Annotated in this window: 55 protein-coding genes and 1 pseudogene (1 of these 56 cut by a window edge); 17 read left to right on the top strand and 39 right to left on the bottom strand. The window is 59.3% G+C overall.

Translation table 11 applies throughout. From position 1 onward, the window contains the following. Window positions 1-443 carry the 5' end (the start) of an ABC transporter substrate-binding protein gene (locus GNZ12_RS17545; RefSeq protein ID WP_172311940.1) on the bottom strand. The gene continues 505 nt to the left of window position 1, outside the view, so 443 of the gene's 948 nt are visible here — the first part of the coding sequence; it begins with the start codon at window positions 441-443; its stop codon lies beyond the left edge, outside the window. Window positions 444-820: 377 nt separating this feature from the next. Between GNZ12_RS17545 and GNZ12_RS17540 the strand changes: the two genes are divergently transcribed. Continuing rightward, the gene (locus GNZ12_RS17540; protein WP_235993780.1) at window positions 821-1765 is read left to right on the top strand and encodes a LacI family DNA-binding transcriptional regulator; all 945 of its coding nucleotides are present in this window, start codon (window positions 821-823) and stop codon (window positions 1763-1765) included. Window positions 1766-1872: 107 nt separating this feature from the next. Here the strand turns inward: GNZ12_RS17540 and GNZ12_RS17535 are convergent, their stop codons facing one another. The 5 genes from GNZ12_RS17535 to GNZ12_RS17515 all read right to left on the bottom strand — a co-directional run bounded on the left by GNZ12_RS17535 (window position 1873) and on the right by GNZ12_RS17515 (window position 7264). Next, entirely contained in the window at window positions 1873-2778 is a 906-nt protein-coding gene (locus GNZ12_RS17535; RefSeq protein ID WP_172311936.1) for a LysR substrate-binding domain-containing protein, read from the bottom strand. Window positions 2779-2819: 41 nt separating this feature from the next. Further along, window positions 2820-5063 (bottom strand): xanthine dehydrogenase family protein molybdopterin-binding subunit, encoded by a 2244-nt coding sequence (locus tag GNZ12_RS17530; protein ID WP_172311934.1) that lies wholly within the window; start codon window positions 5061-5063, stop codon window positions 2820-2822. After that, entirely contained in the window at window positions 5060-5521 is a 462-nt protein-coding gene (locus tag GNZ12_RS17525) for a (2Fe-2S)-binding protein (protein ID WP_172311932.1), read from the bottom strand. The genes GNZ12_RS17530 and GNZ12_RS17525 overlap by 4 nt, the downstream gene beginning before the upstream one ends. 195 nt (window positions 5522-5716) lie before the next feature. After that, window positions 5717-6568, bottom strand: coding sequence for an alpha/beta fold hydrolase (locus GNZ12_RS17520; RefSeq protein ID WP_172311930.1), 852 nt, complete (start codon window positions 6566-6568; stop codon window positions 5717-5719). A 45-nt stretch (window positions 6569-6613) separates the two neighbouring features. Beyond that, a complete protein-coding gene (locus GNZ12_RS17515; protein ID WP_172311928.1) occupies window positions 6614-7264 on the bottom strand; it encodes a c-type cytochrome in 651 nt (216 codons plus the stop codon). Between the two features lie 148 nt (window positions 7265-7412). Here GNZ12_RS17515 and GNZ12_RS17510 point away from each other — a divergent pair, with 148 nt between their 5' ends. Together GNZ12_RS17510 and GNZ12_RS17505 are read left to right on the top strand one after the other, a co-directional pair. Next, window positions 7413-8306 (top strand): helix-turn-helix domain-containing protein, encoded by an 894-nt coding sequence (locus tag GNZ12_RS17510; protein ID WP_172311926.1) that lies wholly within the window; start codon window positions 7413-7415, stop codon window positions 8304-8306. A 632-nt stretch (window positions 8307-8938) separates the two neighbouring features. After that, window positions 8939-10087: a porin gene (locus GNZ12_RS17505; RefSeq protein ID WP_172311924.1), complete on the top strand. Its 1149-nt coding sequence runs from the start codon at window positions 8939-8941 to the stop codon at window positions 10085-10087. 122 nt (window positions 10088-10209) lie between these two features. On the opposite strand, the pseudogene GNZ12_RS45775 reads toward GNZ12_RS17505, so the two are convergent. The 11 genes and pseudogenes from GNZ12_RS45775 to GNZ12_RS17450 all read right to left on the bottom strand — a co-directional run. After that, window positions 10210-10332 (bottom strand): annotated as a pseudogene (locus tag GNZ12_RS45775) (DUF3331 domain-containing protein); the annotation flags it as partial. Between the two features lie 87 nt (window positions 10333-10419). Further along, window positions 10420-10890: a RidA family protein gene (locus tag GNZ12_RS17495; protein WP_172311920.1), complete on the bottom strand. Its 471-nt coding sequence runs from the start codon at window positions 10888-10890 to the stop codon at window positions 10420-10422. A gap of 44 nt (window positions 10891-10934) precedes the next feature. Beyond that, window positions 10935-12020 carry an amidohydrolase family protein gene (locus GNZ12_RS17490; protein ID WP_172311918.1) on the bottom strand — a complete coding sequence of 362 codons (1086 nt, stop codon included), beginning with the start codon at window positions 12018-12020 and terminating at the stop codon, window positions 10935-10937. After that, the gene (locus GNZ12_RS17485) at window positions 12017-12589 is read right to left on the bottom strand and encodes a RidA family protein (RefSeq protein WP_235993779.1); all 573 of its coding nucleotides are present in this window, start codon (window positions 12587-12589) and stop codon (window positions 12017-12019) included. The genes GNZ12_RS17490 and GNZ12_RS17485 overlap by 4 nt, the downstream gene beginning before the upstream one ends. Continuing rightward, the gene (locus GNZ12_RS17480; RefSeq protein WP_235993778.1) at window positions 12582-13745 is read right to left on the bottom strand and encodes an acetamidase/formamidase family protein; all 1164 of its coding nucleotides are present in this window, start codon (window positions 13743-13745) and stop codon (window positions 12582-12584) included. Before GNZ12_RS17480 ends, GNZ12_RS17485 begins: the two co-directional genes overlap by 8 nt. Beyond that, window positions 13742-14215: a GlcG/HbpS family heme-binding protein gene (locus GNZ12_RS17475; protein ID WP_172311916.1), complete on the bottom strand. Its 474-nt coding sequence runs from the start codon at window positions 14213-14215 to the stop codon at window positions 13742-13744. Before GNZ12_RS17475 ends, GNZ12_RS17480 begins: the two co-directional genes overlap by 4 nt. Before the next feature lie 178 nt (window positions 14216-14393). After that, complete coding sequence (locus GNZ12_RS17470; RefSeq protein ID WP_172311914.1) at window positions 14394-16571, bottom strand: xanthine dehydrogenase family protein molybdopterin-binding subunit; 2178 nt, start codon at window positions 16569-16571, stop codon at window positions 14394-14396. Window positions 16572-16574: 3 nt separating this feature from the next. Next, entirely contained in the window at window positions 16575-17066 is a 492-nt protein-coding gene (locus GNZ12_RS17465) for a (2Fe-2S)-binding protein (RefSeq protein WP_172311912.1), read from the bottom strand. A gap of 34 nt (window positions 17067-17100) precedes the next feature. Next, complete coding sequence (locus GNZ12_RS17460; RefSeq protein ID WP_172311910.1) at window positions 17101-18165, bottom strand: porin; 1065 nt, start codon at window positions 18163-18165, stop codon at window positions 17101-17103. A 372-nt stretch (window positions 18166-18537) separates the two neighbouring features. Beyond that, the gene (locus tag GNZ12_RS17455) at window positions 18538-19920 is read right to left on the bottom strand and encodes an MFS transporter (RefSeq protein WP_172311908.1); all 1383 of its coding nucleotides are present in this window, start codon (window positions 19918-19920) and stop codon (window positions 18538-18540) included. Between the two features lie 103 nt (window positions 19921-20023). Beyond that, window positions 20024-21262 (bottom strand): alpha/beta hydrolase family protein, encoded by a 1239-nt coding sequence (locus GNZ12_RS17450; protein ID WP_235993777.1) that lies wholly within the window; start codon window positions 21260-21262, stop codon window positions 20024-20026. Between the two features lie 362 nt (window positions 21263-21624). Between GNZ12_RS17450 and GNZ12_RS17445 the strand changes: the two genes are divergently transcribed. The 6 genes from GNZ12_RS17445 to GNZ12_RS17420 all read left to right on the top strand — a co-directional run bounded on the left by GNZ12_RS17445 (window position 21625) and on the right by GNZ12_RS17420 (window position 26525). Next, window positions 21625-22407 (top strand): IclR family transcriptional regulator, encoded by a 783-nt coding sequence (locus GNZ12_RS17445; protein ID WP_172311906.1) that lies wholly within the window; start codon window positions 21625-21627, stop codon window positions 22405-22407. Between the two features lie 159 nt (window positions 22408-22566). After that, complete coding sequence (locus GNZ12_RS17440) at window positions 22567-22893, top strand: high-potential iron-sulfur protein (protein WP_172311904.1); 327 nt, start codon at window positions 22567-22569, stop codon at window positions 22891-22893. 476 nt (window positions 22894-23369) lie between these two features. Further along, a complete protein-coding gene (locus tag GNZ12_RS17435; RefSeq protein ID WP_172311902.1) occupies window positions 23370-24275 on the top strand; it encodes a LysR substrate-binding domain-containing protein in 906 nt (301 codons plus the stop codon). 94 nt (window positions 24276-24369) lie between these two features. Further along, window positions 24370-25002 carry an isochorismatase family protein gene (locus GNZ12_RS17430; protein WP_172311900.1) on the top strand — a complete coding sequence of 211 codons (633 nt, stop codon included), beginning with the start codon at window positions 24370-24372 and terminating at the stop codon, window positions 25000-25002. Window positions 25003-25209: 207 nt separating this feature from the next. Then, entirely contained in the window at window positions 25210-26058 is an 849-nt protein-coding gene (locus GNZ12_RS17425; protein ID WP_235993776.1) for an isochorismatase family protein, read from the top strand. A gap of 137 nt (window positions 26059-26195) precedes the next feature. Beyond that, a complete protein-coding gene (locus tag GNZ12_RS17420) occupies window positions 26196-26525 on the top strand; it encodes a DUF4148 domain-containing protein (protein ID WP_172311898.1) in 330 nt (109 codons plus the stop codon). A 142-nt stretch (window positions 26526-26667) separates the two neighbouring features. On the opposite strand, the gene GNZ12_RS17415 is transcribed toward GNZ12_RS17420, so the two are convergent. From GNZ12_RS17415 to GNZ12_RS17380, 8 genes are all read right to left on the bottom strand, one after another. Beyond that, window positions 26668-27003 carry a cupin domain-containing protein gene (locus GNZ12_RS17415; protein ID WP_172311896.1) on the bottom strand — a complete coding sequence of 112 codons (336 nt, stop codon included), beginning with the start codon at window positions 27001-27003 and terminating at the stop codon, window positions 26668-26670. Next, the gene (locus tag GNZ12_RS17410; RefSeq protein ID WP_172311894.1) at window positions 27000-27977 is read right to left on the bottom strand and encodes a quinone oxidoreductase family protein; all 978 of its coding nucleotides are present in this window, start codon (window positions 27975-27977) and stop codon (window positions 27000-27002) included. The genes GNZ12_RS17415 and GNZ12_RS17410 overlap by 4 nt, the downstream gene beginning before the upstream one ends. Window positions 27978-27988: 11 nt before the next feature. Beyond that, a complete protein-coding gene (locus GNZ12_RS17405; protein ID WP_172311892.1) occupies window positions 27989-28525 on the bottom strand; it encodes a gamma carbonic anhydrase family protein in 537 nt (178 codons plus the stop codon). Further along, window positions 28522-29403 carry a BKACE family enzyme gene (locus GNZ12_RS17400; protein ID WP_172311890.1) on the bottom strand — a complete coding sequence of 294 codons (882 nt, stop codon included), beginning with the start codon at window positions 29401-29403 and terminating at the stop codon, window positions 28522-28524. The genes GNZ12_RS17405 and GNZ12_RS17400 overlap by 4 nt, the downstream gene beginning before the upstream one ends. 24 nt (window positions 29404-29427) lie before the next feature. After that, the gene (locus GNZ12_RS17395) at window positions 29428-30177 is read right to left on the bottom strand and encodes an SDR family NAD(P)-dependent oxidoreductase (RefSeq protein ID WP_172311888.1); all 750 of its coding nucleotides are present in this window, start codon (window positions 30175-30177) and stop codon (window positions 29428-29430) included. 14 nt (window positions 30178-30191) lie between these two features. Beyond that, window positions 30192-31106, bottom strand: coding sequence for a dioxygenase family protein (locus GNZ12_RS17390; RefSeq protein WP_172311886.1), 915 nt, complete (start codon window positions 31104-31106; stop codon window positions 30192-30194). A gap of 197 nt (window positions 31107-31303) precedes the next feature. Then, on the bottom strand, window positions 31304-31765 hold the full coding sequence (locus GNZ12_RS17385; RefSeq protein ID WP_172311884.1) for a GNAT family N-acetyltransferase: 462 nt from the start codon (window positions 31763-31765) through the stop codon (window positions 31304-31306). Window positions 31766-31797: 32 nt separating this feature from the next. After that, window positions 31798-32223, bottom strand: coding sequence for a VOC family protein (locus GNZ12_RS17380; protein ID WP_172311882.1), 426 nt, complete (start codon window positions 32221-32223; stop codon window positions 31798-31800). A 421-nt stretch (window positions 32224-32644) separates the two neighbouring features. Here GNZ12_RS17380 and GNZ12_RS17375 point away from each other — a divergent pair, with 421 nt between their 5' ends. Further along, on the top strand, window positions 32645-33337 hold the full coding sequence (locus GNZ12_RS17375; RefSeq protein WP_172311880.1) for a cytochrome b/b6 domain-containing protein: 693 nt from the start codon (window positions 32645-32647) through the stop codon (window positions 33335-33337). 44 nt (window positions 33338-33381) lie between these two features. On the opposite strand, the gene GNZ12_RS17370 is transcribed toward GNZ12_RS17375, so the two are convergent. Further along, the gene (locus tag GNZ12_RS17370) at window positions 33382-33843 is read right to left on the bottom strand and encodes a CHRD domain-containing protein (protein WP_172311878.1); all 462 of its coding nucleotides are present in this window, start codon (window positions 33841-33843) and stop codon (window positions 33382-33384) included. A 175-nt stretch (window positions 33844-34018) separates the two neighbouring features. Continuing rightward, complete coding sequence (locus GNZ12_RS17365; RefSeq protein WP_172311876.1) at window positions 34019-34963, bottom strand: AraC family transcriptional regulator; 945 nt, start codon at window positions 34961-34963, stop codon at window positions 34019-34021. A 185-nt stretch (window positions 34964-35148) separates the two neighbouring features. Here GNZ12_RS17365 and GNZ12_RS17360 point away from each other — a divergent pair, with 185 nt between their 5' ends. Together GNZ12_RS17360 and GNZ12_RS17355 are read left to right on the top strand one after the other, a co-directional pair. Then, entirely contained in the window at window positions 35149-35610 is a 462-nt protein-coding gene (locus GNZ12_RS17360; protein WP_172311874.1) for a (2Fe-2S)-binding protein, read from the top strand. A gap of 2 nt (window positions 35611-35612) precedes the next feature. Continuing rightward, the gene (locus GNZ12_RS17355; protein WP_172311871.1) at window positions 35613-37823 is read left to right on the top strand and encodes a xanthine dehydrogenase family protein molybdopterin-binding subunit; all 2211 of its coding nucleotides are present in this window, start codon (window positions 35613-35615) and stop codon (window positions 37821-37823) included. A gap of 138 nt (window positions 37824-37961) precedes the next feature. Here the strand turns inward: GNZ12_RS17355 and GNZ12_RS17350 are convergent, their stop codons facing one another. Next, window positions 37962-39104 carry a patatin-like phospholipase family protein gene (locus GNZ12_RS17350; protein WP_172311869.1) on the bottom strand — a complete coding sequence of 381 codons (1143 nt, stop codon included), beginning with the start codon at window positions 39102-39104 and terminating at the stop codon, window positions 37962-37964. Window positions 39105-39476: 372 nt separating this feature from the next. Between GNZ12_RS17350 and GNZ12_RS17345 the strand changes: the two genes are divergently transcribed. Beyond that, complete coding sequence (locus GNZ12_RS17345; RefSeq protein WP_235993775.1) at window positions 39477-40415, top strand: S1C family serine protease; 939 nt, start codon at window positions 39477-39479, stop codon at window positions 40413-40415. 34 nt (window positions 40416-40449) lie between these two features. Further along, on the top strand, window positions 40450-41115 hold the full coding sequence (locus tag GNZ12_RS17340) for a LuxR C-terminal-related transcriptional regulator (protein WP_235993774.1): 666 nt from the start codon (window positions 40450-40452) through the stop codon (window positions 41113-41115). 46 nt (window positions 41116-41161) lie between these two features. On the opposite strand, the gene GNZ12_RS17335 is transcribed toward GNZ12_RS17340, so the two are convergent. The 4 genes from GNZ12_RS17335 to GNZ12_RS17320 form a co-directional block, all read right to left on the bottom strand. Next, entirely contained in the window at window positions 41162-41749 is a 588-nt protein-coding gene (locus tag GNZ12_RS17335) for a PqiC family protein (RefSeq protein ID WP_172311868.1), read from the bottom strand. Next, complete coding sequence (locus tag GNZ12_RS17330; RefSeq protein ID WP_328806026.1) at window positions 41749-43374, bottom strand: PqiB family protein; 1626 nt, start codon at window positions 43372-43374, stop codon at window positions 41749-41751. Before GNZ12_RS17330 ends, GNZ12_RS17335 begins: the two co-directional genes overlap by 1 nt. After that, window positions 43367-44623 (bottom strand): paraquat-inducible protein A, encoded by a 1257-nt coding sequence (locus tag GNZ12_RS17325; protein WP_172311864.1) that lies wholly within the window; start codon window positions 44621-44623, stop codon window positions 43367-43369. Before GNZ12_RS17325 ends, GNZ12_RS17330 begins: the two co-directional genes overlap by 8 nt. A 313-nt stretch (window positions 44624-44936) precedes the next feature. Then, window positions 44937-45533, bottom strand: coding sequence for a TetR/AcrR family transcriptional regulator (locus tag GNZ12_RS17320; protein ID WP_172311862.1), 597 nt, complete (start codon window positions 45531-45533; stop codon window positions 44937-44939). A gap of 292 nt (window positions 45534-45825) precedes the next feature. Here GNZ12_RS17320 and GNZ12_RS17315 point away from each other — a divergent pair, with 292 nt between their 5' ends. From GNZ12_RS17315 to GNZ12_RS17305, 3 genes are all read left to right on the top strand, one after another. After that, window positions 45826-46488, top strand: coding sequence for a DUF3313 domain-containing protein (locus GNZ12_RS17315; protein ID WP_172311991.1), 663 nt, complete (start codon window positions 45826-45828; stop codon window positions 46486-46488). A 127-nt stretch (window positions 46489-46615) separates the two neighbouring features. Continuing rightward, window positions 46616-46837 (top strand): hypothetical protein, encoded by a 222-nt coding sequence (locus GNZ12_RS17310; RefSeq protein WP_172311860.1) that lies wholly within the window; start codon window positions 46616-46618, stop codon window positions 46835-46837. 202 nt (window positions 46838-47039) lie between these two features. Then, window positions 47040-47261 (top strand): hypothetical protein, encoded by a 222-nt coding sequence (locus GNZ12_RS17305; protein ID WP_172311858.1) that lies wholly within the window; start codon window positions 47040-47042, stop codon window positions 47259-47261. 398 nt (window positions 47262-47659) lie between these two features. Here the strand turns inward: GNZ12_RS17305 and GNZ12_RS17300 are convergent, their stop codons facing one another. The 7 genes from GNZ12_RS17300 to GNZ12_RS17270 form a co-directional block, all read right to left on the bottom strand. Then, complete coding sequence (locus GNZ12_RS17300) at window positions 47660-48355, bottom strand: TetR/AcrR family transcriptional regulator (protein ID WP_328806025.1); 696 nt, start codon at window positions 48353-48355, stop codon at window positions 47660-47662. Window positions 48356-48556: 201 nt separating this feature from the next. After that, the gene (locus GNZ12_RS17295) at window positions 48557-49945 is read right to left on the bottom strand and encodes an MFS transporter (RefSeq protein ID WP_172311856.1); all 1389 of its coding nucleotides are present in this window, start codon (window positions 49943-49945) and stop codon (window positions 48557-48559) included. A 157-nt stretch (window positions 49946-50102) separates the two neighbouring features. Then, window positions 50103-51242 (bottom strand): FAD-dependent monooxygenase, encoded by a 1140-nt coding sequence (locus GNZ12_RS17290; protein ID WP_172311854.1) that lies wholly within the window; start codon window positions 51240-51242, stop codon window positions 50103-50105. Between the two features lie 131 nt (window positions 51243-51373). Next, window positions 51374-52156 carry a maleate cis-trans isomerase family protein gene (locus GNZ12_RS17285; RefSeq protein WP_328806024.1) on the bottom strand — a complete coding sequence of 261 codons (783 nt, stop codon included), beginning with the start codon at window positions 52154-52156 and terminating at the stop codon, window positions 51374-51376. 1 nt (window position 52157) lies between these two features. After that, window positions 52158-53849: an AMP-binding protein gene (locus tag GNZ12_RS17280; protein ID WP_172311852.1), complete on the bottom strand. Its 1692-nt coding sequence runs from the start codon at window positions 53847-53849 to the stop codon at window positions 52158-52160. Window positions 53850-53875: 26 nt separating this feature from the next. Continuing rightward, window positions 53876-54739 (bottom strand): VOC family protein, encoded by an 864-nt coding sequence (locus GNZ12_RS17275; protein ID WP_172311850.1) that lies wholly within the window; start codon window positions 54737-54739, stop codon window positions 53876-53878. 15 nt (window positions 54740-54754) lie between these two features. After that, window positions 54755-56014 carry an alpha/beta fold hydrolase gene (locus GNZ12_RS17270; protein WP_172311848.1) on the bottom strand — a complete coding sequence of 420 codons (1260 nt, stop codon included), beginning with the start codon at window positions 56012-56014 and terminating at the stop codon, window positions 54755-54757. Between the last annotated feature and the right edge of the window lie 231 nt (window positions 56015-56245).

The raw sequence follows: 56245 nt of genomic DNA, 5'->3' as shown, positions 1-56245 counted from the left end.
CCAGCTGCCTCAAACTTCACGTCGGTCATCGCAATCTGGTTCGCCACAAGGATTTCCCGCAGCACGAATGCAAAACCGGTTGTCAGTGCATCGACCGAAAGCGTTTTGCCTCGCAACTGCGGCACGGACGTGACCTCCGGTTTCGCCATCAACGACAGGAAGCCATGATCCCCTCCCATGAATGCAACCAGATCGGGAGCACTTCCGTCCGCGGTTTCCCCCTGCCCGCGCCTGTACGCGAGTACGTTGTCCACGCTTGTCAAAGCCACGTGCGCGGAGCCGGCCGTCATGCGATCGATCATGTCGACGGAGCCCTTCACATACTCAAGACCAACTTGCAGTCCGTACTTCCGGAAATACTGCCGCCTTTGACCGACCCATATCGGCAGGTTAAACGCGCCCTCGAAGCCGAGGACTGTAAAAACATTCAGATTCTCTTCCACGTGCCACCCTGTTTGGCTGTTGCAATCGATTGCATGCTACTCGGAGGAGTTGCACGTCGTCAAGGCGCCAACGCAGAAACGACGCTCCGTTATGCTGATTGACTGGAACGCCTTGAGGTCAACCTCAAGGCGGCAGTGCATACGATTTCGCCAGAAGAATCGATCTGGCTCATGTTGAAACTTCGCCTGTTTGTACGGGCGCACGCGGGTGAAATTGCGCCCTTAACTAGCTGGAGTGCGGCGACTGACGCCGCGTTATCGTAAATATGACGCAACGAAAGCGAACAACCCTCGGACATGTGCCGCAAAGAAAGAGGACGACTCTCAGGGAATTAGCGGAATCCGTTGGCGTTCATACGTCCACGGTTTCGCGAGTGATGAACCCCAAGACTCGCCATCTTATCGGCGATGACGTGGTCGACAAGGTCCTCAGTACTGCAATACAACTGAATTTTTCCGCCAACCGGAACGCTGCCACGCTTCGCACTAATTGTTCCTGCATCATTGGCGTCGTGCTGCCGGATATTGCTAACCAGGTATTTCCACCAATTCTGCGCGGCATTGAGGATGAACTCGCCAAAAAGGGATTCATTCCATTGATCGCAAATGCCGAAGGTGGAACGGAACGGCAACGGTTCGTTATCGATCAGATGGTCGGGCGTCAGGTTGACGGCCTGATCCTGGCGACTTCTGGCCGCGACGACCCCATCCTCGAACATTGTCTCGAGGTGGGAATACCGGTAGTAGTAGTCAATCGAAGCGAAGACAGTGGCCGCGCTTCCTGTGTTGTCAGTGACAACCAGTTAGCGATGCTACAGGCGGTCACGCACTTGGTGAAGATTGGTCATACTGCCATTGCTCACGTCGCCGGCCCGAGTGATCTCTCAACTGGGTACGAGCGCCGCCTGGGTTTCCTTGATGCAATCCGAGAGAAGGGTTTAAAAAAAACCCAATGTCCGGTGGCCGAGTCCAAAGCGTTCTCCCGTGACGAAGGTTGTGCCGCATGCGACATGCTGCTTGAACTCCATCCCGGAATCACCTCGATCGTCGCCGCCAACGACCTGCTTGCGCTAGGCTGCTATGACTCCATTCGCGCACGCGGTCTCCGGTGCCCTCAGGACATTTCGGTGGTCGGCCACAACGATATGCCGCTGATGGATTCCGTTGCGCCTCCGATGACTACCGTACGCATCCCTCTTTATGAAATGGGCGTTCGTGCTGCGATCTTGATGCTGGAAAATCTCGATGGCGGTACAAAGGCAAACGTCAACATTGTGCTGAGGCCTGAACTCGTCGTCCGCGAATCCACGATCGCGCGATGACCATAGTGCTTGCGGCCGGAGCACGCGTGAACGTGACCGGCCACACATCAAGCCGTCGAGGAATCAGGATTCCATTTTCTCGATCAACCCCATCTCCCCAGGCCCACCTAGAAGACTAGTGCCTTTGGAATCTCACTTATCAGAAAGTCCAGGTACGCCCGGACCGAAGGCAATACCCCATGCCGGAACGGCAACAGAGCAGTAAGGGTCGACTCACCTGCGGACCATTCCGGAAGTACAGGCTGAAGCCTGCCGGAGATGACATCCTCACGGCAGATATAGGCTGGCAGGGCGACGATTCCCAGGCCCATCTGCGCTGCGGCCTTCAGGCCGACCATGTCGTTGGTCATCACGCGCGGCCGAAGAGGCACCCGATGTTCGATACCGTCAGAACGTCGCAGCAGCCACGTGGGCTGAACGCCGGTGCGCATCATGAAAAGACCATTGTGGTGGGCAAGTTGTTCTGGACTATTCGGCATCCCGAACTCTTTAACGTAACGTTGACCTGCGAACAGACGCCAAGGCGCAAAACCTAGCGTTCGCTTTATAAGGTTTGAGTCCGGTAACGAATTCGAGTGCGCCCTTATAGCAAGGTCAAAATTTTCTGCAACGATATCTACGGAGGCATCTGTTACGTGCTGGATGACATTAATCTTCGGGTATCTACCCAGAAATTCCGGCAATACCTTGGCGGTTGCAAACTCCGCGATTGCAACCGCCGTGGTGACCCGGACGATGCCGCCGGGTTCAACTAGCCGCCCCTTGACGATCGCTTCCGCTGCTTGCGCCTTCTCCAACATCAGCGCTGCGTGCTTGTAGAACTCCAGGCCGGCGTCCGTCACACTGAACTGTCGTGTGGTTCTGTTAATCAAACGTGCCCCCAGCGACGCCTCCAGCTGCTGGATACGATAGCTAATTGTTGATTTGGGCACCGAAAGGCTGCGACTCGCTGCCGTCATCCCGCCACGATCTACAACACTCACGAAGTAATAGAAGTCGTTTAGATCCAGCATAGTCCTTGATTGCTCAACTCCACCAGGGTACGTGGTAGCGTTCAAGCCTTCTGCGCTGCCTTGAACTCCTCAGCGGTAAAAGGCGTTTTTCTGAGTCGAACGCCTGTCGCATGAAATATTGCATTGCCGACGGCAGGTGCGATCGTCAGCGCCGTCGGTTCGCCGGCCCCGACCGGTGATCGGTCGACACGATTCACCAGCGAAATCGTTACCTCTGACGGCAACTCGCTGAAACGCAGGATCGGATAGCTAGCCCAGTCGAGCGACAGCATTTCCTTCCGGTTGAAGCGCACTTCTTCCTTGAGCGAACGGCTGAGGGTCTGAATCACACACCCCTGGATCTGGTTGCGCAGACCATCCGGATTCACAATCAACCCGCAATCATGTGCGACAAATACGCATGTCACTCGGGTCTCGCCGCTATGAACGTCCACCTCCACGCAGCACACCGATGCCACATAGGCGCCACCAGGCTCAAGTTCCGCAAAAGCGACGCCGACGCCTTCGCGAACCGATGCATCCGCTTTGCCTACGTGCGCACGCCGGACGTTCCAGTTCGATGCCGCCTTCACCTCCTGAAGAACTGCGATCGCACGCTCGTCGCTTAGATGCGTGATTCGGAACTCAATCGGATCGCGCCCCGCCAGACTGGCTAGTTCATCGAGAAACGATTCGTTGGCGAACGTATTGGCGACAGCACCCAGTCCGCGCATCGCCGATGGGCGCAGCGGGCCGTCAGGCAGCCAGCGCACCGCGACGCGTTCGTTCGGGAAGTGGTAAAGCGTTCTCGCGCAATGGTCTCCACCGATGCGTATCGGCTTGGGCGGCAGACCCATCAGTCTTCCCGGCAAAAGGTTTCCTGCGCTACCCATCGGCCGGGAAATATGGGTCGGCGTCGACATCGTGTACGACCAGCTTTCCACCTTCCCATCCGCGCTCACACTACCTTTGATTTGCGCTTCTGCGGCTGGACATTTCGGGTCCCAACCATGCTCATCGTTGCGCATCCATTGCACCCGAACCGGGCGACCGAGCGCCTGAGACAGCAGTGCAGCCTCGGCCGATGCGTCATCGGCGCCATTGTGACCATAGCAGCCGGCGCCCTCCGTCCACACGACACGCACCTTGTCCTTTGACATGCCGATCAACACGGCGATGGCATCCCGCAGCGGAAACGAACCCTGCGTCGCGGACCACACGATCGCGAAGTCCGGCTTGACGTCTGCAACACCGCACGATGGCCCGATCGAACCGTGGGTCAGGTACGGCGTCCGGTAAGTCGCGCTCAGACGCTTACTGGATTGTTCGAATGACGCGTCAGCGTCACCATTCTTGCGCAGTTCGGCGTCGAAACCCTGCTCCGCGCGCATCGCATCATACACAGCCGTGCCGTCGATTGCGTTTTTCGGTAGCGTCCATTCGACGGTCAACGCGCGCGATGCGGAGACCGCCTGGTATTCCTGTTCGCAGACGACCGCAACGAAGTTTTGCTTGACGACAACGTCGATCAAACCTGGCATATCAGCGACGCTCTTCCGATCTACCGTCGCCAGCGTAGCGCCGTTGAGCGGCGGATGAATCACGCGTGCGTGTACCATGCCCGGAAGCCGCACATTTTGCAGGTAGGTGTGCGCGCCGGCCACTTTTGCCGGCAGTTCGAGGCGAGGCACCGGCTTGCCGATCACGGCGAACGCGCGGGGCTCTTTCATGACGACCGTTTCATCGACCGGCAACGTCGCCCATTCCTCAGGTATTAAATCGCTATAAGCCATCGTGCGCCCTGAATCGGCGCTCTCATATACATGTGCATCGCGAGTCAACAACTGGTTGACAGGCACGCCCATGACTTTCGACGCCTCAACAACGATATGCGCACGCGCAGTCGCGGCCGCCCGGCGCACCGGTAACGTGCTCACTCGCATCGACAGGCTGCCGATTGTTGGCCCCTGATCAACCGCCACTGAAGTGTCGCCCATACTCACGGTCACACTCTCAATCGGCACATCCAGTTCTTCCGCAACGAGTTGCGCAAGCGCAGTCTGCACACCTGTCCCCAACTCGACCTTACCGGCGTAAAGCGTTACGTTTCCGCGCTTATCAATTGCAAGCCACGCCGACACTTGTGCGGCGTCCTGCGATTTCGCTGAAGCTCTCGCATCGCTAGAGCCGGCCCCGGCTTCGCCGGCAGCCTCCACGTTCAACGCTGGCCAGCTCAGCGACAATGGCAGCGCGAACGAAACGGCGAGTCCGCCGCCAAGCTTAAGAAACCGCCGGCGGCTAGTCACGACTGTTTTCCTCCAGCCGCATCTTCCACAGCCTCGAGAATACGCAGATGCGTGCCGCAGCGACAAAGGTTTCCATCGAGCGCCGCAATGATTTCCGCCCGGGTGGCATGCGGCTTCTGTTTAAGCAATGCAGCGGATGTCATCACCATTCCGCTAATGCAATAACCACATTGCGCCGCCTGATGCTTTACAAAAGAGGCGATCAGCGGGTTCGGCGGATTCTGGGCCGCCAGGCCCTCCACCGTCGTGATGGGCAGAGCCACACCCGACACCGGCAACACGCACGAGCGCACTGCGTCGTCGCCGAGGTGCACGGTGCATGCGCCGCACTGCGCCAGACCACAGCCGAACTTCGGGCCGTTAAGCTGCAGTTCGTTTCGCAGCACATACAGCAACGGCGTATCAGGACTCGAATTCACCGCGTGCGGCTGTCTGTTGACAACGATCGTCAGAGGCACGTTCGCTCCGTCAAAAAAGTGGGGGTCCCATGGATATTCCCTTTCGACTCCGGGGCAGAAAGTGCGGCGTGTCCACCCGGACCCGGGCTGGGCCGCACTCACTCAGGTTCCACGACGAACTCTAAACGCAGATCGTGCCCGCGGACGGCCCATACGTTGGACGCAACATCCGGTCGGCGGGACGAATGACGCTTGTCAGCTCATGTAGCGCAATAGAAATTCCCGCAGCAGCCCATTAACAAATTGTGGATGCGTCAAATTCGGAGCGTGTCCGGCGCCGTCGACCGTCACAAAACCCTTGGTATTCGGCAATCCAAGTGCCAGCGAGCGTCCATGTGCAATGTCGATTGCCGGATCGTTGCTACCGTGAAAAACGATCGCTGGACAGGTGATCTTCTGAAGCCGTAGCGTGATATCGTCGCGGCCGGTCAATGCGTCTACCGGATACTCGAACCCAGCTTTAGGCATTTGATGCCATGCACGCGTCCACCTCGAAGCATCGAAATCACCGCCTATCAATAGCGAGCGAAGATGGTCCGCAACAAGCGCGGCGCCGCTGTCAGCCCACATCTGCTTCAATTGCACGAATGAATCGATCACCGGTTGCACATCAACATCGGCGCGAGTCGAAATCAGCCCGAGCGCACGCACGCGATCTGGCTCGAGCAACGCCGCACGCATAGACAGAAAGCCTCCTTGTGACATCCCGACGAGTGCTGCAGAGCCAATCTCGAGGTGATCGAGGAGCGCGAGCAGGTCGCGTGCAGAATCCCAGAAGGTAAATGGCTTGTCGACGGCACCGGTCTGCCCGAAGCCGCGTTGATCCCACACAATGCAGCGAAAGTCGCTCCTAAGCGCCTCGATGTTCGTTGCGAACATCGATCCGTCCATTAGGAAACCATGAGAGAAGACGACCGCGGGACCGGTAGCGTTGCCCGTATCGACGTACCACAATCTTTGCCCATCGCAATTGAAAAACGGCATGATACCCAGCCTCTTATTGTCAACACACAGCGCCCGACGATGTATATCGTCACTTGACGCCATTTGAGCCTCTGGCTCGCTACTCTACTTACCCAATAATCCGAATTTTCAAGGCGTCTTCAAGGCCGACACATAAGCGGCCACCGCCCTGATTTCGTCGTTCGAAAGCAGCGGTCCTATGGTGGTCATCGCTTTGCCCTTCCCTCCCCGGCGCCCTTCCTTGTAGCTGCGCAGTTCTGTTTCGACATACTCTGGATGCTGGCCTGCAAGACGAGGGAATGCTCCCAGCACACCAGCACCATTGGCACCATGGCATGCAATACAGGCCGGCGCGCCGGCTTCGCTGCCTGCCGTATAAACCTTTTGACCAAGCGCTGGCGTAGCGGCAGCGACGGGCTCGCTATTTTTAGGGACTTGTGCGGAGTAATAGCTCGCTAGCGCGCGGATGTCGTCCTCTGACAGGTCCGCGACCTCCGGCTCCATAGAGGGGCTGTGACGAAGGGGCGGATGTCCATCCGAACCTTTGAACATGTTCAGTTGCTGGAGAAGATATTCCGGATTCTGTCCTGCAAGCCGCGGATAGAAGCCGACGACACTATTGCCATCGACAGCGTGGCACGCTGCGCAGCGTTGCGTCACAAGGTCATGTACACGGGCAGAAGAAACATCCACTGCATGGCTATTCGTCGCTAAGAGGCAGAACAGCGTGCCAGCAACGAAACTCGTTGTGATGCGGGAAATCACTGAATCTCTTTCCATTGACGTGTCCAACTATGCTAGTTACCTTGATAGGAGACTACGGCAATCGATAGTTGTCATCTGGCCATATAGACCGATTGTTTACCAGATGGTCCGTTAGTTAATTCATCTCGCGTTGGTCACGCACTGTTGGCCGTAGGAGGCAAAAATGGGACGCAGGGAGGATCTATCGAAAGATAGCGCCAAACCAAGTCGGATACTGCAAGGGCCATTTGGCCGTGCCAGCGTCAACTTCACCCGTCGTGCGCTGGTCGCCCATGCGCACGCACAATACCAATTTCTCTTCAAGCTGGCGGGCAGTGACAGTTTCTTCCGCATCGGTGAAACGCCATATGTGCTAGAAGATGGTCGAGCACTACTAATTAACCCGTGGGAATCTCACTCCAAGACCGACTCAACTGCGAATCCCTCCGTTATCTTGTCGCTGGTAATCGAGGTTGAATGGCTGCGCTCACTGCTGCAACTTCCCGAAAGTCCTGCGACTCGCATCTTTCCGTCTTCGAGCGTGGTTTGCACGCCCGACGTGAGGCATCATGTCGACCGCCTGGCCGCGGCAATCACGAATTCACTGATCGCAAGCCAAGATGTATCTCAAGCCATTCTTCAGGACCTGGTGCGAGCGGTGGTACGTGATTTTGCCGACCCAGCACTCACGATGAGCTTCCGTTCGTCGGGTAAATCGGCCGATTTCCGGATCCGCAAGGCGCTCGACTATATCAATGCGAACGCTGCGGAAAACCCCTCGGTCGCTACCGTCGCAGCCTATGTCGGGCTTTCGCGATCGCGGTTCTTCGAACAGTTCAAGAACTGTGTTGGCATTCCGCCGCAGCACTACATCGACTGGACGCGGATGACGTTATCTATAAAGTTGCTCACCGGTAGCACTAAACCTTTGATCGACATCGCTCTTGAACTTGGTTTCGAAGAGCACAGTCATTTCACTCGCTTCTTCACAAAGCACATGGCGGTTCCACCCAGTGAGTTTCGTCGAAATTCGATGGTCGTGGAAGCGCAACTGGCGGCCGAGTTGTTGCCCGCTTGAGCGCAATCAGCTTAGTACCACCGCCTTGGATATACGGGGCGGTGACCGCAGAGTCCCCTGTACTTTTGGTACATATTGCGCCCGATTCTGAGGCTTGAGTGCCAGGCTCTCCAGATCAGAACGTGTTCGATTGAATGAACACCGTGCTCCCTCATCGTCCTGAAAATTGAACGGTAAGTCCATGCAATCGGACATACCGGGACGCCCTACCCGTTTTATCCTCATACGATTCGCAGATTCGAAGCCGATGCGGACGCAGCATAGCTGCAAACGATTGCAAAAAGAATGGGAATTCCCCGGTGACGATGCCCACGCGGCCCAGTCCGACGCCGCTCATCTGATACCAAGTCAGCCTAGTCGCAACTCATTGGTGGTTTGCTTGCACGCGGCATGGGCGTATACACCTAGTGTACCTTTGCAATCGATTGCATTAAATTAGGTGGCAGCTGTCGTTGGTCAGCACTTTTGCCACGATGGTTAACCGCCGCACGCCGTCTTCGTGGTGTCCGAAACAGCACGCCCGAAACAGGCCGAGCGCAAGAGACCAATGTCTTACGGCCGCTCGACTGTCCGAGTGTTTTTTTGAAGCTTCATTACATAAATAAGTAGTGCATAGGTTTTTTGGAGAAACAATGAATCGGATCGCAGCTATTTCGATCGTCAGTGCAACCACGTTGGCAGGGGCCTGGTGCAGTTCCGCTAAGGCGCAGAGCGTGACACTCTACGGCATCGTCGATACCGGCGTCGAATACATCCACAATGCGAACGCAACGGGCAATTCGGTCACGCGCATGCCTGGCAATACGGGAGAATTACCGTCGCGCTGGGGCTTGACAGGCTCCGAACCGCTTGGCAACGACTACAAAGCGGTATTTACGCTCGAAAGCGGCTTTACTCCCGGCACCGGCACCCTCGGCCAAGGTGGCCGGTTATTCGGCCGCCAAGCCTTTGTGGGACTCGATGGCCCACTCGGCGCATTGACCTTCGGGCGACAATATTCGATGTTGACGTGGTCATTGCTGCCCGCTGATTTTATCGGACCGGACATATATGGGATCGCGGCCCTGGACCCATGGATCGCCAATGCGCGCAGCGACAACACCGTGGCTTACCGGAAGAGTTTCAATGGCTTGAGCGTCGGTGCAAGTTATTCGTTTGGCCGCGATGCGTCGCCTGCCGGTGGCTCCAATTCGCCGGGCCAAGGCACGTGCGCTGGTAGCATTCCCGGCAATACTGAGGCGTGTGCTGAATGGTCGCTTATGCTGCAGTACAACGCCACAAGCTGGGGCGTTTCTGCAGCATACGATCGCCAGAATGGCGGCCCAGGCGCCGCAGCCAATCTGTTCAATGGCCTCGCCCCGCTAGGTCTGACGGATAGCGGAAATCGCGACTCGCACCTCGCATTGAGCGCTTACGCGAAATTTGACAAGCTTACGTTTGGCGCAGTGTGGCTGAATCGGCGAGTCGACTCCGCTTCCGCGTCGACTCCAGATGTCACGTCGAATCAATTTGCACTGGAGGCGGAGTACAAGCTGTCGCCGGCATTGTTCTTCGATGCTATGGTGCAGCACGTCGTCAATCGCCAGCAGGACACGCGGGCAACCATGGAGATGATGCGAGCAACATATGCGCTATCGGTGCGCACCGCTGTCTATGCCCAGGTGGCCATTTTGCAGAACAGTTCCCATGCGGCCTACTCTGTCAGTAGCGGTGGCGCCTCCACGCCTGGGAAAGGGATGAGCCAGGTAGGCACCATGCTAGGCATCCGGCATTCGTTCTAGGTGCTTGACCGACTGCGCCCAAAGGCGCAAGGAGACAAAGGCAGTCTTTGCAGCTGGTAGCAAACGCGGCTCACGGCCTGGGCCGGCGAGCCGCGTAGCCATGCTTTCGCGCAACGCCGCCCCTGCTCGCCGTAATGGCATCGGCCGGGCTCGACCCATCGCAGGGTCAGGGTCGTATCGGAGCGTTCGAGGATCTCGATATGGACGTGGCTCATGTCTGGGGCCGGAGACTGGCGAGAGTACATCCCCTCTGTAATCAAGCACACGCCACCGGCACAAACTAGCCCGGTGGCGCTTTTGAAGCTATACGCTATCGTGAAACGGGCGTCTTCTTACTTGCCATCAATCACGGCGACGCCTTGAATTTCGATTTTGGATTGGCCCATCAATCCATCGACGGTGATCAGAGCGCTGCCGGGAAACTTGCCATCCGGGAAAAAGTCCTTGCGGATGTCGGCAAAATGCCCACCGTTACGTACGTCGGTAATGAAGACCGTCATTGACACGATGTCGCCCAGGTTCCCGCCAGACTTCTTCAGCGTTTCGCCAAGCTCCGTGAATGCGCGCCTTGCCTGACCATCGAAATCCTCAATAGGCTTCCCATCCGGGCCGAAGCGCCCCGTCTGTCCAGCGAAATAAACTGTCTTTTTCGGATTTTCGCTCGTCACTGCCAGCGAATAGGCACGCGCTTGCGTATCCGGCGTGGTGATGTAATCCTTTGCCTGACTCGACGTCGCGCCGATGCCGGCCAAGAGACCTGCCAAAGCGATAAAAACTGTCTTCTTGCGATTAAGATTTTTCATTTCATGCTCCTGAGAGGGTGATATTGGAATCTTTACGAATTGGCTTACGTTCTGAATCGGGGCAACAGCGCGAGTGCGTTTCCGCGGCCGATTTCCCCCAGGCGTTTGTCGTCGAAAACACCACATTCGGTGAGATTCTTCACGTGCTCGACCACCGTTCTGAACGGGTAATCTGTGCCGAACAGGATCTGCGAGTCGGGCACGACCTTGGTCAGCGCGCCCATCGCCACCGAGTTGGACGTCTGCGCCGTGTCGTAGTAGAAGCGGTCCAACTCGTACTTCAGCCCTTTGGGTAGATTCTTTGAGATCTGCGGACTTCTCGCCCAGCCGATGAACCGTTCGATGAGGAACGGCATCGTTCCGCCTGCATGCGAAAAGATGATCCGCATATCCGGGTAGCGCGAAGCAGTGCCGCTAGCCAGTATCTCGGCCATTGCGCGCGTCGTGTCGGTTTGATACTCGACGACGTTCGGCGACACGGCTGCTTGCAGATTGCGGCAGCAGTCGGCGGTGGTTGGATGCGTGTAGACGAGTGCTTTGCGCCTGTTCAACTCGGCGAATACCGGCTCGAACGCCGGGTCACCGAGCCACTTATTTCCATAGCTCGTGTACAGCCCTATGCCGTCCGCCTTCAGCACGTCGAGCGCGTAGGCAATCTCAAGCAGACTGCCTTCTACGTCCGGTAGCGGTAGCGCGGCAAACATGCCGAAGCGCCCCGGATAGCTCGACACCAGTTTTGCCCCGTACTCGTTAGAGTCGCGCGCCAGTTTGCGTGCTTTCGCGTTGTCGCCAAACCATATGCCGGGATTACTGATCGACAGAATCGAAGTCGCAACGCCCGTCTGATCCATCTGTTCGATCGAATGTGCGACCGTCCAGTTGTCCAGCGCGCGACGCGGTGTGGCCGACGCACCGGGCACGGCATCGTCGGACGGAACCTGACTCATGTATCCCGGGGGTACCAGATGGTGGTGAACATCGATCCAGTCGTGTCCGGGCGCGACGACTGGCGTGCCGGTCTGTGCCTGGACGGACGGTACGCCGACCAGACTGCTCGCGGCCAACGCGGCCAGCCCAGTGAAGAACCTCCGCCGTCCCGGACCGCAAAGCTGGCATTCGTTGGCTGTCATTTCCCCCCCACCACTGCTGTCGCCTGAATTTCGATCAGAGCGCCGGGAATGCCGAGATTGCGGATGGCGATCAGTGCGCTCGCCGGATACTTGCCCGGTGCAAAAAATTCCTTGCGGATGTCGGAGAAGTGTTCGCCGTTGCGCACGTCGGTAATGAACACAGTCATCGATACGATGTCACTCAGCTTGCCACCCGATGCTTCGAGCGTCTTCTGGATGCGCTGGAAAGCTGCGCGAGCCTGGCCGTCGAAATCCCCAGGCAACGGCTTGTTGTTGGGGTCTGCGATATTCAGTTGGCCGGCGAGGTAGACGGTCTTGCCGCCTTGAGTCGAAACCGACAGCGAATACGCCCGCTGGTCTGTGGCGGGAGTAGTGAGATATTCGTTCGCCTTCGCAGGCGTCATCGAAGTCATCGTGACGCATGCTGCAGCAGCCGACATGATTGCGACCAGCGATCGCCTGTTAACGTAAAACATGTTGCGTTCCTCTGTTTGCTTGTGTTGAAAATGAAGACGACTTGGATTGAAAGCATCGCCGGGTTGTGCTGGCGAGCGCGGGGAGTTAAACATTGCCAGCCAACCCGCCTGCCCGGGTGCGTGCTGCAATCTGATTGCGCATTTCGGGCGTGAAAACAGCCTTCGGCAGCATGCCGTGGACTGCCTTTGCGGGAATGACGCTATAGGCGCTCGCGACCTGGTCGGCATACTGAGTGATGCGAAAACTGCCGGCCATGCTGTATATCGAATAGGCCTCGACGTCGCTTATTCCAGCGGTTGCAGCGAGCCATTTGATCTGCTCGCGCAGACCGGATTTGAGCGCGTCGGCAATGGTTTCCCCAAATCCAAGACCGATCCAGTGCGTCGGCGTTTCGGCCATCGGCCCCGGCAGAGATGCGCCCTTATGCAGGATGTATTGAATCTGCAAGTCTTCCATGGCGGTTTCGATCGTGGTCTGATCGACTTGTCCATCGCCTTGTGCGGCGTGCGAGTTGCCGGTCCATACCATTGCCCCATCCCGTGAAACCGGGAGAAAGAGCGACGTTCCCGCAACAAGTTCGCTCAAGGCAATATTGCCGCCGTTGGGCCCAGCGAGAATCGCGCTCTTCGTTTCGTCTGACGCAGGCGCCGTTGCCATAAAGCCTTGAATCGGCTTCAAGGGAATACGGATTCCAGGCGCGAAGTTGGCGTATCGCCGGTCGTTGTCGAAACGGAAATACTTCAGGTAAGGCTTGTCGAAGTCTTTTGGCAGTGCACCGACGCCGCGTGGAGCCGCGTTCCAGCCCCACTGGATTGGCCGCAGTTTGATCATCCTGCATTCGATTAGATCACCGGGATGCGCGCCTTTGATCGCCACCGGACCCACCAGCGAATACGGCCCTTGAGGGTACTTGCGTCGTATCGGTTCACGCTCTGCGAAGCTCATACCGTATTTCGCTTCGTTACCCCAGTTGATCCAGGTATTCACATAGCGGACCACATCGCCGGATTCAATCGTCACAACCGCTTCGGCTTTCGGATCGACCACTCCAACCCGCACCGTCCGTTCATTCGACTCGACAATATGCTCCCGACTCGCCGGGACACGGCCGCCCACTTGCGCCGCGATGGTTTCGACCGCGAAGGGCATGGCTACACCGAGGAGGCCGAGCGAGCTGCCGAGCTTTATCGCTCTACGGCGGCTTTGCGAAGGCATTGCGTCTATTTGAGCGTCGTCGGATCGCATCATTGCGGAGCATCCTTTGCACCAATCGCGGCGATACCTGCACGAACAGCCTGCTCGTCCAGTTCTGACGGCGCACCGCTTGCAGCAACGGCGCCTACGAGGCTGCCGTTCAGAAAGATAGGAATACTGCCGCGTGCGGGCAACAGTGGAGCGCCATAGCCCAGAGACGCGACGTTGCCCCACACCATCGGGTTGTCCTCATAGCGCTTTGCGAGAACGTCACCCGGAGTGCCTCCGGTGGCGACAACCGCGAAGGCTTTGCCACGCGCAACTTCGATCGTCACGAAGCCCGCACCGTCCATCCGCGCGGAAGACACCACATGGCCACCCGTATCGAGAACAACGATGCTCAGTTGCAGATTCTTGTTCTGCGCAAAGGCTATAGTGGCTTCAATGACTTTGCTTGCCTGCGCATAGGAAATGGTTGACCGGGTCAGCACTTCCTGCGCCCCGGTGTGATGTGTGTCGGTCATTGCTTTATCTCCAGAGAGCTATTAGAAGTTAAGTCGGTAGATGCATCGTAGACCTGCGATCTCCCAAATCCTTATCGCAGAGTCCGCTTTTTTCAGCCGATTGCTGCCTGCGAGCGAATCGTTTGCCAATCGCACTACGACAACGTGACGAAGTTCATTGCAAGGCAATTTGAATACGTCAAGCCAGAAGATATCCGTGCTTCGAGAGCGGCAACGAATGTATCCGCTCCCCCGTGGCAGTACCGATTGCATTGACGAGCGCCGGGATCAACACGGAAAGAGGTGGCTCTCCGACACCACCCCAGAAACCGCCAGAGGGCATCAATATCGATTCGACTGTCGGCATGTGACGCATCATCATGACGGGGCAATCCGAGAAGTTGCTTTGCACGACTTTGCCGTCCCGGATGTTGATCTCGCCTAAAAACGCTGCACTCATCCCAAAGACCACGCAAGACTCAATCTGTGCGGTCACCGTGTTCGGATTGACGATGTAACCACAGTCGATTGCAACGATTACGCGCTCCACCTTCACCGTTTTGTTCGGCAAAATCGAGACCTCGACAGTGGCCGCGACAAAGGTGTTGTCCATTTCGTTGACCGCAACGCCGACACCTCGCCCCGCATCGCGCGGCTCATTCCATTGCGACGCCTTCGCAACGGCGTCCAGCAACGAGGCGAGTTGCGGGTGGTCGACGAGCAATTTTCGGCGATAGGCGACTGGATCTTGATTCGTAGATGCGCAGACTTCGTCGATAAAACATTCACGCGCAAACGGATTTTGCGAGTGGTACACGGCACGCCAGAAGCCAACTGGAACCGCCGTGTTGCGCATCGCGTACCTGACGTCGAGGTTCGACACCGTGTAAGGCATGTCCCGAAAGCCATCGGTCGGCATCAGGTCAACCCCGTCTTTCAGCGCCGCAGGTCGCAGCACACCGAGCACTGAGGGTGATGCCACGTCGATTTTCCACGCAATCATCTGGCCGCTTTCATCGAGCGCGACACGTTGCCGAACGATTGACGCGGGACGATAGAAGTCGTGTTGCACGTCTTCTTCCCGGCTCCAGACCATCTTGACGGCTCGGCCGGGCATCCGCTTCGCAATTAGCATGGAGAGTCGGACGTAATCCTGGCTGATCCCGCGCCGACCAAAACCGCCGCCGAGATAAAGGCGGTGGACTGTCACGTTCGCCTTGGGCACACCGGCAATATCCGCGGCGATACCAAGCGATATGTCGGGACCTTGGGAAGGCGCCCACAGGTCCACCTTGTCGCCGTCAATGCGAGCAGTGCAATTCTGCGGCTCCATCGTCGTGTGCGCGAGGAATGGCGAAAAGTATTCGCTTGCGAGCGTTTTGGCGGCGCCGCTGAAGACGGCCGTGGCGTCGCCCTGCTGCCGTACCGGCTTCAGACCACTTATAAAACCCTCTTCGAGAAACGCGCGAATGCTTCCGTCGTCGGCTTTATCGTGACCGTTGAAATCCCATGTGATCTTCAGCAACTTTGTTGCTTGCTGTGCCCGCCACCAGTTATCACCGACAACTGCGACGAAATTATCGATTGTCAGCACCTTGACGATGCCCCGCTTGCCATCGACTTCGCTGCTGTCTACTGAAACCGGCTTTCCGCCGAACACCGGACACTGCACAATCGCGGCGTAAAGCATACCCGGCACGTGAACGTCCATGCCGAACTGTGCCGTGCCATTCACTTTTGCCGGCAAGTCGAGGCGTTGATGGGGCTTCCCTAGCAACGTCCACGCGGATTGATCCTTGAGTTTCACGTCTTTGGGAACCGGCAGCGCTCCGGCCGCGGTGGCCAGTTCTCCATAGCTAAGATGACGCCCGCTTTTGGCATGAATCACACGGCTTCTGCTCGCGCTACATTCCTCCAGGCCAACATTCCAGTGCTGTGCTGCAGCCTGTCTGAGCATGAAGCATGCGCTAGCTCCCGCTTGCCGCAGGTACTGCTGTGAATCGCGAACGCTGCGGCTGTCGCCAGTAATCATCGTCACGAATGCGTTGTTACGCGCAATGTTCTCGGCCGGCGATGCGAACACCATCCGCACATCCTTCCAATCGCACTCAAGTTCCTCCGCGATCAACATCGGCAACGCGGTCGCGATGCCCTGTCCCATCTCGACTCGGGCGACCTCAAGTGTGATATCGCCCTCAGGGGCGATGCGAATCCACGCATTGATGTCCACCGGATCGCTGACGGCAGCGGCTGCGCCCGCTTTTCCAGCCATCGCGGCAGGCAGGTGAAAACCGAGCACGAAGCCCGGGACCGCTGCGGCGGAGGCCTTGAGAAAGCGCCGGCGAGACAGTCTGACTGATTCAGGGATGGCCGTCATGCTCTATCCTTCAGTCCTTTTCCTCTGACTCTTCTTGTCGACCGGGGAAGATTCCTTTCCGTTCGCCACCAGATGAATCGCCTCCTTGATTCGGGCATATGTGCCACACCGACAGATGTTGGTCATGGCGGCATCGATCGCCGCATCGTCCGGATGTGGGGTGCGGGTCAGCAGGTCTGTTGCGGCCATCAGCATGCCACTTTGACAATAGCCACACTGCGGCACCTGGACGCTTATCCACGCACGCTGCAATTCCGCGCCCTTTCCCGAGAGCCCTTCGATCGTAGTGACCTTACGGCCCTCGGCGGACGACGCAGGAAGGATGCATGAGCGCACGAGTTGGCCGTCGAGATGAATTGAACACGCGCCGCACATACCGATGCCGCAGCCGAACTTCGTGCCAGTTAGTCCGACTTCATCTCGTATAGCCCAGAGCAGAGGCATTTCCGGCTCAACATCAGCCTCATACGAATCACCGTTTATGGTCAGTTTCATCCGCCGTCCTTACCTGTGCATATTCCGTCCAGCGTTAAAAGAAGTGCCGCACGCCAACCATTAACCCGGTCTGGTTGATACCTGGACTTGAAGGAAATACGCTTGCGATACCCACCGCGCCCTTTGAATGATTGCGTGCGATGCCGCCTTCGGCGTACAAGTCCGTCAGCTTCGACAGGTAGTGATGTATGCCGAGCTTGACATAGCTGCCGTCTCTGTCCGCAACCTTATCTGCGAGAAACGTGTAGTCCGCAACGATATCGTTTGTTGGCGAGAGGTGATATGTGGCTCCAACCGAATAGAAGGTCTGATTCGTGTCGAGCACTGGGTTCTTGAAATTCGCAGCATCGAGACCAATCTTGAAGTGCTCACCGGTATAGACCGCGGCCACGGTAAAAGACCGTGCCACCAGCTTGTCGTCCGAGGTACCTCCTGGATCATTGGCGTCGAGATACGCGCCGTTCAACGCAAAGCCGCCATAGCTGTAGAAAATCGCCGCCGACCTCACGCGCCCAGCCGCAAAATCGCCGGCCACTCCACCCAGGCTCTGCATCAACTCGGCGCTCAGCCCGCCGAACGTCGGCGACAAATACTTGACCGCATTGTTGCTCCACGTGTATTGCGCGCCAGTAATGCCAGTCAGATTTTGATAAATCGTATTGGAAAGCGATGCGAAATTCGCGTAACCACTGGCGTCCGATCGATACAGCACGTCGGCGAAAGGCGTGTAGCTACGGCCCAACTGTACCGAACCGAAACTACCTTTAAGACCGACCCATGCGCCGCGGTCGAAGATGTAGGTACCCGACGAGGCGGGAAGACGGGCATTCGTGAATGCACCGTTGCCGAGCAAGAAGCCGGATGCGAGGTAAAAGTACGTCGAGTATCCAGCACCCAGATCTTCTGTACCACTGAACACGATCTGGCTGGTTTGCACCGCGCCTGACTGAAATGCCCATTGCGTGCTGTTGTTCGAGCTCGCGCCGGTCCGAAATCCGATTCCCCCATCGACAATGCCCGCGAGCGTTACGCTCGACTGCGCATTTGCCGTCCCGATCATTGGAACCAGAATGGCCGATGCTAGCAGACACTTCCTCATTGTGATCTCCGTTGTGTTTTGGTTTTACTTTCATCGATAATGTCGGAACGCAGCAATGCATGCTTCCGATATCGCTCAACCTGTTTGTCACGTATCAAAGTTACGCTATCAAATAAAGCATCATTAGCCCCATTGTCTGTGAACTTACCATCCCGTCCGATAGTTATCCGAAATGTATTCGACAGACAGAAAAACTCCAATGTACGGCGCGGCAAGTTTTTAAGCATCGCATGGAATACACGCTGATGACACTAAACAAGCAACGTGGAAAGCAATGCACGATAAGCACGGAATAGCCAGTGCGACTCAGTGCCGCTCGCCAGAAAAGCGCTGTTTCGACGCGCTGCCGATCTGCGCATGCATTCAGAATTGTCAACCCGTGGAGAACGCGTCGCGACCCGATCCGGAGCGGCTGTTTGCGTTGCGCCGCAGGAGTATGACCAGAACCACCGCACACAAGCATGGGACGCTCAGCGCCAGGTAGATGTCGCGGACGCTCCAGTTGAGTGCAAGCAGGCGCCCCGCAAGCAGCGGGCCAACGATTGAGCCAATGCGACCGACACCGATTGCCCAACCGATACCTGTTGACCGGATTGATACCGGGTACGAGCCCGCGGCAATGGCTATAAGGCCCGCGCAACTCGCCGACAGGAAGAATCCCGCGAGCGTCGAACTGATTACTACGTGGCTGAAAGCGGATGTGAACGTGCCGAGCGCGCCAACTGCCCAGGCAGCTGCGAAGAAACTCAGGGTCAGGACTCTAAAGTTTCCAAAGCGATGCATCAGCGAACCGATTAGAACCGTTCCGACAACCGCGCCGACGTTGTTGAACAGCAGGGTAGCTGCCGCCGCAGATGCCGAAAACCCGACGTTCTGAATCAGTGTCGGAGTCCAGAATGAAACCACGATCAGCGCCATCCAAGCCATGAAACACAATGTCCACAGATACAACGTCGGCACAGTACGGCCATGCGTGAAAAGCGCTTTCAAGGGCGTGCTTTGCAATGTTGGCGTGTCGACGATGAATCGATCCACATGCGCTACCGTACCGCGTGCCACTTTCTCGACAATCGAGCGTACTTTTTCAGGAGAAGCACCTCGCGCTACTAGAAAGCTGATCGATTCTGGAAGAAAGAAAACTAGTGACAGCGCGACAAGAAGCGGGACAATACCGCCAACGTAAAACGATGCCTGCCAGCCCGCGGTCTGGATCAGCGCTGTACTTGCCATCGCGCCCAACATCCCGCCGAGCGGCACCGCGGCCCACAGCATCGTCACAAATTGCGTCCGCCGGCGTAGCGGCAGATACTCTGCTGCGAGCCCAATGAAACTCGGCGAGGCACCACCCAATGCAAGACCTACAAACAGCCTGCAAAGGAGGAGCGAACCAAATGAATGGGCCAGCGCCGTGAACAACGTGAAAGTTGCAAAGACCGACGTCGTCGCAATGAGCAGCCAGCGCCTCCCCCAGCGGTCGGCGGCGGGCCCGAAAGCGAGAGCCCCAATGAAAAATCCAACCTGCGAGGCGCTGAATATGGAACCAAAATCGGCGACCCGGAGATCCAGCGACAGCGCGATCGAGCGGGCAGCCGGACCGAGTAGCTGACTGTCAAAGCCGTCGATCAACGCCACCAGCGCACAGAGACAGAAGACCCTGATCTGGAAAGCGCTCAGCGTGCTCTCTTCGATCAGCTTGATGACATTCAAGCCTTCCAGGTTTGCCGAAGCAGGGGCTCGGTCGGATACGTAGTTCAATGCTAAATCCCTCGATTCTGATCGCGTTGGCCCGGCGATCCCGCACAACCGGCGGGCGCCGGAAGGCAAGATCGACGGGGTGCACTTCATGGCGCCTCTGCGATCAGAGGTGGTCCGCCATCCAGTCCGCGATCAGGCTTACCGCGGGTTCCTGCCGATCCAGTTGAACGTGTGCCGCACCGCCCTCAGCACGCGTAAACACCCGCAGCTCTTTGTTCTTCGAACCGATTTCTTCGTAAAGCTTTTGCGCATCCGACAACGGAGTTTGCTTGTCGTCCTCGCCGTGCACCAGCAGGATGTCGCACGTAATGTTTTGTGCCACTCCCTTTAGCGTGAACGATTCAAACTTCTGCAAAGCCTGATCGAAATCCGTCGCGCCGATGATATTGAGCAGGTGTTTCCCGGTCGTTCCGAGCGCAGCGCGATAGTCGACCGTTGCTTTTACGCCGGGCTTCAGATTGAGTCGACGCAGCCAGACCGCGTGATAGTCATAGATTGCGCCCCACGCAACGCATGCCTTTACGCGCTTTTCGAATGCGACAGCGCGCGGTGCGTAATATCCGCCCATGCTCGCCGCAATCAAGCCGACGCGGCTGGAATCAACGATGTCTGTCCGGCTCGCCAGGTAGTCGTAGGCAGCGCCTGCTGCCACCTCTGAATCGTGGCGAGCCTTAAGCCCCTTTAGGCGCAGCGTCGCGCCCTGCCCCGGGTTGTCCACCGCCAGGCAGGAGATGCCGCGCGCGGCCAGAGCCTGCGCCATCAGCACCATTTCCTCTTTAGTGCCGTCCAGACCGTCTGAAAGGATCACTGCGGGTGCCGGGCCGGACGCGCCTTCTGCCTTGACGAGGTACGCCGAAAGGCTAGTGTCCCCAAATGGAACTTCGACCACTTCGATAGCGTTCGGCAACAAGCCGCCTGCATCGCGGAAGCAGGTCAGATGGCGTTCATACGACTTGGCAGCACGATCGTCGTCCGGCTCGACGAAGGCTTCGGCCCATTGCCAATAGTGCGCCGCACGCATCAGCGCAGAAGCAGCGGTCTGGTGCTTACCCGTTTTCAGTGCGGTGCGGCCAATTTCCTCCACCTGAACCGCGAGCTTTTTCCACGCGGCGTGCCATGCTTCGTTGTCGCCTTGCGGGGCAACGTTGGCAGCATCCTGCAGGTCCTGCAGCGCCCAGTGAATCTCACCAAAGTGACCGCCGCTGGCAAGACAACGCATCACAGAAAGGGACCACATGTAGTTATCGGGGAAATATTTAAACATTTCGAAATCCTTATGTATATCTTGGAGACCATGTACGACAGCCGTTTCTGGGATCTTGGAACGAGAAGTCCAGGCCATCGTACGAGAAGCGGTCCATCGACTGCTTACCCGAATGTCCCGTGATTGCGCCGATTGTCCTTTCGCTTTTTCAGCGCTCAGGTTTCGGTCAATCTCTGAAAGCACTGGGAACGGCGTTCCCAACCCCGTCGTAGTCTCGCTGCAGGCAATCCGCTTCAAACGCCCGCATGGTCGGACGGTAGATGTGGCCGCAGATGTGGTACCTGATGTTTTCCGCTAGATGAACACCAATGTGAAATCACGAAAGGCCCTATTCCAAGGGGTTTCAAGTCAATTTTCATGTCCATCTTTACTCTCGCCCACTTTCAAATCGTTCCATTCAGCACTAGACTTCCACGGCATGGAAGTACTCGAGAATAAACATGGTTGCCACCTCAAGATCGGTAGAGCGCGCACTGCATCTTGTGCGATTGCTGGCCACGCCCGGGCGTCGAGGCATTGCGCTAACGGACTTGGCGCGCTTGACGGGCATGTCCCATTCAACCGTCCATCGCCTGCTGCAGCGCCTGATATCGGAGCGCCTCGCGCGGCAACTGGAAGGTAGCAAACGCTATGCGCTCGGATCGCTGGCATTCGAACTTGGGGTCGCAGCTACAGCACAATTCGACATATGGCAACCCGCCCGCACACTGATGCGTGCGTTCGCCGATGAAGTGGGCGACACCGTGTATCTGGTCGTTCGCAGCGGCACGGAAGCCGTCTGTATTGAACGTGTGGAAGGACCATCGCCAGTGCGCGTCCTGACGCTTGAAGCAGGCAGCCGCCGTCCGCTTGGACTCGGCGCAGGCGGCCTTGCAATTCTCGCGGCATTACCAGACGAGGAGCGAGAAGACACCATAAGCAGCATTGCGCCCGATATTCTCATGCAGGGGAAATTGACCAAAACCAGTTTGTACGCATCGATCGCCGACTATCAGCGCAACGGTTACGCACATGTACGCAACCGGGTAACGCTAGGTACATCGGCGGTTGGGGTTCATATCAGCGATACATTGGGATGTCCGATTGCGGCGATTAGCGTTGCTGCGATCGACTCACGGATGAGCCGTCAGCGCATCGCCACATTGGCAACGCAATTGCAAGGCACGGCGAAGCATATTCAACACACGTTGAAGAGTGACAATGACCCGGCAACTCTGCGCTAACTATACCCTTCAGGAGCGTTCAATTCGCCGGACGATGCGTCCAACGCCTTGTACATCCTGCATTTGAGGAAGCGCGTTTATCATCGAATGCTGCCTTGGTATAGGCATCCATTCGTTCTTAGTCGCAGGTCCCTCCCACAATCACATAGGTATAACCACATGAAGCGTGTAGATTCGCGTCGCCGTAGCTTCTTGCTCATGAACGTAGCCGTAGTTTCGACCGTCCTACTTGCAAAACTCCCTGAGGCTTATGCAGCAGATAGTCCGGTTCAGGACGCTGACCCTATGGCTCAAGCCGTGGGCTATCGCTCCAATGCAGTCAATGTTGACAAGGCCAAGTATCCAAAATTTTCTACCGGCCAGAACTGCGGAAACTGCGCGTTGTATCAGGGACAGCTGGGATCTGTATCAGGCGGATGCCCTATTTTTGCTGGGAAATCTGTTGCAAGCACGGGTTGGTGCAGTGCCTACGCAAAGAAAGGCTGAAGCTCGATGAATTAGCAAACCTGCGCCGGTGCAGGTTTGCAAGGCTCACGAAAAATCGCTGCGGCGATGAGTTCGGAGTTCACCGGCGATCCTGCGAAGTACGAAGTGCTTCCTGCCCAAACGAACCTCCAGCTATTACCTCCACCATCTGACGACGACCTGGCGGCGCAATTCCCGGAGTCGCCCGACCGCGCATAGCGCTGCGTTATAGCTCGAGCATCCATAGATCAGGAGGTTGGGTCGACAGACTTTCCCGACCATTCGCTTGCCGTTTTGGTGATACGGCTGTCGAAAGGCTGTCGGATTATCTCCTGCACCCGCATCGTCTCGTGAAGCGGAAAGCCTGCCTCCGGAAAGACCTAATGCACAAACAAACTTTTTTTATGTAAAAGCAGTGAACACCTGCGACGAAAGACGTGTCGCCACCGACGCTCCGGGCGGCCCACTGCCGTCGCTCACATGAGGACGGTACTTCAATGCTCGATCTCAACGCTATCTATTACTTCGTCCATGTGGTGGATCACAAGGGCATCACGGCGGCGGCACGTGCGCTCTCGGTCCCGAAGTCGACGATCAGCCATCGGATCCAACAGCTTGAGATCGCCCTTGATGCCCGCCTGATCAATCGTACGTCCCGGCAGTTCGCTGTGACTGACGTAGGCGCCGAGTTTTATACTCACGCGGCGCTAATGCTCCAGGACGCGGAGGCCGCAGAAAATGGGGTGCGACGCAGGATGACGGAACCCAGCGGCCTGATCCGTATATCAGTGGCGGTTGCAACGGCGCAGTTTGCAATGCGGGATCTGCTGCCAGTGTTCAGCGAGAGATATCCGAAAGTAAGAATCTTTCAGCAAACGTCTGACGAGGAGGTAGATATCGTTGCTGAGGGTTTCGACCTTGCGATCAGGGCGCACTCATCACCGTTACCGGATTCTCAGCTGGTCCAGCGACCGCTAGCGTTTACCCCATGGATGCTGTTCTGCGGCTCCGGCTATGCCGAACAAGCCGGTCTGCCATCCACTCCCGAGGAGTTGTCGGAGCGTCCCGCACTCTTCATGGTGCGTGAAGGCGTCCCGTATCAATGGACCCTGCAGCATGCGGATCAACGAGCGTATACGGTGCGGCTGGAACCACGGCTTATGACTGACTGCATGGCAAGCCTGAAGCAGGCTGCGAAAACGGGGCTGGGAATTGTGGCGCTGCCGGGATACGTGTGCCGCGATGAGGTTCGCGCAGGCAGCCTCGTCCGCGTCCTTCCGGACTGGACGGCTGCGGAAGCCAGGATAACTGCGCTAGTTCCCTACCGTCAGGGGCTATTGCCATCTATCCGTGCATTGCTGGATTTTCTTGTGGCTGAGATGCCCAGGGCGGTGACGATCTAGCGCGTCCCGGGTGCCCATGTTTACGTGACCACTACGGTGCACTACCCTGAATTCAGCCGCCTGATCGTTTCTTTCGCCCCTCACGGAGTACGACATGACCGGTTCACGTAGCCAACCCGAAAAGCTTACACGCAACAACGCACTCCTGCTTCACGTCGATCACCAGGAAGGTCTGTACACGGGTGTGCGTGACATCAGTACGCTTGAACTGAAGCACAACGTAGTCGGATTGACCAAAGCAATGTTAGCCCTGCAGATTCCGGTCGTGTTCACGACAACCACCGAAAGCATGTGGGGGCCTCTGATTCCCGAATTGATGCCCCTGCTGGGAGAACAGGGAGTCATCGAGCGAACGACTGTTAGTGCGTGGGATGAACCTCGCGTTGTCGAAGCTGTCAGGGCCACGGGGCGCAAACATCTAATCGTGACGGGCATCTCTACAGACGTGTGTCTTGCCCTGCCAGCACTAGCCGCATTGCGTGACGGCTTTACGTCTTACGCGGTAATCGACGCGTCAGGCGCATTCACCCAGACCCAGGGGATGCTCGGTGTACTCCGCATGAGTCAGGCGGGCGTCATACCTGTTTGCTATTCCAATGTCGTGGTCGAGTTGCTTGGTGATAATGCGGCTCCAGAAGCACAGGCAGTGTACGCAGGCCTTGGATTGCCGTTCGCCGATATGGTCTTCGGTCTTAAACGATATTGGGAAAAACCTGCCGCAAGTTGATTCGGCAAGCACGCTCGTGAGGGCACCTGCCATATCGGCCGGTGCCCGGAGCCTACATATGGACAACCCCAGTCTTCAATTGCCCTGCAATTGCCTGAGCCTCCTCTGGAGAAAAGCCAATTCATCATGATGTCCGGAGTCCGGTTGGATGGTGAAATGAAAGCGCCGGTCTGCTCATAGGCAGCAATCCCCTGAGGCAGGCCGCTCATGAGTGACAATGGTGGACCGTCTTTTCAGGATTGCCGATCTCCTGCAAAGTCCTATTCGACATCCGAACTGAAAATTGTTCGAAGACGATTTTCAGTTCGGATGTCGTTCATCAATCAGGACACTGAATCCAATCCATCGGTCGATAAAAGCACTCCTCAACATAGCAGGCGGTGTCAGAATGGTCGTTCGCCAAAACTCAAGGAGAGCGTCATGACAGGACAGTTGTCCGTTAAGGAAAGGCTCACTAAACACAACGCAGTTCTGCTCCACGTCGACCATCAAGAAGGGCTCTACACCGGGGTGCGAGACATTGCCACCCTTGAACTCAAGCATAATGTGATCGGCCTCACCAAGGCGGCCCTCGCGCTCGGCATCCCTATTGTGGTTACGACCACGACTGAAAGCATGTGGGGACCCATGATCCCCGAACTGGCTGCCGCACTGGCAAAACACGATGTTATCGAAAGAACCACCGTCAACGCATGGGATGACCCGCGAGTCGTCCGTGCAGTTCAGGCGACGGGTCGAAAACACATCATCGTGACTGGCATCTCCACTGACGTATGCTTGGCCTTCCCCGCTATCGCAGCGCTACGCGATGGATATACGTCGTACGCAGTCGTCGATGCCTCAGGCGGTTTTTCACAGATTCAGGTAGACCTCGGCGTCGCCCGCATGGTGCAAGCTGGCGTCGTCCCGGTTGGATACTCGACGGTTGCTGTCGAGCTGCTCGGCGACAACGCGGCACCTGAATCGCAGGCCGTATATGCAGGCTTGGGCATTCCTTTCAGCAACATGGTGTTCGGTCTGAAACAATACTGGCAATCCTCGGCGCAGGCCGGCTGATTAGCGGACCAAACCCGGCCCGCAGTGAATAAGCCGGCGAGACGGCAGCGCAACCCGCTCGCAGGCCCCCTCTTTTTCTTCTCGCCGCCGGCTCCCTGTCCGGCGACCTGCTTGTCAATACTCGAACGGAGAAAAATATGAAGTTACTGCAGGCAAGGAAACTGTTGGCTTTGCTCGCGTCAGGCGCGTTGATGCTGAGCTCCGTCGTTCCCGCGCTAGCCCAGTCTAGCGGCAGTTCCGCAACCGATAGTACGGCCGCTTCAGCGCCCAGCACAAAGGCACAGCAAAAAGCCCAGCAAAAGGCACAGCGAAAGGCCGCTCGCAAGCAGGCGCGGGCGAAGAACACGGCCGAACTGAAAAAATTGGAGAGCAACGGATATCAGCCGGCCCAAAATGACCAGAACTACCCACAAAACCTGCAAAACGCACAGAAAAAGGCAAATGCAGGCCAGCCGGCGAGTCAATAAACTGGTTTGCGGGCGCGTCTAATCCACACGCCTGAATGCCCTTTCACCCGGCCTAACCAAAGCACCATGCGCTCGCCCTAACGACGCCTGCAAGCTCACTGGGTTGCGTGAAGCTTGCAGGCGCTAGCGAGAGAACGCGGGACTACACAAGCGGCATTGCCAACAGTACGGAAACAGGCGCGGAAGAGAGATTCTGCAATGCGCGCCGCTCGCCCGGCGCGAGCCGGCACGAATCGTTGACACGCAACAGCACCGCGCCCTCGTCGGTCCGCACGGTGAGCTCGCCCGTCAGCACGACATAGTGCTTTTCGACTGCAGATGCGGACAACGACGTGTAGCCACCAGGCTCGATTGTCGATACGCCTATCCACAGCGATTCCGCTGGCCCTGCTTCGTGCCCTTGCAGTCTCACACAACGCATCAGAAAATGGTTGTCGGGGAAATAATCGGGCGCCGCGTCAAAACGGGTAACGTTCATGGCTTGAGCAACACGCGGTTGGTGCTGCCGCGCAACACGGCCTGATACGCAAGCGCCGCATCGTCGAGTGAGAAGACCGATTCACGATCAATCGGAAACGGCTTCAGCGCACCGCTTTCAAATGCGGGCAGCAACTGATCCAGAATTTGCGCGCCGTCAATGCTGTCGAGTGCGAGCGTGTCGATACCGACATACGTGTGCTGACCGCGATAAAACGAGAAGATGTCGAATGGCACCGCGCGGTCGATCGTCGAGATGAAAATATGCGTGCCACGTTTCGCCAACGCCTTATTAGCCTGCTCGAAATAAGGGCTACCGACGGTGTTGTACACAATGTCGGCACCGTGGCCATCGGTCAACTCGCGAACCACCTCATCGATGTTCTGTGACGACGCGTCGATCATCGTTACCTCGCCACTCGCATGGCCGAAATAAGGCTGAATGGTACGTTCGACGCCGAACACTTTCGCGCCAGCCACGGTCGCGAGCTGGATGGTTGCTTGTCCAACTTTGCCATTCGCACCGAGCACGAGAACAACGTCGCTCTTTTTGACGCCGCCCGCGCGCCGCAATCCTTCAAACGCGGTGATAAACGGCACGCCGATCGAGCCCGCCTCTTCCATCGTCAGACTCGCCGGTTTCGCGCGTACGCCGCTCGCGGGCACGCTGATATAGTGCCCGTGCGAGCCGTTGCGACGAATGCCCAGTTCGCCACCGCTACCCCACACTTCCTTACCTACCAGCTCCGCCGGTCCTTCGAGCACGACGCCCGCATAATCGCGACCCGGCGTACGCGGCCATACCGCATGGGGCATTGCACCCAGTACCGCCTTAACATCGCTCGGGTTGACGCCGGCGCTGACAACCTGCACCAGGCATTCATCGGAGCCAACCTCTGGCTTCGACTGAGCCGTAATATTGAGCTCAAGCGAATCCACATTGGCGCTCGGCGCCGTGACACGAACTGCTTTCATTTCCAGGGTTCCTAAAAAGTCAGAGTGACAAATTGAGCGCTCTTGTAACGGTCCGCGAGCGCCACATAACGTGCGGCCGCTGCAATCATTCCTTCGCGCTCCTGATCGGTCAGCGCGCGCAGCAGGCGCGCGGGATTGCCCGCCCACAATTCGCCCGGCCCTACGACCTTGCGCGGCGACAGCACCGCGCCCGCGGCAAGCATGCCGCCCGAGCGGACAACGGCACCATCCAGCACGCGCGCGCCAAAGCCGACAAATCCCCCGTCTTCGATCGTGCACGCATGCAGGATCGCTCCGTGGCCGACGGTGACGTCATCGCCGACGATGGCCGGCAAGCCGTTGGTGGTTCCGTGAATGATCGTGCCATCCTGAATATTGGTCCGGCTGCCGATCGCGATCTTCTGCACGTCGCCGCGCAACACGCAGTTGAACCAGATGGACGTCAGCGCCCCGACGCTAACATCGCCGATCAGCTTCGTGCCCTGCGCGACGTAAGCGCTCGGGTCCAGCGACGGCGCGACTGCCACCGATGAAAGCGCGGCGTTCATCGGTTCAACCCCAACAGTTCTCGCGCTTCCTGCGCGGAAGCCAGTTCGCCGCCAAGTGAAAGCACGATGTCGCGCGCGCGTTCGACCAGCGCCGCATTGCTTTCGGCGAGGACGCCCTTCGAGATATAGATGTTGTCCTCGAGACCCACGCGCACATGGCCGCCCGCGAGCCACGCCTGCGCAAGCATCGGAAATTCGAAACGGCCGACGCCAAATGCCGCCCAGGTCGCGCCCGCCGGCAGCAGGCTGCGCGCGTACAGCAGCGTTTCGGGCGACGCGGAAAACCCATATTTGACGCCCATCACGAAGGTCCACAAGCCAGGGCCGTCCAGCACGCCAGACTTCATCAGATCCAATGCGAGGTTCATATCGCCTGAATCGAAAATTTCCAGTTCAGGCTTGACGCCGGCTTCGCGGATGACCGCCGCCATACGCGTCACGTTCTTCGGCGTATTGATGACAACATCGCCGCCAGAGTTCATCGTGTTGAGGTCGAGGCTGCAGATGTCGGGGCGCAGCACGAGAATGTGCTCCACGCGATCTTCCGGCCGCATCAGCGTGGTGCCGGGAGCCGCCACCCTTGGCTCCTGGTCGCTGGGGATGAAGCGACCGCCCGGACCCGTAGTCAGGTTGATGATGAGATCCGTGTTCACCGCGCGGATGCGTTTGATCACTTCATCATAAAGCGCGATGTCCATTGACGGACGTCCGGTTTGTGGGTCGCGTACGTGAATGTGGACGACGGCTGCGCCAGCGCGCGCCGCGTCGAGCGATGCGGTCGCGATCTGCTCCGGCGTAACTGGCAAGCCTGGGTGCTGCTCGGGCTTCGTCAGATTGCCGGTCACCGCGCAGGTGATAATGGTTTTGCGTGCGTGCATTTCGTTTCCTTAAACTGGATCAGGCTAATTCAGACGCCGGCCGCCATCGACGACGAGCGTCACGCCGGTGGTGAACTTCAGGTGTGTCGCGCACGCTTCAATGGCGGCGGCAATATCGTCGGGCGTACCGATCCGGCCAAGCGGCGTAGTCGCTGCAACCTTGTCGTTGAAATCCGCACCACGCCCCGGTACGAAGGTCGTATCGACCACGCCGGGCGACACGTTGATCACGCGGATGTGCGGCGCGAGTGCACGGCCAAGCGATGCGGCCATGATGTCCAGTCCGGCTTTCGCCGCGCAATACGCAATGTTGCTGCCGATGCCAGTCGTCGCCGAGATCGACGACACGTTGACTACCAGCCCGTCGCCCGATGCGGCGAGCAGTTCGCGAAACACACGGATGACCGCGAACTGGCCACGCCAGTTGACTTTGAACATGTCGTCGATCAGTTCGTCAGTCAGCGCGTCGAGGTCCGCGTGTTTGACCGGTTGCGTGAAGCCTGCGGTGTTCACCACGATATCGACGCGGCCATAGTGGTCGCGAACGGTTTGCGCGAGCGCGCTCAGCGTGTCGCTGTCCGTAATCGACGCGAGCGCCGCGCTATGCCCATCACCCGGCAGACCAGCGGCGACGCTTCGCGCCTCGCCGAGGTCGTTCTGTCCCACGACGACAACACGAGCACCCGCCTGGGCGAGACGCTGTGCCGCGGCCGCACCGATGCCACCTGTGCCACCCAGAATCACTGCCACCTTTTTATCGAGAGCTTGAGCCATGTGATCGATCCTTGTCATTTGATGGGCGGTGTGGGGTACGTCGGCACGCCTTGCGCAAGCACGAAACCATACTCGAGCGTGTAGTACACCTCATTCATTTCCGGTTTCGGGCCGGCGCCAGCTTCGTGGCGCTCGAATCTGCCGACCAGATCGCGTGTTACGCCGAACACAACGTCTGAATCGAGATATTCGGCGTCGTCGGCAAAAACCTGCGAAATCAGCGTCGAGTATCCCTCGGCAACCACAACGAAATGGAGGTGCGCGGGCCGGTACGGATGGCGTTTTTGCTCACGCAACAGCACCCCAACGGGCCCGTGAGTAGGCACCGGATAGCCGGCCGGCTTTACGCTCCTGAAATTGAACGCGCCGTTTTCGTCAGTGAAGAAATGGCCGCGCAGATTCATCTCGGGTTGGTCCGGGTCCTGGTTTTCATATAGGCCCACGGTCGATGCCTGCCAGACGTCGACCATCGCGTTAGGTACAGGCTCGTGACGGGTGTTGAGCACCTGCCCACGAACAAAGATTGGCGAGCCCGGCGTATTGCCCTGCACGATGGATTCACCTGGCTCGTAGCGCGGCGAGCCACCGCGATAGAACGGACCCAGCAATGCGCCGCCCGTGCGGTCGTCATGCGCCGAGTTGTTTAGCGTCTTGACTAGCGTGGACAAGCCAAGCACGTCGGCTAGAAGCACGACTTCATTGTGGCTGTCCGTGCAGGTCAACCCAACCTGTCTGACGAAATCCAGGCCCTGCTCGAATTCTTCGTCGGTCAGTTTGATTTGCTTCAGGAACGCATGGCCGTGCTCAACCAGTGCGCTCATGATTTCCTTAAGGCGCGGGTTATCGGTGTGACTCATCGCCGCGAGGACGATCCCGGTAACCGACGCGGCGTCGGTGACGATACTGCTGCGCTTTGTTTTATCCGGCATGCTCAATCTCCTGTGCAATCGATTGCATAATATCGCGCAGTTCTGTCCGTGTCAAAGGTTGGCATTCTCAACTTAGCGCGGAAATTACTGCCTTCTTACGTAAATTAGCAATATGCTTACTTACGCAATCGTTTGCATATTTGATTTCAGGCACGTGAGAGATCGTGCGAGGACTGTGTCCTGATTTGACCTGACGGTCAGCGTCGGGATGCGCCCGTGAGGGCGAACGAGTATCCCAGCATGGCATTGGCGGGCCCCGAGTCGTCCACCCCTTCGATCCCACCGACCGACGCGTAGAGTGCTCTGGCGGCCACGTTATTTCGATAGGTCAGGACCCAGGCGACCGTACAGTTCCTGGTGCGGCCCAGCTCGAAAAGGGCCTTTAGCATGGCCTTGCCCAATCCGCGATGTCGATGCGTCGGCGCGAGCGCAACTTCGTTGATCCACAACTCTGCCGGTTTGTCCGGGTGGATATAGTGGACTCCGGAGGCGAAACCGACGACCACCCCATTGTCGATCGCAACCGCAATGTGATGACGGGGGTCCCCAAGAAATTCCCTGGTCAGTTCCGCATCTACCGGATTGTCGAATACCTCTGCTGCGACGTTTGTGAGGATGTCCTCATCACCGCGCTGTAGAACCTTGATTTCGATGCCCATAACGCCGCCTCTCCCGCACGCCTCGTCGGTACTTATGAGCGCCGCATCCACGGCGTGATTGTTAGTCCGACCAGCAATCCTTCCGGCGAAAGAAATCGTGTGACTGTCTGCCCCCATGGCTCCTTCTTGTTCCTGACGAGCATTCGATAGCCTCGCGACTCCAGTTCCGCCGTTGCGTCTTCAACGTTATCGACATCAAATTCGAGCCATGCCTGGGGAACGGGTGTGTCGTCTGGCCAGGAATCTTTGCCAAAGCAGGACTGTGCCGCCTGCTCGAGCGGCCACAAGGCAAAACTCCCAACGCCTTTCAGGGCCTCTGTATGCAGATAGCCGCCCTGCTCCTCCGTGAATGAGATATTGAGGATCTCGCCGTACAAGTTTCGGCTCACGCTTTTATCGCGGACGATGGGTCCAAACCCAGCAACGAACAGGATCTTGATACGCTCGAATTCTTGCATGTGAGTTCCTCCTGCGGCAGCGGACCACTCCGCGAACATAGTCAGCGGAGCGATGACTTGCCTTCGATTCATGCGCACCGAAAGTAGACATCGCGTTGACATGTGTCTTGAATGAATCGGACATCCCGCGCATCTTTCAAAGATTACACCTTGGCAGCCCCCTATGCTTGTGCTGCCGTTCGAACTCGCCAGGTTCTGCGCCATATTTAAGGACTTGAATATGATGCACATTCGGCAGAGTCTTCCTGTCGCCGACGAGGACAGAATGGAGACGGTAATATGGCGCAACGGCGCTGGGCGCTGCCGGCGCCTGGCGTACGGAACATCATGGGCCACTGCGTCACCGAGTTGCCATTCTCCGGCGCGGTGGGCAAGCCGGGCCTGTATCTCTTCCAGCCGCTTGCGGACGGAGACACGACACATGGATGCTCACGAACCTGTCACGCGGCCGACACAGCCTGTCCGCCGCCCGGTGCTGGTTTGGGACGCGCCGGTACGACTGTTTCACTGGCTCGTGGTGGTGCTGGTCACGGCGGCCTATGTCACCTTGAAGCTGAACTGGATCGACTGGCACATCCGGGTCGGCGAGGCGCTGCTCGCGTTGGTGATTTCCAGGCTGCTGTGGGGCTGCTTTGGCAGTGAGACCGCGCGTTTTCGCAGTTTCGTGGCGTCACCCGCAGCTGCACTTCGTCATTTGCGACACCTGTTTCGCCGCGAGCCGGACGTGCAGGTAGGCCATAATGCGGCCGGCGGCTGGATGGTCCTGCTGTTGCTCGCGTTGCTGCTGGTCGAGACGCTGAGCGGGCTCTACGTCAACAATGATATTGCCGACGAAGGGCCGTTGAGCGAAGTGGTGCCCGTATGGCTCACCAACGCTATTTCGACGCTGCACGGACTTGTTTGGGACGTGCTGCTCGCCGCGGTGACGCTGCACGTGCTCGTGATCGCGCTCTATGCGGTCGCGAAAGGACACAACCTGCTGCGTCCGATGCTAACCGGCTACAAGCTCCTGCCTTCCACCATCGACGCGCCGCGGCAGACGCCAGCGCTGCTGGCGCTGCTGCCGCTCGGCGTAGGCACTGCCGTGGTGATGCTGCTCGCGGCTTATCTCTGAGCTTGCCGCGAACCTGATCTCAGGGTGCCGCTTCAGTGGTTGCGTCAGTTGCTCTTCGGCGGCACCACCTGGCCGCGGATTTCGCCGTCCGGATTGGTCTTGGTGTGAACATTGATGTACATGTCGCCGGCCTCGAACATCTTGGCCTCATCCGGGGATAGCGTAGCCTGACCGCTGAACGGACTCGTCATCTCCATGGTGCCTTTCTGGGAGAGCCAGACCTTCACGCCGGCGTTTTTGCCGGCCGGAGCGGGGCCATGGAAATGCGCCATCGTCGCCTGACTCGACAATCCGCTAAAGCTGATGTTCCAGGTGACGACCCGCGTGCTGGAGTCGTACGTGAGGCTGGCGCTGCCGCTGCCTGGCGTCTGCACGGGCGGAACCTGTTGGGCACCCGTCAACGGCACGGCGAATGAGACCGGTGCCGCTTGCGCCAAGGTCAGCGTGCCCGCCAAGGCCAGACCACCGAACACCATGAAGGCGCGCTGCGAGAGGGATAGTGACATTTGGTTTTCTCCTTTTGGGTTTGCCCTTGATGGGCGGTAGCCACTGTCGAAGAGTGCGGAAGACCTCGTCTGCGCCGCTGGCGGCGAAAGAGGTGAGACAAGGATAGGCGCAAGCCGCCGGTAACTCCAGTTGGGGGCCCGAAAGCATTTGGGAGTGACACTGCCCTGCCGCCCCCTACTCTCCAAACCCCACCCCGTTCCGGCGCCTTAACTGCACCACATCGCGAAGTGGCGGCGCCCCGAACAGCCGGCTATATTCGCGGCTGAACTGGGAAGGGCTGTCATACCCGACCCTGATCGCCACCGACCCGACATCCCCGTTCTGCCCCAGTAACAATCTCCGCGCCTCATGCAGCCGCAGTTGCTTCTGATACTGCAGCGGGCTCAGCGTCGTGACGTTCTTGAAGTGATGATGGAGCGACGACACGCTCATGTTCACCTCCTGCGCCAGCGTTTCCACCCGCAAAAGCTCGGTGTAATGACTCTGGATCCACTCGATCGCCCGCGCGATCCTGTACGTCTGGCTCCCGCTGATGGCGATGTGGCGCAGTCGCTTCCCCTGCTCGCTCGTCATCAGCCGGTAGAGCAATTCCTTCTCGATGAGCGGCGCGAGAACGGGGATGTCACCCGGAGTATCGAGCAATCGCACGAGCCGCAGCGCTGCATCGAAAACCGGCGCTGACAGCGAGCCCACGGCGATGCCTTCGCCCGCCGACGCGGCATCCGGTTCCGGCAGATGCAACTGCGTTGCCAGTTCGACGATGCGCTGCGGATCAAGCGTGAGCTTCACGCACAGATAAGGCGCGTCAGACGATGCCCGCGTCACCTGCGACGTCATCGGCAAATCGACGGAGGTCACGAGGCAATGCAGATGATCGTAGTCGTAAGCCTGCCCTGCGACCACGACCCGCTTGGCGCCTTGCGCCGCGAACACGAACGCGGAGCTCGTCACGCCGCAACCGAGATCGGCGGGTGCCGAGTATCGGTAGAACGTCAGCGAGGGAATCGCCGTTTGATGCGCGCCGTCCACCGGCGCGAAGCGGCTGATGAGCGCGGCAAGTTCGCGGCGCGCCGTTTCGCGCGACGCCGTAGGATCGGGCCAGGAGGAATTCTGTTTCATGCGCATTGAAATCCGTTGACGGAATCGAGCATACCCAACTGCTGCCGGGCACCCACAGCCGGCCCGCTGGATTTGCAGCATTGTTCAATATATTTGCAGGATTGTGTAAGCGCAACGGCAGGCGGTCAGTCACACTGCCGCGTAGACCCGGCGCCAAGTTCGGGCTTTCCCCACGGAGAGGTTCCATGTCTACATCGTTTGTCCTCAACGGCAAGAACGTTACGCTCGACGCCGATCCCACTACCCCACTTCTCTGGGCGATCCGCGAGAACGCGGGTCTGCACGGCACGAAGTTCGGCTGCGGCATGGCGCAATGCGGCGCCTGCACGGTTCATCTGGAAGGCGAAGCCACCCGCTCGTGTGTGCTGCCGCTCGCCGCCATCGCGGGCAAGCGCATTACAACTATCGAAGGCATCGAAAGCCGGCCCGCCAAAGCCATTCAGGCCGCATGGGTCAAGCTGCAGGTCCCGCAGTGCGGCTACTGTCAGTCCGGACAGATCATGTCCGCGACGGCCTTGCTCGAACACAATCCCACCCCCACCGACGCCGATATCGACACCGCGATGAACGGCAATCTCTGCCGCTGTGCGACCTATGTCCGCATTCGCGCGGCCATCCACGAAGCCGCTGCCACCCTGAAGGCCTGACCATGACGACCGATCTCGATCCCACGAATGCGGTACGTCCATCCCGCCGGACCTTCCTGAAAGCAGCCGGCGCCGTCGCGGCAGTCGGTCTCACCCTCGGCTTCGAGTGGGCGGGCACGGGGCGCCGCGCGCTCGCTGCCACGCTGCCCGAAGCGACGTTCGCACCCAATGCATTCCTGCGCGTCGCGCCCGACAACAGCGTCACGGTCATCGCCAAGCACGTCGAGCTGGGCCAGGGCGCGTACACCGGCATCGCGACGATCGTCGCCGAAGAGCTGGATGCGAACTGGCAGGACGTGCGTGTCGAAAGCGCGCCAGCCGACGCAAAGCGCTACGCGAATCTCGCCTTCGGCACGATCCAGGGCACGGGCGGCAGTTCGGCGATGGCCAATTCGTGGATGCAGTTGCGCGAAGCCGGCGCGAAAGCACGCGCGATGCTGGTCTCCGCCGCGGCGGCGCAGTGGCAGGTGCCCGCCGCCGACCTGACGACGCGCGACGGCAGCGTCCACCACGCGGCCACCAACCGGACCGCGACCTACGGCTCGCTGGCGTCGGCCGCGGCCCGGTTGCCGGTGCCGGACAAGGTCACGCTCAAGTCGCCACAGGATTTTCGTTTGATCGGCCATCAGTTGCCGCGCGTCGACGTGCCGTCGAAAACCAACGGCACCGCGCAGTTCACGCTCGACGTGACGTTTCCCGGCATGCTGGTCGCACTACTGCAGCGTCCGCCACTCTTCGGCGCGACGGTCAAGTCGTTCGATGCGTCGGCCTCGAAAGCGGTGCCGGGCGTCGTCTCGGTCGTGCAGGTGCCGGGCGGCGTCGCGGTGGTCGCGAATGGCTTCTGGGCGGCGAAACAGGGTCGCGACGCGCTGAAGGTCGAATGGGACGATGCGAAGGCCGAAAAGCGCAGCTCGGACGCAATCATGGCTGAATACAGGCAGCTCGCCGAGCAGCCCGGCGTGTCCGCCCGAAAAGACGGCGATGCGACGCAGGCGCTTGCGGGCGCGGCGAAGAAAATCTCTGCCACCTATGCGTTTCCGTATCTCGCCCACGCGCCGATGGAACCGCTCGACGCGGTCGTCAAGCTCACCGCCGACAGTTGCGAAATCTGGGCAGGCGACCAGTTCCAGACCGTCGACCAGGGCAACGCCGCACGCACGGCGGGGCTCGATCCGCAGCAGGTGAAGATTCACACGCTATATGCGGGTGGAAGCTTTGGCAGACGCGCAAACACCCAGTCGGACTATATCGTCGAGGCCGTGTCGATCGCGAAAGCGCTCGGTGCGAACGGGACACCCGTCAAGCTTCAGTGGACCCGCGAGGATGACATCCACGGCGGCCTCTACCGTCCGATGTACTTCCACAAACTCGATGCCGGACTGAGCGCCGACGGCAAGCTCGTCGGCTGGCGGCATCGGATCGTCGGCCAGTCGATTCTCGCCGGCACGCCGTTCGCGAGCGTCATGGTCAAGAACGGGATCGACTCGACGTCCGTCGAGGGTGCCGCGAACCTGGCCTACGCGATTCCGAACATCTCGGTCGAATTGACGACCACGCAGACCGGCGTGCCGGTGCTGTGGTGGCGGGTCGTCGGCAATTCGCACACGGCGTTTGCAGTCGAGGCGTTCATTGACGAAGCCGCGCACGCCGCGGGCAAGGACCCGTTCGTCTTCCGCCGCGACCTGCTCGCCCACGAACCGCGCATGCGGGCCGTGCTCGAACTCGCCGCGCAGAAAGCGGGCTGGGATCCAGCTAAACCGCTGCCGAAAGGTCGCGGGCGCGGAATTGCGGTCGCCGAGGCGTTCAGCACCTTCGTAGCCCAGGTCGCGGAAGTATCCGTCGACAAGGGCGGCAACGTGAAAGTGGAGCGTGTTGTCTGCGCCGTCGATTGCGGCACGCCGATCAATCCCGACATCATCGCTGCCCAGATGGAAGGTGGCATCGGTTTCGGCCTCGGCGCGGCGTTGCACAGCGCGATCACGTTAAAGGACGGCAAGGTCGAGCAGAACAACTTCGACGCCTACCAGGTGCTGCGGATTTCTGAAATGCCGAAGGTCGACGTGCATATCGTGCAGTCTGGCGAAGCGCCGACCGGCGTGGGCGAGCCGGGTGTCGCGCCGGTCGGGCCGGCCGTTGCGAACGCGATTTTCGCGGCCACTGGCAAACGGGTTCACAGCTTGCCGTTTCCGGCGGCTGCGGAAAAGAGCGCCTGACGGTCGTTTCTTCAGGACCGTTCGACGTGCGCCGTATCCCGCTGGGTGCGGCGTTTGTTCGAGGTATCGGATCCGGTATGCCGGCCTGCCAGCGTTACAGGTAACGACACTGGCGATGCGCGACGCATACGTATTGCGTCAGGTCGCGCGTGCCGGTGCCTGCGCGACGCCCCTCGCCCCCAACACCGGCCTGACCAGTTCGGTGTGAACGTCACACGAAGACGCGCGGCCGAGCTGGCCGTGACTGGCAGCCAGCCATCGGTCGGCCACGGCTCGCCCTCGCTCGAACAACTTGTCGATGAGCGCCCACGACGTGCTGCTCTTCGACACGAAGCCGAACTCCGCCAGGAAAGGGTCGTCCCGGATCAGGTGGAAGCGCACTGGCTTGTATTTCGTCCGCTTCGATACGTCCGCGTCACCTAGATCGGCCAGGACGCGATTCACCGCCTCGATGGCATTGATCTCAAGCACGACGGACGCATTGAAACCGATCTCGTTCAGGCGATCCTGAATGTCGCGCGCATTTTTTGGCGGCATGTGCTGCCGGACGAGCGGATTGACCATCACCAGAATCAGGTCCTTGACGACATCGACGAGCGGCGACAGCGGCGGGTTGCCGAGATAGCCGCCGTCCCAATAGGGCACGCCGTCGATCGTCACCGCCCGAAACGCGGTCGGCAGGCAGGCGGAGGCACGCAGCGCATCAATGGAGAGGGCCGGCTGCGTGAATATCATGCGCTGGTTGTCGCGTACATTCGTCGCCGCGACGAACACGGGTGCCGTGCCTTTGGTTTGGTTGAATGCCGCCAGTTCGGCGGGAGGCAAGACCTGCTCAAGCAGCGGGCGCAGCGCATCCTGGTAGAACGGATTGTTGTACGGAGAGACAACAAGGCCTACGGCCTCGAGAGCGATCGCCATTGGACTCCAGTCGATGTTCCAGCCACCGAACGGACCCGGCTCGGCAAACCCGAAGAGCGCATTGCCGGCGAGTGCGCCGCTGCGCGATACCGCTTCCCAGAATGCACGGAGCTTGGTTCGTGCCGCTTCGGCGCCACCGAGTACCAGTCCGCACGCACACAGCGTGGCGTTGATGCCGCCCGCACTCGCGCCGCTGATCGCGGCGATATGAAGCCTCTCCCGCCCGACCTCTTCCAGCAACCGGTCGAGCACACCCCACGTGAAGGCGCCATGCGATCCACCGCCCTGCAGTGCCAGCGCAACGCGCGGGAGGCCGCCCGCCTGGTTCGGCTCGGCAGCCGCAGCCGTTTGTCCATTCTCCATCGTGCATGCTCCCTCGATGTCGAAACGATGACGTGTGCTTCTTCGGCAACGCCAACACACCCTGCCTGGCAGCGTAGCTGGAAGTGACGCGGTCGTAAAGCCGGGCGAGCGTCGCGTTCGGTACGGTACAAGGCCGGGTGGCGGCGCAAGCGTCGAATTCGAAGCCTGCCCGCCGCGCCAGATGCACAACGGGCAAATAGTGTCGCATCCCGACGTGCGCATTGCATCCAGCCGACTACCCATTCGGGTGGTGTGCGCCCGAGGTCGTCCTGTCATTCTGAATGTGCTCGCCGGCACCTTGCTTGCGAAGAATCGCGCATATAGGGGCGCGGAACACGAGCGGATCGCGTTCCATATCGCAGGAGAAATGACATGGAAACCTCAACGTCTGGCGGAAATCCGTTGCTGGACCTTTCCGATAACCTGGCGGACATCGTCGAGCGCGTGGGGCAGCACGTCGTCGCGGTGCACGGGCGGCATCGCATTCCTTCAAGTGGCGTAATCTGGCGGCATGGCGTCGTCGTCACGGCTGCGCACACGCTCAAACACGAAGACGGGATCAACGTCACGCTGGCCGATGGCCGGAGCGTCGCCGCGGTTCTCGCGGGGCGGGACACGGGCACCGATCTCGCCGTGCTCAAACTGGACGGCATGGACCTCGACCCGGTCGAGTCCGGCGATGCCCGCTCGCTCAAGGCAGGTCATCTGGTGCTCGCGGTCGCGCGGGTTGACGGGCCTGGCACCAGTGCCGATTTCGGCGTGGTCGGCGCCGTCGGCGGTCCCTGGCGGACGTGGCGTGGTGGGCAGTTGGATGCGTTCGTGCGGCTCGACGGCGGCCTGCGCCCGGGGTTCTCGGGCGCGGCCCTCGCGGATATGCGCGGACAGGTCATGGGCATCTGCACATCGGCGCTCGCACGCGGCGCCGGCATCCTGATTCCCGCGACAACCGTGGCGCGCATCACCGAAGAACTGCTGGCCAAAGGACACGTGTCACGCGGCTACCTCGGCGTGGGCACGCAGCCAGTGAACCTGTCAGAAGCGTGGATGCAGAAAATGACGCTGTCATCCGATCGCGGCTTGCTGGTCGTTTCGCTCGCGGAGAACGGGCCGGCAGACAGGGCCGGCGTGCTGATCGGCGATGTGCTGATCGAGCTGGATGGTAAGCCATGCCGCGATATGGACGACGTGCACGACGCGCTAGGTTCCGAGCGCATCGGACAGGCGCTGAAGATTGCGCTGATTCGCGGCGGGGAGCGCCACGAGTGTGCGGTCATCGTCGGCGAACGCCCACAACGCAATTCGTGCCGCTAGGGTTCAGGCAACCAGTCAAGTGACGGGTGGGCAGATGGCACAGATGAGGCCGGTCCGGGTCGCCGTTATCGCCGCAGCGCCGCAGGTGCGCGCGTGCCTGCAAGCGCTCGTCGACGCGACTCCGGCACTCAGGTTTGTGGGCAGCGCATCCGACAGTGAAACGCTCGCCGACTGCTTCGCTGGTTCGTTGCCGGATGTAATCATCATCGACCTGGAGCCGGAGGCGAGCGACGCGCTCAGGTCCGGATTCGAGGCAGCGCTCGATGCAACGCAAGCGCCTCTGGCGCTCGTCCTGTTGACCGACGAGACGGACATCGACTGGGTCCATGAGGCGTTGCCAGACAACGTGATGGCGATCCTGTCGCGAGACGCGACCCCAGGCGAGATCGTCGCCGCGATCGAAGCGGCGGCCGCGGGTCTTTGCGTGCTGCCGCCGGATATTCTCGCAAGGCTGCTGGCCGGGCGGAAGCCGCCTCGCCCGCTGGCGTCCGCAGTGCACATCGAAGCCCTGACTCTACGCGAGATCGAAGTGCTGACGATGCTCGCCGAAGGGCTCGGCAACAAGGAGATCGCGCGCCAACTCGCCATCTCCGACAACACCGTGAAATTCCACCTCTCCTCCATTTTCGGCAAGCTGGGCGCAACAAGCCGCACCGAAGCGGTGATGCTGGGCATGCGGCACGGGTTCATCATGGTGTAGCGAACAGCCTCTCGGTACACCCGGACATGGCTACGCATCCCTCGTCTCATGGCCGCATAGCCGACCGCGCCGCTACGGCGACGTCACCTGCCACGGACGCAAGGGCTCGACTGTGCGCCGCTACCAGGGCGTCGTAGCCAGGTCCGTTCACGGGCTCGTGCACAACCGTTTGTCCGCTGATTCTCTCCCCGCGCTTCGGCTGACGCACCGACCAGATAACGGCCAGCATCACTGTGCCGTCGGCCGACGAATCGAAGCTCTGCACGTCAACCGACACGCGGTAGGCGTTTTCGTCCACACGTTGCGGATAACTGGATACGATCGCGCCGGGTATGCGTTGCGCGAGATCCGCTGCCAGTACGCGTGAAATCTGACGCTTCAATGGCTCAGCCCAGCGCGCGAACTCATCGATAGACACGCGGTTGGCATCCAGCCTGGATACGATTTGCGGTCGATCGACCAGTTCGGGAACCGTCACCGGATCGATTGCGATCAAGATCGGATCGGCGCGTTGCGGCTGTCCCACCGCTTGAACCGGGCTCAATGTGTAGAAACTTGACGCCGGCGACGTTGCGCATCCGGCGAGCACGGTCAACACGATTGTCGTCAGAAATAACGTTTGATATCTGCTCATCACCTGTCCTCGGTCTTGCCACGGAGCAGCGCTTCTGGATGGCGTTGGAGATACTCCGCCAGCGCGCGGAACGAGGCCGCTGTCCGCGACAACTCGCGCATGGTTTCCGCAGTGCTTTGCTGCAATGGCGAGTCGCCTTGCAACGCGCGATTCGCTGACGTGAGCGCTTCACGTGCTGTGGCCAGCGTCGCTTTTGCCTCCGGCGCCACGCCGGTATTGATCGTATTCATCAGCGTATCCGCGTCATTGAGCGTTTTGCGCAGGTCGTTGCCGATTCCTTCAAACGGGATCTTGTTCAGCTTCGCGACGAGACTTGTGATGGAGTCCTGTAAGCCCTGCAGGTTGCCCGGTACCGTTGGCAGTTGAGGCGTCTTTGTACGCCAGTCGACGCTTGCCTTCGGCGCCGAAGGAAAGAAATCGATCGCGATATAGAGTTGACCCGTAAGCAGACTCGCCGTCCTCAGTTGCGCCCGCAGCCCTTTTTTCACCAGGTAGTCTGCAAACTCTTTCCGCTTCGACGGTATCGCCCCAATGGCGCTTCCGGAGTCGTCGCGTGAAATCAGGCGTTCAGGAAAAATGCTGACCTCGACGGGGATACTGAATTCCTTTGTTGCTGGGTCAAAGTGCGTGTTGATCGCCGAGACCTCGCCGATCACTATCCCACGGAAGTCGATGGGCGCCCCGACAGTCAATCCGCGCACAGACTCCTTGAAGTTCAGCACGTACTTGTCGACGATCGCGTCATGCTCCTTCATTGCCTCGGCCCGGCCTGCGAAAAGGTCGTACTGATGCTGCGCGTCTGCTTCAACCCTGTTTGTCGCGCCAGATGGGTTCTCGAATGCGAGGCCGCCGATCAGGACCGACACCAGCGATTCGGTGTTGACCTTTACGCCAGTCGTATCCAGCGTCACATCCACACCGCTCGCGTGCCAGAAGCGCGTGTCGCTCGTCACGTAGCGGTCGTAAGGCGCATTGACAAAGACATGGATGATCATTCCCGCACCCTCAGGATCAAGCGCGAAGGAAACGATCTGACCGACCTGGAGCCGCCGGAAGAATACGGGCGAACCGATATCGAGCGAGCCCAGGTTGTCGCTTTTAAGCACGAACGCTCGTCCGGGCGCCCCCGAGGCCAGGACCGGTGGCGACTCCAGTCCGACGAAATCACTGCGCGCTTTCTGCGCCGTCCCGATGTCCATGCCGATGTGGGACCCCGACAGCAACGTACCTATGCCCGATACCGTTCCTCCGGAGATGCGCGGTCGAACAACCCAGAAGCGGGTATCGTCGACGAGCATGCTGGAAGCGTTGCGGGACATTTCGGCGCTGGCAATCACGGTCTTGTGATCGTCGGAAAGTTCGACGCTTTTGATCACGCCAACATCGACATTCTTGAACTTGATCTTGGTCTTGCCAGCCTCAATACCTTCACCCGTCGAAAATCTGATCGTGATGGTTGGGCCACTTTTCATGACGGATTGCACGACCAGCCCGCCGGCTATCAGGAGTGCGACAATCGGCACCACCCACACAAGCTGCAGGCGCCACTTCGATTGTTTGACAGCAACGGCTGCTGGAAAGATGGACGCACTTTGCTCATCGATCTGCCCGGGCGACTCATTCACTTTCCGACTCCACTGCATCCCATATGAGCCGTGGATCGAACGACAGCGCGGCGAACATCGTCAGCACGACTACCGCGCCGAATGCAATCGACCCGGGACCTGCGTCGATCGTTGCAACCGAACCGAATTGCACGAGCGCGACCAGGATGGTGATGACATAGATATCGAGCATTGACCAACGGCCGACTAATTCCACCCACCGGTAGATACGTGTCCGCTTGCGCGGCATGAGGGACGAGCGCAACTGAGTGCTCCAGGCGAGATAGGCTAACGACAGAATTTTGAGCATGGGCACCACGATGCTGGCGATGAAAACGATCGTGGCAAGCGCCCACGATCCAGAGGTCCAGAGAAACACAACACCGCTTAGAATCGTGTTGGATTGCGCGCTGAGCAAAGTACTGGTGACCGTGACTGGCAGGAGGACGGCCGGGATATAGAGAACCATTGCGGCCAACAGGAATGCCCAGGTGCGTGCGAGGCTATTGGGCTTGCGCAGGTGCAACACTGCGCTACAACGCGGACATATCCCGCCACGAACATGACCGGGCGGTTTTGACATCAAGCCGCAGTCGTGACAAACGAACAGACCGGCGCGTGCGGCGGTAGCCACGTTGACGCCGTGCGACGCGACGTCGACGCCTGGCACACTTTCGATACGCGCCCATATATCACGCGGATTGAACGAAACAGCCGCTGCCGCGAGCAGCACCATCACCACGCCGAATGACCCAATCGCGACGCCAGGGACGACGGTCGCGAAGTGCTGGAGTTTGACGAGCGCAACCAGCATCGCAAGCATGAGCACTTCGATCATTCCCCAAGGCGCGACATGCCTTAGCACACGCAGCACAATCTCGGGACGTTGGGGCAAACCACCAATATGCAGCGGCAAGAGTAGATAGATCACCGCCGCCATGTTCAGTGCCGGCATCAGAATCGTCGTCACGAAGACCAAACCTGCTATGGGCCACATACCGTCGGCGTACAGCGAAGAAACTGCTCCAAACAGCGTGGTTTCGACGAGCGCGCCCTTGACCCAAAGTCCAACGATCGGAAAACAGTTGGCCACCACGAACAGGATCCCGGCAGCCAGGGTGAACGCCAGAGCGCGATCGTAGGTGGCCGGCAGGCTTCGGTAGAGGGCCGCACCGCACCGGTGACAGCGCGCGGTACCGCGTTCAAATAGCGGCGCCTTCCATTGGAGCAAATCACATTCGTGACACGCGATTAACTCGGTTTCATTCATTTTCGGCATCCGCTTGCGGGCGCATCACCCAGAAGCGCGCGACCCTCATTCAAAACTCATGTGAGGCGCCAGCCTAACATTGCCATTTGAACATGTAAACCGTCCAGACGGGTTGTTTGCGGATCGGACTCACGCGACGCTGCTACCGAAGCGGGCCGTCCGTCGCGATCAAGCCTCCAGGCGCGGCGGATTCCTTACGGACACCGAACATTCGAGCGCACACGACGCTCAGTAGCTTTGAGCGTCGTGAACGGTGCTGCTCACCGCAATATCGCCAGTTCCCAGCCGGCCGCTTTAGCCTTGATCCGTTGTATCAGCCCGCGGACCGTTTACGGCGTTTTGGCGGCACCTTCTGGGCCTGCCAACTTTCTTCGTCAAGGAGACGGTCGAACAGCCTGTTGCGATCTGAATCACCCAACGGTGACAATCCCAACAGAGAGTGAAATGCGAGTCCGCTGGCAGCAAAGTATCGCAACAACGACAAATCCAGGTCGGTCGCTTCGTCTTGCAACGCCTTCATTTTCGCTGCGTCAGACGTCTTCATGTCGTCAAGCAAGGTCGGATTTTCGACAATCGCGGCGAGAATGGCTCGTGCCACGGAATGCGGCTGATTGACGGATTCCCGATAAATCGCAATCTGGGCTGCCAGGTTCGGTTCGGCCTTCGACGCGCCCTCCTTCGCCATATAGTCGCGCGCAATGTGCTCGAACTGCTGCCGTTGATGTTCCAGCAGCGCGCAAAGCACGCCGTGCTTGGTGCGGAACTGATGCAGCAGTCCGCCTTTGCTGATGCCGCTTTCGCGCGCCAACGAATCAAATGTCAGTCCACCGACACCTTCCCGGGTGAGGATGGTGAAAGCAGCTTCAATCGCCCTTCTGCGGGACATCTCCGAACGGGTCTGGTTATCCATTATCGATATTGATGAAATCGCGATGATTGCGGCGCTGGCCCAATAACTGCCGCGTAGCTAGGGTGTTTGGCAAGTCATTCGATGCAGTGAATCGGGGTCTGCGAGCAGTCTCGCCAACCGTCTGCTCAAGAGGGTTCGCGCTGAGGAGTGGAATTGTACCGTGCCGAATAGCTCACAAACAAGCCGGATAGACGGTTTACAAATAAAAGCGGCGATGCTACTGTTCGGCCTCATCGGTCCCGTCCGTAACAGGACGGCTCCCACACCCGATTTGCCCCTCAAGGAACACAAAATGCTCAGGAAAAACCTCGTCCCTCTTCTTTTCACCGCCGCCGCGGTGCTGACCTTGACTGCGTGCGCGGGTGTGCAACCGGTCGCCTATACAGGCATCTCATCCTCGCCGCAGTTGACGCAGAACCGCGGTGACGATTCAGGCAAGGTGCCCTACACCTATGCGGCCCCCGTGGTCTGGTCGCGATACACACAGGTCTTGCTGGATCCGGTCGTTGTCTATCAAGGCAATGACAACCAGTTCGGCGACCTGAAGGACGTCGACCGGGCCGCGCTTGCCGATTACATGGGAAAGACGTTTTCGGAAAAACTGGCGACACGGTTCAATGTTGCGAAGCAGCCCGGCCCCAACACGCTGCGGGTCAAGCTAACACTGACGGGCGCCGAAAAGACAACGCTGCTGGTTGGACAGGTCATGCATTTCGACCTTGCGGGCAATCTCTATAACGGCGTGCAGTCGATCCGCGGTGGCCAGGGTGCGTTCAGCGGTTCGGTTTCCTACGCCGTGGAAGTCTATGACGGCGCCAGCGGCCAACTGCTGAAGGCATACGTTTCGAAGCAATATCCCAATGCGATGAACCTGCCGGCAGCCTTCGGTTCGTTGAGCGCTGCGAAGACCGGCCTCGACAAGGGGGCGGACGCGTTGGTCGCCCAGCTTCATTAACGGGTTTCTTAGTCGCAGAATCGCGTGGACTGGCGCTTTGCCCGGCGCGCTGTGCCTCCGTCGTATGAATCACCGGAACTCGCCGCGGGGGGAACGCGGCTGTTCCGGACTTCTCCAGGGTTTGCGCATGCGCGCATTGGCCGACTTCGTTGTCTCACTCGCGCCCCCGCCTTTGATGGTCGCCATCGTGTTCTCGATCGCGTACCTGCTGGTGGGGATTCCGATCCAATTCCGACGCGGCGCGGGCGCGAGGGACCTGTTCGGCACGCTGGCCGGCGTCTTCGCCGCCCTCGTCTACATCACGCTCGTCGTGGGTTTCCATCCGGGGACTCACATCACCCCGCGATAGTCCGGCTCAACGCGGTTCAGAACGGTGCAGCCGGGGAAATCCGGCAAGCCGGTTCACGACAGGCGCAACGCGTATTGATGTGTAAGGCAGACTTCCTACAATGAAAGTACCGGCGCGCAGGGGCCCCAGATTGCCCGCAGAATCTCCCCCGCCGGTCGTTGATGGCTCGAGGCTGCGCGCTCGTATCGCGGAAGGATTCAACATGAAACCTGACCAGTTGGACGCGCCTGCAAACCCGGAGGAAACAACGGGGAGCAAAGTGTGCGTCGTGCTTGCGGCGCTCGGCACCTTGATGGCGGTTTTCGGCATCGCTATATGCGTATTCGGCCTCGTCGAGTTCAACAACACGAAGGTCCTTATCGGTGTGGGCGTCATCATTGTCTCGACAATTACCTACATTTTGATGCTGACGGCAACCGGGTGACCTGTCCCGCGCGCCGGACTCGCGTGGTCCGCCAGACCACGCTGCTAGCGACGCCCGGAAAGATCGATCTTGAGCAAACGATCGCCCATAAACGGTCCGACATACAGCGTGTTGCCGGTCTGAACGCCAACTGAATCGCCAGATAGAGTCGTCGCCCCCCGCGCCGTTGCCGTCTCCTCCATTACCTCCGTCCATCCCTACGATGAGCAACTCCTGAACATGATGCTCAACGGTACTGAGGAACAGGCATTGGAACGGGCTCGAGATGCGAGTTACGTCTACGCGACATCGAAGAGAGCGCTTTCACGATGGATCTGCCGCAATGCGATCGCACACCGCTCGCCAACTGGACACCGGTTGCGGGCAGCGAGAGCGTCAAACCGTAGGCCGATAAAAAACTAGCCTGCCTTCGGCGTTTTGTTGATCATCAGCGAGAGATGATCCAGATCCTCGCGCAACAGCGCCAAGGCTTCGCTTACGGCGCTGTTGCCTTTCAATTGCCGCTTGGCCGGCCGCACGACCGATTGCACAGCGAGTTCCGCGATCGTGTCGGCAATCTCGATCGCGCTGCTCGCCCCTTCCGGCTTGTACCAGAACGCGGGCCAGCTACACATGCCGATGAGCGTGAACGCCGTGACCTTGGCGTCGACGACACGGAACACCCCGGCGCTTACCCCTGCTTCGATTGCCGAAGTAAAGTTGTTCAACACCGCGCGCTTGGCATCTTCGTTCGCACGATACGCGCGTTCGGGCAACTGCTGCTCAGTGCGATGAATCACGCGAAATTCGTTATAGTGGCTCAGAATCAGCATCGTATGCTGATGAACCAGCAGACGCAGGCGCTCTTTCGGGTCCGCATCCGGTTCGGCAACCGCCTCGCTTGACAGCCGCCTCGCTCTTAACGTGACCTCCTCGACCAACGCCGTGAGTATCTCGTCCTTGTTCTTGAAGTAGTAATAGACCGCCGTACGCGTCACGCCGAGCGCCTCGGCGATTTCCTGCATCGACGCACCGCCGAAACCCTTCTCGATGAAGAGCGCGGCCGCGGCGTTCAGGATCTGTTCTTTTTGTCCGTCAGCATTCACCTTTGCCACGAAACCACTCCTGATAGCGGTTGACGGCCAGATTGCCGCCTTACCGTAGTGTTGTGTTTGCGTGATTGTAACGCTCAGGCCACCCCGTTCAACCCCTCGAACCCTGACCTAGCCCATGCGCCGGCGTCATGCGTCGCTGTGCGCGTATTGAATCAAAACGCTCACGAAACTCTCAGGTTCAGTGACTCGCTCTATCGTCGGCTATGCCTGTTTGTCCAGCGGATTGGACGTGCCGTGCCGGGCTGGCACGTTCTCCCCAGAGGCCGGGATCCGCTTCACGCGCCGCTCATGCAGACGGCCAAGATTGCCGACAGCCACCGCCGCCAACACGGTCGGCACCGCTGAGACGAGCAAGGTTCGATCGACGCTCCACGCGAGCGCCATCAACTGCCCGCCGGCCAGCGGCCCAAGCACCGCGCCGAGCCTGCCGAAACCGAGTGCCCAGCCCGCGCCGGTAGCACGCGCTCGTGTCGGATAAATCGTGACCGCCAGTGCATTCAGGCCGGATTGGCCGCCCAGAATGCAAAATCCGGCGAATGCGATACACAGAACGGCGGTCAGCGGCACCGCATGAAAGTAGCTGATGCCGACGATGGCGATGCCCCCGAGGGCGAAATTGGCAAACAACACAGCAGCAAAGCCGCGCCGATCGATCAGCATGCCGAGCGCGAAATTGCCCAGCAGACCGCCAAGCCACAGCGCCGTGCCTGCCAACACTGCTCGATTGGACGAATAGCCTGCACCGCTCATCAACACGGGAATCCATGCGGCGAGAAAGTACGCGCAAAGCATGTTGGCGAAGTTCGCAACCCAGAGCAGAGGGGTGACGATTCGACGGCCTTCGCCCAGCAGCATCGCCAGCGTGTTGCCGCTGAGTACGCTGTTCGCGAGCGGCAGCGTGGGCATGGCGCCCCCCGGCGCCACCCGGTGCAGCAGTAGCAAGGTACGTGGCGCTTGCGGGTGGCGCAGCAGGCAAAATTGCAGCGATTCGGGAAGCGCCGCGAACATTGAAAGGGACAACAGCGCTGTGAGCAATGCGCCCGCGTAAAAAACGCCGCCCCAGCCGAACGGCGCAATCACGAGCGCCGCGATCCCGCCGCCGATCACCCCGCCGACGATGTAGCCCGACGATACCGCCATCATCAGGCTCACGCGGATGCGTGCCGGGCTGTATTCGCCTGCGAGGGCCATCGCATTCGGAACGATCGCGCCCATGCCAATACCAGCGGCAAAACGAATGCCGATCAGTGCGTCGATCGAGTTGGCGAACGGCGTAAGCGTCATGCAAAGCGTGATCCAGGCGGTCGCCGCGATCAGCATCGGACGGCGGCCGATCTTGTCAGCAAATCCCGCGAGCGCCAGCGATCCGGCGAACATGCCCAGCAAGCCGGCTGCGAACACCGGCCCCAACACGGAGCGGCTGGACCCCCAGGCTTTTATCAACGTCGGAGCGGCATAAGCCATCGCCTGAACATCAAAGCCGTCGATCACCATGCACAACGCGCATAGGCCGAGCACGCGCCACTGCATGGCGGTAACAGGCCGGCCGTCGAACAACGAAAATGCGGTCTCTTCACCTGGCGATGCCATGACTGTCTCCAAACCTGATTTCTATAGTGGGTGCTGATTGGCGTAAGTGGGCGCGTCGCTACCGCGCTACTCACCCATCATTCAATTGACTTCCATATCTTTTATTTGACGACAACGACAAATTTCGAACAAAAAAAAGCGTGCGTCAGTCGCAGCTTCAGTTCACCGCATCGCCGTGAAGCAATTCATATTGCCGAACGAATTCGGCGTCGCGCTTGCGCAAATCATCATGCGTGACACGTCCGGTACGACGCATGTAGTCGTAAGTGAAGCTGACCGGATCGAGATGTAGTTTGTCACCGACGTTTTCATACCAATCAAGACTCTTAGCCGCGGCCAGTTGGAAACGATCCGAAGCCGAGCGGCGCAACGCCTCGAAATACTCGAACGCAGCCTTGAGATCAGTCGTGTGGGCACACAGCCCTTCGTATAGCGCGATCGAATCTTCCATCGCCATGCGTGTACCGGAGCCGAGCGAGAAGTGCACCGAACGCAGCGCATCGCCGATCAGAATCATGTTCTCGTGATGCCAGTTCTCGTTTTTGACGGTCACGGCTTCAAACCATGTTGACTTGTTCGACAACAGACCGTGTCCGTCCAGGTCGTCGGCGAAAACCTGTTCGCAGAACGCCCGGCTGTCCGCATCGCTCATCTTGCCTAATCCGGCGCGTGCCCACGTCTGCGGATCCGTTTCGATCAGAAACGTACTCATCCCGTCGGCGTACTCGTAACTATGGGCGATGAAAACACCGAATTCGGTTTCGCGAAAGATCAGCGAGACCGCATGAAACGGTTTGCTGGTTCCGTACCAGGCAAATTTGTTGCGACGCTGCACGAACGACGGTTTGAACGCATCCGCATATTGCGCGCGAGTCCGGCTGTTCACACCGTCTGCCACCACCACGAGATCAGCCTGACGCAATGCGCCCAGATCATCCACGCGAGCATTGAACTGTAGATCGACGCCCGCCGATCTGCATTCGGCATGCAGAAACTGCAGCAATGCAATGCGGGCGACTCGCGAAAAGCAGTTGCCATGGATCGGCACATGCACGCCGCGGTGGACGATTTCCATGTGCTCCGAACGCACGTGCCCGCCGGTAAACCGACGGAAGAACTCGGGGTCCGATTTCTCGAGAAACGACAACGCGACATCCGAAAACACCACGCCCCAACCGTAAGTGGCGCTGGCGTCATTCTGTTCGAAGACCCGGACCGTCCACTCCGGAAAGCGTCGTTTGACCAGATACGAGAGAAACAGCCCGCCGGGCCCTCCTCCTACGATATTGATGTTCATCCTCAATCTCCTGCGTCTGACTCGAGCGCCATGCGCTGCGCGGCGACTTCCATCAAACGGTTGCGAAATTCCACGGGTATGGCGATCGAACGACGTTCGGGCCTGTGTCGAGACCCTCGACGGCGGTCATGTCAGGCCTCGGCCGGCGCCACTGGCGTCGCAAACTTTTCCGTCAACAACGCGCCTCCGCCTGGAATCTTTGCGTCGAGTCCCAGCTTGTCGAGCATCCGCCGCGTCGTGCACACCGAGGTCGACGTCACCGGAATGCCAAGCCGCGCCTGGATCACATCGATAGCCGGCAGCGATTGCATCTGCACACAGGCCGACGCGACAACGACATCGACATTCGCCACGTTAAGCGTCCCCACATCTTGCAGAAGCTGCATAGGATCACGCCGTCCCACGTCCAGGTTATCGGGAATCTCGAATGAGAGCGCGTCGACCACCTCGATCCCTTCGCTCTCGATGTATTCCACCACCAGTTTGGTCAGCGGTTTCATGTAAGGCGCCATCAATGAAATTCGGCGGGCGCCCATGATCTTCAGACCTTCTATGAGCGCTCCCGCTGAAGTCATCACCGCCGCATCGCACTGATTGGCTTTGACCACCTCGGCCAACTCCCTCTCCACTGTGCGGTGATATCCCGGTCTCATGGCCATGATCGCGACAAGACAGGCGGTGCTCATCACGTCCATGCGGGCATCGGCGAGCTCCGCGGCGCATCGCAAACCTTCCTTGTTCATGGCGACGAGTTCCTCCTTCGTCACCTTGTGCATGCGCATGCGGCTCGAATGAAACGTGAAGCGTTCCGGCGCCAGCGTTTCACGGAGCCGTAACAAGGCGGGCACTTCGGTTTCCATCGTCGTGTTGGAACTCGGCACGATCTGGCCGATCCGGTAGGCGATCTTGCTCATGTCAATGATCCTGTCTGGAAGGTGAAACATTCGCCGCGGCTTCGGACTCGATGGTCTGCGCGATGATCCGGCGCATGGCGGGCTTGTCGACTTTGCCGACCCGCGTGACCGGAAACTCATCCACGATTTCGATCCGCTCCGGACACTTGAACTTCGCGAGTCCCTGCGACGAGAGGAAGTCGATCATCTGCGGGATATCGGGCGCGGCATGTCCTTCACGGACGATCAGAAACGCGCAGCCCTTTTCTCCGTAAAACGGATCGGGCATCGCCACGAGCTTTGCGTCCAGCACCGCCGGGTGGTGGCTCATCAACGCTTCGACTTCCTCGGCACCGATTTTCTCGCCACCGCGATTGATGTTGTCACGCAGGCGTCCTTCGAACGAAAAGTAAGTCACGCCGTCGATGACATGTGCGCGCATCATGTCCCCGGTCCGGAAGAAACCCTTCGACGTAAAGGCTGTGGCATTGGCCTCGGGCGCGTTGTAGTAGCCTCTCAGGCTGGACGGACCACGAAAACACAGTTCACCCATTTCGTCCTGCGCGACCGGCGATTCACTGTCGGCATCGAGCAGAACGAGTTCGTCATGTTCGCAGCCTGATCGCCCATGCGTGTGATGACGCACGAATTCGCCGGCAGCCGGCCCCGAACCGATCAGCAATCCTTCGGTCGTGCCGTACATGTTCGAACTGGTCACGCCGAGAAACGCTTCGAGCCCTTCGGCCCGGGTCAGACAGAAGAACAGCTTGAGCGACGACAGGTCGTAGTCGAGCACTTCGGCGCACGCCATGATCTGCGGCGCGACCGGTCCGATCGAAACGGCATGCGTCACGCGATGTTGCTCGATCAGCTCCGCCATTCGCACGATATCGACCTTCGGCATCAATACGGTGGTTTGCCCGAGGGATATCGTGGGCACCAGCGCATACAGATGGGCTGCGTTGTGAAGCAACGGCAGTGACCAGATCAGCGTGGCGTGTTCGCCCGCCTCCACGTGCCTGGACCAGGCTTCCGCCTGCGCGAGGTATTCGGCATGAAAGCGCGGGATGATCTTGGGCACCCCGGTCGTGCCGCCAGAGAGCTGGAAGCTCAACACGTCTTCCGAGCCGATGTGCACACCGCTCAGAACGGCCCTCGCATCAGCCAGCGAGATCGACTCCAGCAATGCGGACATCGAATGCGCTCCCGCCGGCGCGTCACCGCGCGCGACGACCAGATGTTTGAACGACGGATGCTCGACGCACATCTTCTGCGCAAAGCCGACCAGGTCGAACTGTCCCACGTCGGCCTGGACGAAATACGCTTGTGGCAACGACAGGCTCGCCAGCTTGCCGATTTCGACCTCGCGGTACTGCGGCAGCGCGCAGACCGGAACAATGCCGCTCTTGTAGCAAGCACACAAAGCCAGTGCGGTGTCGATCGTCGTTCCCATCTGGAACACGGCGCGCGCTCCGGGTTCGAGTCCGAGTTTGAGCAAGGCCGCGGCCAGACGGTCGCTTTGTTCATCCAGCACGCGGAACGTGATGCTGCGCTCGTCGCTGATCAATGCCAGCTTGTCGGGAAGGCGCTGTGCCGTCTCTGCGAGCGCCTGGCCGAACGTCCTGTCGATCCACGCTCCAACCTGAAAATAGTGCTGAGCAACCGACGGCTCGCAATACGCGACGCCTTCGAGCGGATAATGGATACCTGCCATGTCTGTCTTCTCGAGTCGACCCGTTCTTATTGTTCGACGATGCGAACGCGGTCTTTGTCAAACGTATCGATGCGCCCGCACAACCCGCCGGTGAACAATCCATACCAGACGGCCGGTTTCAAACCTAGCTCCTTGCGGTTGAACTCGAGCGCCTCTTTCGATTCAATCAGAAAGTAGCCCGGCGACGGCTGTGATACGCGATAACCCGGATTGCGCCGCGCTGCATCAACCAGGCTTGCAAACTCCGCCAGCGCCGGCACGAAAATGCCGGGGCCTTCGCTCTTTACGCCGCATTGCCCACTTAGTAGTCTGCCCTTTTCCTGCCATACCGCGTCGATCCGCCGGACCTGGCCCTCGTGACTGGTCGCAGCCTGTTCCGCCATGATCGCGGCCTCCAGGGTAAGCGCCGCATCCCGCGCGTCCAGCGATTGCAGTTCGCGCAGCTTGACTGTGATCTCGATGAAATAGCCGTTGGGGTCGCGAAAGTAGATCGATTCGATGACTTCGTGCTGAGTTGTCGATGAGACTTCGACGCCCTTGGCCTCGAGCATCTCCTTCCAGGCCAGTAACTGTTCGGCACTGTCGGTGAGCCACGCGGTGTGCGTCGCATCGAATACGTGGTCGTCTGGCGTGGGCGGCATTAAGCGGCGCTCTTGCGGCCGTGGTTCGCCCAGATAATAGAAAAAGGCGATGGTGCTGCCGTTGCCGCTGTCGAAGAAGAAATGAAGAAAGTCCGGGTGGCTCTCCGGGCCCCAGCCTCGCGCGGAAATCGTGTGGACGAGCGGCAGACCCAACGTGTCGCGATAGAACTCGATGGTTTCGCGCAGCTTCCACGTCGGGCGCGCCGTGTGATCGACGCCCGACAGCCTAAGCGGTACTGATTGATTCATTCGTCAACTCCCGAGTTACAAAAAAGACCGTTCATGCAGCCATGCGCCGACCGCTCGCGCGGCAATTGCCCGCCCGGGTTCATCCCCGTCATCCAGCGGTCTGCCGTGATGATCGCCACGCACGCGAACGTGGGTCTTATCGTTCGAACCGATACCGGCAAAAATGTCGGCAATGGCTAATGGAAAAGTAGTTTGATCACCGGTGTATTCGACCAGCAACGAGGGCACGGTGACCGAGGGCACGGTGCCTTCCAGCGCCGCATTCGACGACAGACCGGACCATGTCGAAAGCCAGGACCCCGGAGAACACAAGCGTCCAAACCCAACCGAACCATAGTTCGAGACGACCGGATTCGGCGACCACAGCGAACCGGGCTTACGGTCCGACGGATCGAGCGATGCGTCCAGGCAGCGTAGGTCGGCGTCCGTCCGCCACACGGTCATGACCGGCGTGTGATTGGCCTCAAGCTTCTGCCGGCGAGTGGCAAGCTTGTCCTTCACGGCTTGCCGCGCGTCCTGGCGCACGGCGATCAACTGCCGGGCCATCTGGTCAAGGCGCGCTACGCGGTCCCGCTGCGCATCGCGATAGCTGGCGACGAACTCAGCGCTATAGCGCGTCGCGCCGGGTTCGCGGGAATAGCCGTTCTCGGGGTTGAACGGGTTCAGCGTATCGTCGATCGATAACGCATCGCCTTCGTCGGTCACGGAAGGATCAATGCACCCCATCAATAAGCGGCCCTGCCCCGGATGCGGCGCCAGATAGATCATGCCGTCCACCATCAGCAGGGTCGCACTCGCCAGATGGGTGGCGCGCCCACCGGGTGTCCTCGCGATCCGGTCTTGTGCGGAAAGCGCCGATTGCTGGATGTAGAAGCTATAGAGTCCGGAACCGCCAGAATTGCCGAGCAACACGATACGTTCGAAGCCTGCCTCGCGCAGGTAGCGCAAGCCGGCCGCGACATCGTGCAAGGCAAGTTCATGCTCGAGCCGGAGGTCATTGCCGACCGAGCGAGCCGCCTGCGCCCAAACCGACGCCCCCGCGCGCAGCAATCCGGGAATCAGATAGTGGAACGTGAAGTTCTCGCGCGGGTGCATCAGGCAAACGACTGTTTTCGTCGATGCACCCCGATACAGAACACCGCAGGTGGCCGCGCCGTCTTCGGTGCGCAGCGTCGCGCTGGTCTGCTGCGTGGCAGGCGGCAGCGCATCGGGAAACCAGTCAATCGTCAACGCGTGAGGACGTTCGAGAATCGCTCCGGCTGGCATATTGCTCATATCAAAGTCTCCGTATCTATTGACGTCAGTATAGCTTTTTTGACGTAGTAGTCAAATCTTTGGCGAAAAAATCTGGCCGTGTCTCGAGTGTCGCCTTGATGGGCATCCCCCAACGCCGATCAGTTCAGCGAGTGGCAGTGGATCACGACCCGGTCGCGGATTCCCGCCTATCCGTTCTGATCCAGCCACGCGCGGACGACGTACACGCGACGCCCGCATCTTCAGGCCCGT

Origin of the sequence: Paraburkholderia solitsugae (assembly GCF_013177695.1) — a bacterium.
GTDB lineage: Bacteria > Pseudomonadota > Gammaproteobacteria > Burkholderiales > Burkholderiaceae > Paraburkholderia > Paraburkholderia solitsugae.
Note: the sequence above shows the minus strand (reverse complement) of the source record. Positions and strands in the feature narration are given on the sequence as shown.

What these genes read in the sequence shown, in the direction of transcription:
- GNZ12_RS17405 (WP_172311892.1), bottom strand. Translation starts at nt 28,525, where the DNA reads ATGAACGCCGCGCTTTCATCGGTGGCAGTCGCGCCGTCGCTGGACCCG.
- GNZ12_RS17270 (WP_172311848.1), bottom strand. Translation starts at nt 56,014, where the DNA reads ATGAGCAATATGCCAGCCGGAGCGATTCTCGAACGTCCTCACGCGTTG.
- GNZ12_RS17510 (WP_172311926.1), top strand. Translation starts at nt 7,413, where the DNA reads ATGGGACGCAGGGAGGATCTATCGAAAGATAGCGCCAAACCAAGTCGG.
- GNZ12_RS17420 (WP_172311898.1), top strand. Translation starts at nt 26,196, where the DNA reads ATGAAGTTACTGCAGGCAAGGAAACTGTTGGCTTTGCTCGCGTCAGGC.
- GNZ12_RS17540 (WP_235993780.1), top strand. Translation starts at nt 821, where the DNA reads ATGAACCCCAAGACTCGCCATCTTATCGGCGATGACGTGGTCGACAAG.
- GNZ12_RS17490 (WP_172311918.1), bottom strand. Translation starts at nt 12,020, where the DNA reads ATGACAGCCAACGAATGCCAGCTTTGCGGTCCGGGACGGCGGAGGTTC.
- GNZ12_RS17310 (WP_172311860.1), top strand. Translation starts at nt 46,616, where the DNA reads ATGCGCGCATTGGCCGACTTCGTTGTCTCACTCGCGCCCCCGCCTTTG.
- GNZ12_RS17320 (WP_172311862.1), bottom strand. Translation starts at nt 45,533, where the DNA reads ATGGATAACCAGACCCGTTCGGAGATGTCCCGCAGAAGGGCGATTGAA.
- GNZ12_RS17400 (WP_172311890.1), bottom strand. Translation starts at nt 29,403, where the DNA reads ATGCACGCACGCAAAACCATTATCACCTGCGCGGTGACCGGCAATCTG.
- GNZ12_RS17335 (WP_172311868.1), bottom strand. Translation starts at nt 41,749, where the DNA reads ATGAGCAGATATCAAACGTTATTTCTGACGACAATCGTGTTGACCGTG.
- GNZ12_RS17295 (WP_172311856.1), bottom strand. Translation starts at nt 49,945, where the DNA reads ATGGCATCGCCAGGTGAAGAGACCGCATTTTCGTTGTTCGACGGCCGG.
- GNZ12_RS17280 (WP_172311852.1), bottom strand. Translation starts at nt 53,849, where the DNA reads ATGGCAGGTATCCATTATCCGCTCGAAGGCGTCGCGTATTGCGAGCCG.
- GNZ12_RS17470 (WP_172311914.1), bottom strand. Translation starts at nt 16,571, where the DNA reads ATGACGGCCATCCCTGAATCAGTCAGACTGTCTCGCCGGCGCTTTCTC.
- GNZ12_RS17315 (WP_172311991.1), top strand. Translation starts at nt 45,826, where the DNA reads ATGCTCAGGAAAAACCTCGTCCCTCTTCTTTTCACCGCCGCCGCGGTG.
- GNZ12_RS17390 (WP_172311886.1), bottom strand. Translation starts at nt 31,106, where the DNA reads ATGCCGGATAAAACAAAGCGCAGCAGTATCGTCACCGACGCCGCGTCG.
- GNZ12_RS17440 (WP_172311904.1), top strand. Translation starts at nt 22,567, where the DNA reads ATGAAGCGTGTAGATTCGCGTCGCCGTAGCTTCTTGCTCATGAACGTA.
- GNZ12_RS17475 (WP_172311916.1), bottom strand. Translation starts at nt 14,215, where the DNA reads ATGACCGACACACATCACACCGGGGCGCAGGAAGTGCTGACCCGGTCA.
- GNZ12_RS17495 (WP_172311920.1), bottom strand. Translation starts at nt 10,890, where the DNA reads ATGAAAAATCTTAATCGCAAGAAGACAGTTTTTATCGCTTTGGCAGGT.
- GNZ12_RS17505 (WP_172311924.1), top strand. Translation starts at nt 8,939, where the DNA reads ATGAATCGGATCGCAGCTATTTCGATCGTCAGTGCAACCACGTTGGCA.
- GNZ12_RS17305 (WP_172311858.1), top strand. Translation starts at nt 47,040, where the DNA reads ATGAAACCTGACCAGTTGGACGCGCCTGCAAACCCGGAGGAAACAACG.
- GNZ12_RS17285 (WP_328806024.1), bottom strand. Translation starts at nt 52,156, where the DNA reads ATGAGCAAGATCGCCTACCGGATCGGCCAGATCGTGCCGAGTTCCAAC.
- GNZ12_RS17460 (WP_172311910.1), bottom strand. Translation starts at nt 18,165, where the DNA reads ATGAGGAAGTGTCTGCTAGCATCGGCCATTCTGGTTCCAATGATCGGG.
- GNZ12_RS17410 (WP_172311894.1), bottom strand. Translation starts at nt 27,977, where the DNA reads ATGAAAGCAGTTCGTGTCACGGCGCCGAGCGCCAATGTGGATTCGCTT.
- GNZ12_RS17515 (WP_172311928.1), bottom strand. Translation starts at nt 7,264, where the DNA reads ATGGAAAGAGATTCAGTGATTTCCCGCATCACAACGAGTTTCGTTGCT.
- GNZ12_RS17375 (WP_172311880.1), top strand. Translation starts at nt 32,645, where the DNA reads ATGGATGCTCACGAACCTGTCACGCGGCCGACACAGCCTGTCCGCCGC.
- GNZ12_RS17485 (WP_235993779.1), bottom strand. Translation starts at nt 12,589, where the DNA reads ATGTTTAACTCCCCGCGCTCGCCAGCACAACCCGGCGATGCTTTCAAT.
- GNZ12_RS17395 (WP_172311888.1), bottom strand. Translation starts at nt 30,177, where the DNA reads ATGGCTCAAGCTCTCGATAAAAAGGTGGCAGTGATTCTGGGTGGCACA.
- GNZ12_RS17360 (WP_172311874.1), top strand. Translation starts at nt 35,149, where the DNA reads ATGTCTACATCGTTTGTCCTCAACGGCAAGAACGTTACGCTCGACGCC.
- GNZ12_RS17430 (WP_172311900.1), top strand. Translation starts at nt 24,370, where the DNA reads ATGACCGGTTCACGTAGCCAACCCGAAAAGCTTACACGCAACAACGCA.
- GNZ12_RS17535 (WP_172311936.1), bottom strand. Translation starts at nt 2,778, where the DNA reads ATGCTGGATCTAAACGACTTCTATTACTTCGTGAGTGTTGTAGATCGT.
- GNZ12_RS17465 (WP_172311912.1), bottom strand. Translation starts at nt 17,066, where the DNA reads ATGAAACTGACCATAAACGGTGATTCGTATGAGGCTGATGTTGAGCCG.
- GNZ12_RS17345 (WP_235993775.1), top strand. Translation starts at nt 39,477, where the DNA reads ATGGAAACCTCAACGTCTGGCGGAAATCCGTTGCTGGACCTTTCCGAT.
- GNZ12_RS17370 (WP_172311878.1), bottom strand. Translation starts at nt 33,843, where the DNA reads ATGTCACTATCCCTCTCGCAGCGCGCCTTCATGGTGTTCGGTGGTCTG.
- GNZ12_RS17325 (WP_172311864.1), bottom strand. Translation starts at nt 44,623, where the DNA reads ATGAATGAAACCGAGTTAATCGCGTGTCACGAATGTGATTTGCTCCAA.
- GNZ12_RS17275 (WP_172311850.1), bottom strand. Translation starts at nt 54,739, where the DNA reads ATGAATCAATCAGTACCGCTTAGGCTGTCGGGCGTCGATCACACGGCG.
- GNZ12_RS17380 (WP_172311882.1), bottom strand. Translation starts at nt 32,223, where the DNA reads ATGCAAGAATTCGAGCGTATCAAGATCCTGTTCGTTGCTGGGTTTGGA.
- GNZ12_RS17365 (WP_172311876.1), bottom strand. Translation starts at nt 34,963, where the DNA reads ATGAAACAGAATTCCTCCTGGCCCGATCCTACGGCGTCGCGCGAAACG.
- GNZ12_RS17435 (WP_172311902.1), top strand. Translation starts at nt 23,370, where the DNA reads ATGCTCGATCTCAACGCTATCTATTACTTCGTCCATGTGGTGGATCAC.
- GNZ12_RS17480 (WP_235993778.1), bottom strand. Translation starts at nt 13,745, where the DNA reads ATGATGCGATCCGACGACGCTCAAATAGACGCAATGCCTTCGCAAAGC.
- GNZ12_RS17385 (WP_172311884.1), bottom strand. Translation starts at nt 31,765, where the DNA reads ATGGGCATCGAAATCAAGGTTCTACAGCGCGGTGATGAGGACATCCTC.
- GNZ12_RS17445 (WP_172311906.1), top strand. Translation starts at nt 21,625, where the DNA reads ATGGTTGCCACCTCAAGATCGGTAGAGCGCGCACTGCATCTTGTGCGA.
- GNZ12_RS17340 (WP_235993774.1), top strand. Translation starts at nt 40,450, where the DNA reads ATGGCACAGATGAGGCCGGTCCGGGTCGCCGTTATCGCCGCAGCGCCG.
- GNZ12_RS17450 (WP_235993777.1), bottom strand. Translation starts at nt 21,262, where the DNA reads ATGGCCTGGACTTCTCGTTCCAAGATCCCAGAAACGGCTGTCGTACAT.
- GNZ12_RS17415 (WP_172311896.1), bottom strand. Translation starts at nt 27,003, where the DNA reads ATGAACGTTACCCGTTTTGACGCGGCGCCCGATTATTTCCCCGACAAC.
- GNZ12_RS17425 (WP_235993776.1), top strand. Translation starts at nt 25,210, where the DNA reads ATGAGTGACAATGGTGGACCGTCTTTTCAGGATTGCCGATCTCCTGCA.
- GNZ12_RS17350 (WP_172311869.1), bottom strand. Translation starts at nt 39,104, where the DNA reads ATGGAGAATGGACAAACGGCTGCGGCTGCCGAGCCGAACCAGGCGGGC.
- GNZ12_RS17520 (WP_172311930.1), bottom strand. Translation starts at nt 6,568, where the DNA reads ATGGCGTCAAGTGACGATATACATCGTCGGGCGCTGTGTGTTGACAAT.
- GNZ12_RS17290 (WP_172311854.1), bottom strand. Translation starts at nt 51,242, where the DNA reads ATGAACATCAATATCGTAGGAGGAGGGCCCGGCGGGCTGTTTCTCTCG.
- GNZ12_RS17355 (WP_172311871.1), top strand. Translation starts at nt 35,613, where the DNA reads ATGACGACCGATCTCGATCCCACGAATGCGGTACGTCCATCCCGCCGG.